Raw genomic sequence first — 57,671 nt, 5'->3', positions numbered from 1 at the left:
AAGCGTGTATGCGTCGTTCGTGCCGGTCGAGATTGGGCCGTCTGTGGCGCCCCCGGTGGTGGCCGAAGCGCCCTTGACGACGACGGCGGCGCGTCGACGGAAGAGCCTGGGCATCATCGAGATTGATCTTGGTAGCGGGCACCGCATCCGGGTCGATGGCGACGTTGATGGAGACGCGCTACGTCGCGTTCTCGATGCTTTGGTCCGCCGATGATCCCGGTTCCGACGGGCGCGCGAGTGTGGCTCGCGACAGGCTACACGGATATGCGACGAGGCTTTCCGTCGTTGGCCCTCCAGGTGCAGGAGGTGCTGCGCAAGGACCCGCTCAGCGGTCATCTGTTCGTCTTCCGCGGTCGCCGAAGCGATCTTTTGAAGGTGATCTGGCACGATGGCCAGGGGCGTGCCTGTTTACCAAGAGACTCGAGAGAGGAAGGTTCATCTGGCCATCGGTTGCGGGCGAAGCAGTGACGATCTCGCCGGCACAGATGAGCTACCTGTTGTCCGGAATCGATTGGCGCAACCCGCAAGAAACCCAGCGTCCGACGCGGGTCGGATAACCGTTTTGGGTTTGAATCTGCTCCTAGATCTGATTCAATGGCTTCATGATATCGAAGCCGGACGACCTTCCATCGGACCTTGTCAGTGCTCTGGCAGCGAGCTGTCGGCCAACGAGGCGCTGATCGTGCATCTTGAGCTTCGGATCGAGAAGCTCAAGCGCGAACTGTACGGGCAGCGCTCCGAGCGCACGGCGCAGCTGATCGAGTAATTGGAATTGGAGCTCGAAGAACTCGTCACCACGGCGAGTGAGGATGAGCTTGCCGCGCGGGCCGCCGCGGCCAGAACTCAGAGCGTGCGCGCCTTCCCGCAAGCGGCCGGTGCGCACGCCCTGGCCGGATGACATCGAACGCGAGCGCGTCGTCATTGAGGCGCCAAAGACCTGCGCCTGTTGTGGTGGGGCGCGCCTTGCGAAGCTGGGCGAGGATGTGACCGAGACGCTGGAGGAGATCCCGCGCCGGTTCAAGGTCATCGAGACCGTGCGCGAGAAGTTCACCTGCCGCGATTGCGAGAAGATCAGCCAGCCGCCGGCACCGTTCCATACCACGCCGCGCGGCTTCGTCTGCACGAACTGCTACCCTGGGAATGGAAGCTCCCGCGCCAAGCCGACGAACCCACCGATCAGCAAGCTGCCTAACCTTCACGCAGCGCTATCATAGCGCTACCCGAGTTCGATCCTAGGTCTTGATCGTAAGCCGCAGATGTCGGTTGGTCTGCGCTCCTAGCTCCACCTCGTTCATGGATTGGTGGAGATCTCACGTCACATAAAGTCTCCATCCGAGTCGGACTCTGACGAAGATTCAGTAGCGCTGGCGTATTTGGAGAGATACGTCGAATGCTGGGTATCACGCTGCCATTCACCATCCCTGTAGCTCCAGGGTCCGGACCGGGTTGGGTCAAGTACCATATCGTCTCGGTCCACATGGACGAAGCCCATTTGTTCTGCACGGGTTCTCGCTTCGTCATTCGCTGGACGCCAGTTCACCAGAGGCCGTTCGCCGTCTTGCCGAAGTTGATGCTCGAGCAAAATATCGCCGGCATTCGAAACGAGCGGATGAGCAACCTGGAAATCCACGATGGACGTGACGTCAGTTCGACCGGGGAACTGTTCTCGCCAGCCTTGGCTGTTGAAGTCAGTCATAGGAAATCCGCCTTCCGTTCTTTGGAGACCGACGCTCCTATTTCCGAGTTGGTAGCTGTAATATCGGGCGGCGTCCGAATCTCTTCGGATGCTATATTCACTAGCGACGTCCGCCGTGCGCCTAGCTCTTTCGGATACAAATTGTGAGTATTCCTGTGGATTGTTGGCGATATGATTGATTTCTTCGCCATGAAAAGTCCTCACCTCTCGCCGGAATCTCTCTTGGTTGATCTCGATAACAGGAGGTCTTGGATTGTTGTAATAACTTGGACCCGAGGATGAGCTGGCGTCGGAATCCTGCAATCGCATTCTAGAGAATGCGTCCGCGAAGTCGTTGGCATTCCCGTGCTCCGGGGAGCTTGCGCGATGATATTCATCATCGGATGGAACATCCGACCAATTGTTAATTCGACCGTACATGACGACCACACTCCTATGGATATTGCATTGTGTTCAGGTCGTTAGACCTGACTCGGCTGATAAGCAGCTTAGCTGTCCGTAAGCTGACGCGGGCAAATAAAGGGAGAACTAAATTCGGTGAAACGACGGGGCGAGGCGCGCAGTCCGGCGCCGCGCTCGCCGGGGCGTCTTCATAAGTGTCGTCCGTGAAGGAGTGTCCAAGCCGTTGAGTGAGAGTCGGTTTTTGGCCCCGCTGCGATACGAGATTGCAAGCTTTTCACGGCGGAAGGCCGGAAAGCCTGCAGATTAGCCAGCCGTGATTCCTTCGTAGCGGAGGCGCGCGATGCGACCGAAGAGGCCGGAAACGACGGGGGAAGGCGACCTGTTTCGCGCCAGGTTCGATCGGATCATCCACCTGGAGCACGAGCAAGGGTTTACTCGTTGCTTTCTTGAGGCGTTTCCGTGATCAGGATCTTTTCGATGCGGTGCGGCTTGGCATGGAACGCGACCAAACTCAGTGGCTCTGCGTCGCCACTCAGGGCGGATGAAGCCTGACCACGGGCCGATCTTGAGTAGTCGATTAATTGTAATTGCGAAGTTCGGTGTCATACATCCTGGTGCGCGTTAGACTCAGAGCAGGGGCCGAATGCGTCAATGCTTATTCGTTCCTGTGCCTTGCCAGAAAGAAAGTGGAGACATCGGCAGACATTATAACGACGAGCGGCCCCTGAGGGGTCGGCAGTCACCTCCGATTTTTTCTGCACTATCACCTCGCCGCAATCAGCCCGCAACGTGATGACGCTGTTCACAAACAGGAAGGGGCCGTGGCTGTTCGGCTCAACAAGGAGCCGCTAAGCGATGGCGCCCGCAAGTTCGTTGGGGCCGGCAGTGCTTATCCGCACCGCCCTGAGCCCCACTAAGCTCGCAAGAGTCGCTCAAGCAAGCTATGGTCCATCACCAAGTCCGCTACCTGAGCTATCTGGAGCGGCCCCTGACGTAGCGACTGTTCCGGGTGTCTACATCTGTGGATGGTGGATGAGCCGAACGTCGTTCGGTCCTCCCGGCCCCAAGAGGGCCGTGTAACGCTCGCCGCGAATGTCGTATTGCTTCATCGGCTGCGCTGCGTCCGGCAAGAGGCCCCAGCGGCCGAGCCTCGAGATCATCGTGATTGGGGCGGGTTGTGTGCCGTGCGAAAAGCCCTCAGGAACGGCGAATGATGCGGCGTAAATCTCGCGGGCCGCGGCCGGCGTCGTCTCAGCTCTGACGGACGCCGGAGCGGCTTGCTCCATCGTCTGTGCAAGCGGTGCTGGCGAGGACCGATTCGCCGGCTGTGCGCTCGGCTGCGAAACGCTTTCCGGTCGAGATCCGAAATAAATGGGTGCGCCTGATAGATTGAGTGGAGACCCGCCCCTCATCGCCGCCGCGGGCACGAACAGCGCCGTGAAGCGGTCCTTATGAACTATGAAAGGAGCGGGTGGGGTGTCCTGGCTCGGCGGGACGCTGCTACCCTCATGCGCGCCTGACGTGCGCTGGTCGTCCTGCCACGAGTTGAAGGAACGAACGGCCGCTCCTGAATTCACGGCGTGGTCATGACGCTCGGTTGGCTCTAGAGACGACGATGAGCCGGCGTTTTCCAGCATCGCCGACAGCAGATCCTGAGCGTAGTCTTCCTCAGGAAGGATCAACGGACCGCTGGCTCGAAACGGTGTGCCGGCCTCTTCAATCAGCTCGCGAGCGGCTGAATTGGTAGGCTCGCTGGGCTGGTGCTCAATGGCATCGGGTTGCTCCTGGCTTAGTGTCCTCTGCCTCTTCGCGGGCCTCAACTGGCCGGTGTAGTCCTCACCCATCAGGGTAGCGGCGTCCTCGCGTCCGGTGACTGCGTGTTCAGGATGAGAACCGTGGGCCCTCTGGTGCTCAAGTCCGAAGGTCTCGGCGAGTCTAAGGCCCTCTTCCGAGAGATGAGGATAATAGGGATCAGCAGAAACAGGATCCTCCGCGATCGCAGAGGTGCCAACTTGCGGCACCTCATACAAGTACGGCTCAAAATCCGCTTGCTGCTGTTGCGCTTGCGGCACCGCGGCGCTGTAAGCAGCGAACTCTGGGTCGAATGGGTTGATGGTGTTAAATGGGTCCATTTCCGCCCGCGGTTTGAGTGTGTCGCTCTCGCTCTATTAGGACCAGCTGTCGACAAGCTGACGCACTCAGAGAATTCGGCGAGCAAAATAGGCCTGCCCGATCGCCACACTTCGGTCGAAAAACGCGCAAGATGCCGGATTGCGCTTTATGTGGCACGCCTTGCCGCAATTCGCGGTATCCTGCTGGATCGAGGCCGGCCTGAACTAAAAGCAGTTCGAAACTTTGGCGGCCATAGCAGTCTTTGGGTCAAGGACCTCTACCGCCATCTGTTCAAATCGGACGACCACAATACTCGCTGGACATGGTCGCGAGAAGTCCATTTGAGTCAAAGGCATAAGGGGTCTTCGGATCGCTCATCGATGTGCCGCACTGGGCGGCGGCATTCAGCGGGTGTCTGATCCGCGTGAGTACCTATATCAAGCGGATCGATCGCAATGATCAAACACTCATGAACATGGTGAGCGGCTCGGCAACGGCGTCGTGTTCAAGCAACTTGGCTTTCTTGCGTAGCGACGTTCGGACGGCGTATCACTTGCCGAACTGTGCCCACACGGCGCACGGCAGGAAATGCGAAGCTTGATCCCACGCTGGATTATTCGCGCCTCGTCTCAAGATGGCGGCTCTTCATTCCGTCGACCTGGGTTCGCGGAGGCAGACATTGATCGGCAAGCGCGCAATTCTTGCTGTCGCAGGACAGACCTCGCTCGTTCCGCATGTTGTCGAAAAGGACTGCGTTCTCGGCTGATCTATCGCCGGCGTCCGCGCGCATGAGGAACTCGCCGAAGGCTAGGTCTTCAAGGGCGGTACCTGTCTGAAAACATGCTTAGTCGGAACCTATCGCTTTTCCGAGGATCTGGCTTTAAAGCGGGTGTTCGCGGAGGTGGCGCCTGGGTCTATGACGAAAGCGGCATCGTGGTCCCGGTGGATCAGCAAGAATTCGAACTCTTCCAAAATCCGCGCGGCAAGCTCTCATGTCAAAGCAAGATCAGCTACAAGGGGCCCGTTTCACGACCCGTCCACTTCCGCGAAATTAACTTGGTTTGACGGCTGACGAACGCATCCTCTTGCCGCCGGTGCCCGTCGATATCTTTCACCCTTATTCCGACATGCTTGAAGACGGCATCGAGGTCCTGGCCTACGACTACTTGAGGCGTTCGCGTAAACCTCAGCGCTTTGGCCGAGCGAACGCGCCCGCGCGATCTCTACGATATCCTGAATCTTTGTCTAACCGCCGGTCGAGCTGACAGAATGTTGTCTCGATCGAGCGACCTCCCCTTAAGGGCGCCATTAAATAATCTCAGGCTGATCGCCTGCCTCTTCTATTGTGAGGCAGGGACTTATAGTGGCCGCCTCGCGACGTAACGGCAGGAATCGAATTAGAAGCTTTCACCCGTTCCGTCGGCGTAAGATAATCTGGACTTCGGCCCGCGCTTTCCGAACTGCAAGCGCGTCGAGATCAGATATATTCACTCGACCTCGTGGTATTCGGCCCGGTCGAAATCCGAGCCGAACAGCGCTGCTGCGGCGTCGTAGAGCGCGACCGTATTGACGGTTGACTGCATGGCGTACCAGGTGCGCAATGCCTCGATAGCCGATGCATGGGCTAGCAACTGTCGCGACGGGATTTGGCAATCGAGCACCTCCAGCTTGGGCGCCTCACGCTTCGTGCCGCTCTCGATGTTCCGGTCGATTGTCATTTCTCTGCCTTCGCCGTCCTAGTTGGTCCGCCAGACTCTATGCGCTCGCTACCAAGCTGCCAGTCTGCGCCGTGTTGACGGATCATTTCGCGATGGGACCGTTTGACGAAGGCGCGCTCGGCGCAAAAGCCGGCGGTGACTGAAGCGGCTACCGCTAGGCCGCAGGCGACGTAGTCATCCAGCAAACTCCAAATTATGTTACTGCCGGCGACGACGACAAAAGTGAGTGCCATGACAGTATTGCGAAATGCTTTAACCATGCTTGTTCCCCCAGCCGATCGGCGAGGGATGCTAACATTGCAACCAGGACGTTCTGCGGCGTTTGAGGGGCATGATCGGTCGTATTTCTGCTAGATCAGCTTGTAGTTGCGCGCGATCTCGCGCGCGACTAGACGGCACTCAGCGGTGCGCCAGTTCGCGAGAGGAGGTCCTTCCCCGGCTTTAACTGCACGATGGTCCCATGTAGCCGCAGGCCAGACGAACGACTTGGAAAGAACTGGTGGCCGACACGGGATGTGATCACCGGCACGAGGGCTATATCGCGCCGAAGCAGCATCTGCAGCTCAGAGCAATTTACTGCAATTGCTGTTGGCGCAGTGGCCTCCGGCTGCGACGTTGGGCGTGGCTTGGTAAGACTCGTGGAAGGACCGGTTGCTCCGACGACATGTTAGGAGAGCCGAATGGTATGAGAGAAGCTTCGTCAATGACAAAGCCTCCGGACGGGGCTGAATTGGACAAAACTACAGGCTAATCTGCTGAAATCCTGCAATGTGAGGCTGCTGACCAAACGATCATAGCGCGCGAATCGCGCTAATATCGTGAGAGCGATGATGTTTTCGCGCGACGTGTAGCGATGATATCGAGGCGCGAACGCAGCGCGGGCGTCCAAAGTTCCGATGAGTTATCAAGGCCGGTGATGATGCGCGAGCAACGAATCCCATTCCGAATTTTATATGACGGCGAGTGCTTCATCTGCTCTCGAACTGTGACTGGCATCAGAAAGTTGCGTCAGACCGTTGCTGTCCCTGGGTTTGGCGTCGAGGTGGACTTGGCCGTTTATAGTGAAAACAACGCTCATCCAATCTCGAGCATGGAGAACGCGGCCATCCTTATCGCTATCCAGATGGTCGCGCGCGCCAGCCATGCTCGTGTTGCGCGGCGCCGCGCCGCCCCAGGCGCGTAGTTGTCTTTTGCTATGCTACCGTGGCCGCCAATGGTCAAAGGATGCGGCTTTTCCAATCTGCGCGAAGTTGGGCTTGGGAGTTTTGAGAGCTACCGAGGCCCAGCCATATTCGTGTGCATTTCTTTTCCGGAGCGCCCTTCGAGCGCATCGCACCGTGCGGTCGTTGCCTTGATTTCCTGGGCGGTAAACGGTGTCATGTTCGCGCGTGCGGCATGGTCATTGAGCTGCTTGGCAGCACGCAAGGATGCGAACGGAAAACTGGCTAGATAGCGGTGAGAAACCTCTTGATCCTGTGTCTGTTGCCATAACATCGCTGGTGAAGCGCCGCGCCTTGTCCCATCGGAACGCCGCATGCAGCGCAGCATGAATGTGCAGGGCGTGAGCGCGTCCCGTTAGAAATTCGAAGAAGGTGCTGTCGCTGATTGGGCAGAAAACCTCACCGTCCTGCACCAGCTGTTGCTTCGAGGAAAGCAGATCAGACACTTCCCCACGCTGCGGGCGCAGCGCTTATCGCACCGCCGTTCGGCCAGTCGAGAGACCAGATCGTCGGTGCGATGGGAGATTGCGAAAGGTTGCGACAATGTGTCGTTATTCTGCAGCGAGTTGTCGTCTCTATTGAGGCAGCCACTCAAGACGCGTCTGTGACGAGCGGCGGGATCAATAGAGCATTTGAACCAGCTACTGATGCAAAAGCGCGAGCAGTTGGCCAGGATCGCCCCTTCGGAGCTGGCTTCGCGGGGCCTGAACATGCGCCTGCATTGATCATCTCCCACCATGGCGTCCTGTGATGCTGCTTTCTCGACTTACCCAATGTTACCCAACTTCGATCTGAATGGGTGCATATGGGCGGAAAATGGCGGTTAGCGTTCCCAACACTCGCGGCCCTGGAAGAGGAGGGGCACGTGAATTGCGGGCCAATGAGCCCAGAGGAGGGACTAATGCCAAGGACGCCAGCCGCTTTGCGCGGCCATTCGGCTCATTTTGTCAAAACCGCTCTGATTTGCTCAACGCTCTTGGCCGGTGCGGCCGCATCTTTCGTCCAGGCCAAAGTGGAGGATATCAACTGGCGCCAGTTCGAGGGCTCTTCGATCGTGTGGGCTTACGACATCCATCCATATGCTGACGCCGTTGCAGCACAGCTGCCTGAGTTCGAGAAGTTGACAGGCATCAAAGTGACGCCCGAGCTTTATCCGGACGACGCCTACTGGAATAAGCTGACAATCCAGCTGAGCACGAAGTCGGCCTCGTGGGACGTCGTCGGCACGGGGATTCAGCCGGCTTGGGATCTCGCGCCCGGTCAACTACTCGAGCCGCTCGACCGCTATCTGAACAACCCAAAGCTCACCTCGGCAAGCTATGACTACAAGGACTTCTTCCCCGCATTGCGTGACGCGCTGACGTGGCAAGTCGATGGCGAGCAAATCGAAGCGGGCCGGGGTCAGGTGTGGGCTATCCCGCACGGGTTCGAAAACATCCAATTATTCTACCGTAAGGACATTCTGGACAAGCACGGTATCAAGGTTCCGACAACCCCGCCGGAAATGTCCGCGGCTTGCGAGAAGCTGAAATCTGCGGATCCGGCGATCACACCCCTGGGCGTGCGGGGAGTCCGCTTTTGGAGCAGCATCCACACGGCCGCCATCTCGATTGCCAAGTCTTACGGTGTGCACGACTTCGTCGTCAAGGACGGCAAATTAGAAACTGGTCTCGATTCGCCCGAGTCCGTCGCCTTCCACCACGACTATGTGGAGATGATCAAGAAGTGCGCTGCTCCATCCTTTGTCAATGACAACTGGTATCAGGTGGTCGATGGCATCAATTCGGGTCGGACAGCGATGGCGATCGATTCCAACATGTTCGGGTTCTGGAACGATGTCGCCGGCAAGCCCGCTTCGGGCAAGATCGCATTCGCTCCCCCTCTGCGAGCTCCGAACGGCAAGAATTTCGAATCGAACATCTGGATCTGGTCCCTGGCCATGAATGCGGCCTCTCAGAAAAAGGGAGCAGCCTGGCTGTTCATCCAGTGGGCGACGTCAAAGCAGGTCGAGCTCAAGGGTGCCGTCGCAGGGAAGCTCGTCAACTCTCCGCGCGCCTCGACCTGGAGCGACAAGGTTTGGCTCGACTACGCGACTAAACCGGAATTCACGAACTTCGTGGATACCTTCAAAATCGTGCAGGACAGGGCTGCATTGGCCTTTACGCCGCGCGCAGGATTTGCCGAGGCAATGAACGCCTGGGCAGTCGCCATGCAGAAAATGGTCAACGGCGCGGACGTGAAGGCGACTTTGACCGACCTCGCCTCCGAGATCCGCTCCTCCATGTAAGGCGGTTGAGGGGGGGGCGGCATAAGGGGTTTGCCGCCCCACCAGGCCCGAGTATCTTTTGAGAAGTGGCGATGGACCTTCAAGGCATCGACGCAATCGTGACGCTACAATCATCGGTCGACCAGCTGGCCTCGTCCAAAAACGAGCAGGTGCAAAAGGCCGAGCAGAATGCTCTTGACTGGTGGAGCCTTGCTGCGATTGCTCCCGCAATCATCATCCTCCTTGGATTTCTTTTTCTGTTTTTCTATGGGGTCGTTCAATCACTCACCGATCTCAAGTTAAGCCGTCCTGTGGTTCGCTTCATTGGATTCACCAACTATGAAGTGGCAATCAAGACCCAAGATTTCTGGAATAGCGTGCGGGCGACTATGGCGTATGCCTGCTCCGCCGTGCTCGCCGAAGCGTTCTTTGGGCTTGCGATCGCCAAATTGTTCGCAAGTGGGGTGTTCCTTGCCAGGCTGATGCGGCCCGTCATTCTCCTTCCCCTGGTTCTGCCGCCAATGAGCGTCGCCTTGATGTGGACCACAATGATGGATCCGCAGATTGGGATCTTGAACTATTTGCTTTCGCTCGTTGGGATCGGACGGTTCGCATGGATTTCGGATGCCAGCACGGCGATGTTCTCACTGGTACTCATCGACATATGGACTTACACACCATTTTTTGCGCTCATCATCTTCGCCGGGTTGCAGGGCATCAACGATGAGGTCAGAGAAGCCGCGCGGGTCAATGGCGCGCGGGGTTGGGCAACGTTCCTCCATATCGAGCTTCCGCTCATCGCGCCGTACATCCTGATCGCCGCGGTATTTCGGCTGATCGAATCGCTCAACCAGTTTGATATCATCTTCGGAACAACCCAGGGGGGGCCGGGTGACAGTACTTCCGTGCTCTCGGTTCGCGCCTACATCACGGCCTTTCAAAATCTCGCCTTCGGGCGTGGTGCCGCGCTCATGGTTGTCAATTGGATGATCGTGCTTCTCGGGACCTTTGCCATGGTGAGATTGTGGCGGTTGGTCCGTCAGCGCGTAAGCTAGAGGAGGCTGACATGCGTTTCAATCGCTCAACGCCTGCAAGCTTGTTCCTTAATCTGCTGATTGTTGCTTGTACGCTTATCCTGACATTTCCGCTGGTCTGGATCGTGATGATGTCGGTGAAGCAGCAGGCCGAGGTCATGACCTGGCCGCCGCGCTTTATCTTCACTCCAACATTTGAAAACTTCCGCGTTTTGTTCGATGCCGCCCACGCCGGGGCAACAAGCTACGGCACTATCAAGGTTGATTTCTTGACTCCGGTCACCAATAGCGTCGTGATCTCGCTTGGTGCGGTGCTCGTATCGCTCGTTGCCGGGGTACCGGCAGGCTACGTCCTGGCGAGGCGTGATATCCCTATGAAGGAGGACATCGCATTCTTCATTCTGGGCTTCCGCTTCGCGCCGGCTCTCCTTGTCGTCATACCGCTGTTCAGCGTGTTTCAGACAATTGGCCTTTATGACACCTATTTCGGTATGATCTGGGTCTATCAAGTCGTCACGCTGCCAATGATCATTTGGCTGAGCCGTTCATATATCGAGGACATCCCAAAGGACGTTGAGGAGGCGGCCGCCATGGATGGCGCAAAGCCATTCCGGGTTGTGTGGCACATCGTTCTTCCGCTTCTAAAGCCCGGCTTGATAGGCGCCTCTTTGCTTATCTTCCTGCTCGCGTGGCACAACTTCGCGCTCGGCCTGATCCTCAGTTCGACGAAAGCACCAGTCACCGTCGCCCTGCTCAAGCTGCTCAATCCGGGCGTTCAGTTCTATCCGGTGATGGCTGCGGGTCTGGTGGTGACCATGATTGTGCCGGTTGTCCTGATCATCCTTGGCCAGCGTCATCTCGAACGTGGTCTTACCTTCGGGGCCGTGAAATGAGCCCCAGACCATTGATGTTCTTCGGCACGACAAATCTCGACCTCTGCTTCAACGTCGAGCGGATTCCAATGCCGGGTGAAAGCTTGATGGGAAGCTTGAAACGGAATGCGGGAGGCAAGGGCGCCAATCAGGCGGTCGCCGCCGCTCGATTGGGCCTTCGGCCGAGCTTCTACACCCGGCTTGGCGACGACGAGGCCGGTCGATCCTTGCTGCAAGCGCTGCGTGAGGCAGGTGTCCGTCTCGATGCCATAGCGGTGTGCCCAGGGGAGATATCGGGTTCTGCTCTCGTCCTTGTCGGTGACGACGGCTCCAACATCATTGTCATAGACCCGGGAGCCAATGCAAATGTCACACCAAGCATGGTCGAAAAGGCGGCCGAATTCATTGAGCGAGACGCAATCGTCGTTGCCGAGATGGGCATGCCGGTCCCCGCGCTCAATCACCTGTTTGCAATGAAGAGCAGCAAAGGATTCGATCTCATTTTCAATCCAGCCCCCGTGAGGGCAGGCCTGTCCGCGGCGGCGTGGAGGAGTGTCGATTTCCTCACTCCAAACCAGACGGAAGCTTTCGAGCTCACCGGCGTCGAGGTGCACGACTTCGACAGCGCAGCTCATGCGGCCGGAAAGCTTCTCGATCTCGGGCCGAGAGCTGCCCTGATCACGCTTGGTGCGCAGGGGGCCTACTACGCCGATGCCAGCGCGTCTTTTGCGCTCAGGGCATTTCCTGTGAAGGTCGTTGATACGACCGCCGCGGGCGATGCCTTTAACGGAGCCTTCGCAGCCTCTCTTGCCCACCGGTTGCCGATACGAGAAGCGATTAAAAAGGCGCTCGCGGTTGCTGCCTTATGTGTGACGCGACGCGGGGCCCAGAGCTCGATGCCCAGCAGTGGGGCCGTCGACGAATTTCTGAATTCTCAAACGATCTTGGAGTTGGAATGACTGAACAGTTCTCAGTTGCAGACAGGACCGTGCTCGTGACCGGTGCGGGCGGGGGCATTGGCTCAGCCATTGCCAATGCTTTCCGTCAAGGCGGTGCGAACGTCCTGGCAACCGACGTAAATGTGGAAAATCTCCGGAACATTCTGACGCGCTTGCCGCACGGCAATGGCATCCTGCCCATGAGCATGGACGTGTCTCGAGAAGATGATGTGGGCAGGGTGCTTGATGAGATCGCCAAGCGCTTCGGCAGGCTCGATGTCCTGATCAACAACGCTGGAATAAAATCGGCTCAGCCGCTTCTAACCGGCAATGCCGACAGAATCGAAAAGACCATACAGATCAACTCCGTCGCGGTGCTTCGCTGTGCCAAGCAAGCGATCGAGCGCTTCATGAAGAGCAAGGGCGGCCGCATCGTCAATGTCGGGTCCTCGTTGTCATCTCAAGGCGCGGTTTTCAACTACCAGGCTGGCGGCGCTGATTATTGCTTGTCAAAGGCGATCGTACACGACGTGACAAAGCTGCTCGCTTATGAATGTGCTCCGCTCAAGATCAACGTCAACGCGATTGCACCCGGAATCATCGATACACCCATGCACGGGCGTCCGCGGGAGGAGACCGAAGCGCGCCACAGTGGCCGAATTCCGCTGGGCCGGGTTGGATTGCCGGAGGATATCGCAGGCCTAGCGGTGTTCCTGGCCAGCCCCGCGGCCTCCTACATGACCGGGCAGGTCGTCCATGTGAATGGCGGGATGCTGATGCATGGTTAGCACCGGCTCAAACGTGAACTGGCCGCCAATAGAAGGGATCATCTCGGACCTGGATGGCGTCGTCTATCGTGGCAGCACCCCAATCGTGGATGCGATAGAAGCATTTAAGCGATGGCAGGAAGCCGGCGTGCCGTTCTGTTTTGTGACGAACAATTCCACGCATGCCCCGGAGGACGTCGTTCGCAAGCTGAGAGGATTTGGTCTTTCCACCGCACCGTCAAAGGTGGTTACAAGCGCCATCACCGCCGCAGACCTCATTCGAGCGAATTATCCGCACTTGACGCGAATCTATGTCATCGGCGCTCCCTCACTTGTCACGGCCATGCGCAATGTTGGGCTGGAGGTCACTGACCGAACGCCCGAAGCCGTTGTAATGGGGCTTGACCGGGATATCACGCACGAGAAGATGCGAATTGCCGTTGAGGCGATCCTCAATGGCGCCGTCTTCATCGGAACCAATCCCGATCTTCTGCTGCCGACGGCCAGCGGGTTTGAGCCTGGGGCTGGCGCGACGATTGCAGCTGTGGCTGCCGCCACGCAAGTGCAGCCATCGATCGCCGGGAAGCCGCAAGTGCCGATGATCGAGACAGCGCTCTCACGCCTCGGCACGAACCGCGCTTCGACCATTATGATCGGAGACCAAGTTCCTACGGATATTCAAGCGGGAAAGAGGGCGGGGCTTGCCACGGTGCTTGTCACAACCGGCGTGCCGATGCGTCAGGATCCCTCCTTGATGGCCCCGGACTTCATCGTATCGAGCTTGCGCGAAATTGAGGTAAGTGCTGCTCGCGCGGCCGAGGTGCGACAGAGGAGGGCATAATGGCCAACGTTCGCCTGGAGAGCATGAAGAAGGCCTATGGGACCATCGAGATCCTGCGTAATATCGATTTGACCATCGATCACGGCGAATTTGTCGTCTTCGTTGGTCCGTCCGGGTCAGGCAAATCCACGCTTCTGCGCATGATTGGCGGGCTCGAGCCCATCAGCGGCGGGCGGCTCTTCATCGACAATGAGCTCGTCAACGACATCGATGCGGCCGATCGCAACCTCGGCATGGTCTTTCAGAGTTACGCTCTCTATCCGCATATGACGGTGAGAGAGAACCTGGCCTTTCCCTTGCGCATGGCCAAAGCCTCAAAAGCCGAGATCGCCGCCAAGATAGCCAAAATAGCGTCGCTATTGCAGATCGACCATCTATTGGATCGCAAGCCTCGACAGCTTTCAGGCGGGCAACGCCAGCGCGTCGCAATCGGGCGCGCCATCATGCGAGAACCAAAAGTGTTCCTGTTCGATGAGCCCCTGTCCAACCTCGACACCGAGTTGCGCGTGCAAATGCGGGTTCAGATCGCCAAGCTCCACAGGCAGCTCGGAAATACCATGATCTATGTGACGCATGACCAGGTCGAGGCGATGACCATGGCCGACAAGATCGTCGTCCTCAAGGACGGCAACATCGAACAGGTTGGCAGCCCCCACGATCTCTATCACAATCCGGCCTCGCGTTTTGTGGCAGGATTCATCGGCTCGCCGAAGATGAACTTCCTGGGCGGCAAGGTCGAGGCAGCTCATGAGCAAGGCCTGGACGTCCGACTGGAGGCTGGTTCTACAATCTCCGTTCCGGTCCAGCCGGACCAAATGCTAGTTGGCAAGCCGGTCACTGTCGGAATCCGCCCGGATGACTTCTCCTCGCCGGCACCCGAGCAGCAGGAGATCTCCATTGGACTTGAGGTCGATTTCGTTGAGCATCTCGGTAGCGTCACGTACATCTATGGCAACGTTGGAGACGAAACGGTCGTCGCCAGGGCGCCAAAATCCGGCTCGCGCAAAGGCGCCGGAAAGCTTACCCTTACCGCCGCTCCAGCCGATTGCCACTTGTTCATGAGCAATGGAAAGGCGGTTCGGCGGTTGCAAGCGCCTGCGACTTGGAGCTAGTCTTGACGTTGAGCCGTGCGATGATGCCGGCTCCGGATCGACACGCGGACCACTGAGGTGAAGGGAGCCAGCATCAGGCAGTTCTTCCGGAATTCCCGTTCGTTTGTCCTTGGTGCGGGGATCGGATCGGGCATGACGGCCAGGGCCGCGGAGCGGGCGGGCGCCGATTTCGTGCTCGCACTCAATGCTGGCCGTTTTCGTGCCATGGGCGGGGCCTCGCCCGCCTCGATTCTTCCAATCCGCAATAGTAACGAGTTCGTAGCGGGGTTCGGACGGACCGAGATCCTGCCAAATACGAAACTGCCGGTCTTCTTCGGCACCTGTACATTCGACCCCGAGCTTGATCTGGATCGATGGCTCGACCGGATCATCAAATGGGGATTTGCTGGCGTGACCAACTTCCCTTCGGTCATACACATCGATGATGATCGCAGGTCGTTGCTCGAGAAGTCCGGCCTTGGCTATTCCCGGGAGATCGAGCTCCTTGTGAAGGCTGCAAAACGCGGCCTGATGACGATTGCCTATACTCGCACTCAATCTGAAGCGCGTCGAATGGTCGAAGCCGGCGCCGAGGCCATTTGCATCAACTTCAATCTAAACCGCGCGGTTGAAAGCGGGTCCGATCCGTCGATCAGCCTGTCTGAACTTGCAGCGCGTACGAATGCCGTTGCGCGCGTTGCTCAATCCGTCAACAAGAGCACCATCTGCTTGCTTGGGGGCGGCCCGATCACAAAGCCGGACGAGCTCCTGGACATCTGCCGCGAAACCGGAATCCAGGGGTTCATCGGAGGCTCTTCGCTGGACCGCGTGCCTCTGGAGATGTCGGTCCTCGAGGTGACGTCGGGCTTCAAGACCATCCACCTGTTGCGCGAGAAGGTGGATCTGCTCGAAAGGAAGCTGCAGTTGAGTGGCTTCAGGCACGGCGTTATCGCGCAGTCCTCGGCAATGAAGCGCGTCCTCGAGATGACTAAACGGGTTGCGGCAACCCCCAGCCCAGTCCTCATCTGGGGAGAGGTCGGCTCCGGCAAGCGTAGAATAGCCAGCCTGGTTCACGCGTTCAGCGACCGCAGGCACGCCAAGGCGACGCTGTTTCATTGCCGCCCCGGTCCGGCGATGGATACACTCGGCCCGTTTTTTGGCGCCGAACGCCTTGAGAGTGGCAGACGCCAATTGTCGTTGCTGGAGGCGTCGAGCGACGGCACCGTCTTGCTGCTGCATGTTAACCAGCTTTCCCGCGAAGGCCAGGAGCGCCTTGCCGATTACCTGGAGACAGGCGGGTTTACCCCTCTGAACGGGGTAACTGTCATGCGTTCCCACGCCCGGATCATTGCGACCGCGTCGGTGGCCCGAGGCGCTGGCCTTGAAACGGTTCTGTGCGCGCGGCTTCTCGACCTTTTTACCGGGTTGGATGTCCAGTTACCTTCGCTAACCGACAGGCTTGAAGATCTGCCGCAACTCGTTCAACACTTCACCGTCGAAGCCAAAGGAGATTCCAGCGCCCAGACGCTCACAATCGAAAACTCTGCTTTCCTTGCGCTAGCCGGGCACGACTGGCCAGGCAATTTGCGCGAGCTGCGGCAGGTCGTGAACCAGCTCGTGACCCTGCCATCAACTCACATCACCGGTGAGATGCTAAAGCCGCTGTTGGAGCCGACTTCAGGCGCACGGCCCGCCGCCTCCCTGTCCGAGAGAGACTGGATTATCGAGGGCCTGAAGAGAAACCGGCTTCACCGCGGCAAGACTGCTCGCTCTCTCGGGCTTTCGCGCAAAACCCTCTACAACAAAATCAAGAAACTGCGGATCCTCGAATAAGGCCTCATGTCCGTCGGAGCGGCTGCTTGGCCGTGGCAGCCTGCTCCAGGGAGAACTTCGGTACCGACGACGATCCATGAGAGCCAAGGCTCACGAGCCCGATGTCAGATCCAATCGGCAGCGCAAGCGCCTCGGGTCGCAGATAGACGGACCCATCCAGCTGCGAGCCTAGGCGTTGCTCCGCTACTGTCATCTTTGCCTCGTCCGCCGCAACAAACAGGACTTTGAACCCTCGGCTTGCAAACCACTCCATACGGCGAAGCTCGAGCTCCTGACCGCGATCGAGCGGCACTCCTGCCGGTGTCCGCTCAATCATGGAGGCAGGCGGAAAGTTCGTCACTCCGGTCATCCTTGCGCCTTCCAACAAATCACCAAGATCTTCCCAGCATGCAAACGGGTCGATCATGACGATCGCTGCATAGCAGGAAGGGGGCACTTTAGGCCCCCCTTGCAAGTCCCGCAGGAGACAGTCGTTCCAGTCGATGACGGGAAGCGTGGCCATGACCAGCATGGCGTTTTGTGGAAGGGTCCGCAGTGACGGCGCATAGATCGTCATCTGATCACCGCGAGACGAAGAGAGACTTACGGCAAGGCGACCTAAGACATTGGCTCTCACGGTTTCTACCCAACCCTACCCAATTGATGCTTCCGCCGATCTTACACGCCGCTTCATCCAGGTCTAGACTACGACGTCGATCGTTATCGGAAGGAATGGTCGTTGGCGCCGTTCCTCCTGGCTGCTTAACTGGGCTCTCCGCGCGGTCCTGAGTGCCGGATGCGATTTGCTGCAGGGTACTGAGCGAGCTCGGCTCGCGGTGAAAGAGGGCCGTGAAGCGTCTCGGGTAAAAAATTCGGGCGAGCTATCTGCGCCCTACGGATCCGCTAGCAGACCGGCTCGTCTGCTTCCTCCCTGACTGGCGCCGCTGCTGGAAGCTCCGGCAGCGGCTCTTTTTGACTCGGACCGCGCTTCGCCGCGCGAGAAAACTGGTGTCGCGGAATTGGACGGCTCGCGACCATGCCGGAGCCTAAATTCATCAAAGATCCGCCAGCTACGCTTACCCCGGTCGGTTCATGGGAGGCGGCTTCCAATCCACACGGTGGCGCTCAATCACCTCGTTTCGGAACTGCTGTACCTCATCGGGCGCCTTCATCGAAACGCAGAGGGCCCCGTCAGGTCGCTCCATCGCGAGCGATCCTTTCGATGATGCGGCGGGCCCCGGCACGTCTTGGCTGGCTAAGGACCTCGGACGCTAATATCCCCCAATGAGCCTACCATGTGTGTAAGTTCAATGGATTACCCACGACCGGCATTTGTACGTCTACCCTCGAACTGGGCGTCGACATCGGATCGGTGAAGTCGGTCGCCCAAATAGGCGCGCCAAGATCGCTGTCCTCTCTACGTCAACGACTTGGACGAACGGGGCGCAGGAGGGGCACTCCGTCGGTCCTAAGAATTTACGTTCGTGAACCAAATATCGATCAGGAGTCGGGCGTCATCGACCGACTGCGTTCGAATACGATTCGATCGGTGGCCATCATTCGACTTTTGCTGGAGAAATTCGTGGAGCCGGCAGGACATGTACCCGAAGTCGCCTCCACGCTGATCCACCAGATACTCTCGGTGATCGCCGAGCGCGGCGGAATTCGGGCTCGCCCGTTATACGAGTTGCGATGCGGTCCTGGTCCCTTCGCGATGATTTCTGTTCCGGAATTCGCGCTTCTGCTGAAGCACCTTGGGTCCGACGAAATCCGGTTTGTCGAGCAAGCCCCCGATGGCACGATTATGCTAGCTGAGCAAGGAGAGGCAATCGTTCAATCGCGCAACTTCTTTGCCGTATTCGAGTCAGCGGAGGAGTGGCGACTTACTGTCTCGGGGAGAACCCTGGGGACATTGCCGATATCGTTCCCGGTCCATAAGGATAGCCTCGTCGTTTTTGCCGGGCAGCGATGGATCGTTCAAGATCTGGACGAAAAGACCAACACGCTTTTCGTCGCGCCTCACCCCGGGGGCGTCGTGCCACGGTTTGAGCGAGCGGATGGAGAACGACTGCACGATCGCTTGGCTGCGGAAATGAGGGCTGTCTATCTCGCATCGGACGAACCGGCTTATCTTGATGAACGGGCGCGCGTTCTACTGGCAGAGGGACGGGAGGCTTTTCGGAGCCTCGAGCTTGAGAAGACGAACGTGCTTCAGGAGGAGAAGGACGTCCACGTCTTCCTGTGGCGCGGATCGCAAGTCACGGCTGTATTTGGAGCTGCAGCCGCCATGGTGGGCCTTCCGGGCCATGTGCATGACTTGGGCCTGACCCTTTCCGAAACAACCGTTGAGACGGCGCGATCCACGCTCGCGAGTTTGGCGGACGTCGCTTCGGACGCGGCCCGCGTAGCCGGGGCAGTCCAAACATCGCCGCGGGGAAATTCAAAGATCAGGTGCCGGGCGAATTGGCGAAAAGCCTGTGGGTTCGGCAGAACGTCGCGGATATTGATGCGATTCCGCACATCGCTCGGAGCGTCTGATCCAAACGACGATGCGAATCGGAACACGCCCTGGAATTTGTCGTTAAACATCAGCCCCGCCTGGAGCCGACCATTAACATGGGAGTTGATGACCCGAATATTCATGGGCGGACCGGAGATGGCCGCGTACTGGCCTCAATTGAGATTGAGGTCCCTAGCGAGCACATTCCATCGCGGCTTGAAGCGGAACTCATGCCGTTCGGAAAAGCTTTCTTCCTGGAGGCTGCTCCCGATTGGACCGGTTCTCTTGACCGTAAGAACGCCGAAGCCATGAAGATCGTGGAAAACCTTCCCCGGAGCAACTCCTCCAGCTCAAGTTCGAGAACCTCACCTTGCGACTGTTGCGAACCTTGCTCGGCCTTGCGCTTCAACTCTTCGATCGTGCGGGCCATGGATTCGATTGTTTGGTCCTTTTCCGCAACGCGCAAGCGCGCGGCTTCGTCGGCATCCTGCCTTGCCTTAGTCTGGATTTCCCCGATGGATGCGTGCACGCGTTTTTCTATGGTTAAGTCGAGCTCCCGCTTTTCCTCTTCGAGCGCTCGTTGCTGTCGCATCAACTCGGCTTGTTGCTTCTGGGCCTCGGCCAGCTTGAGGTTGTTGTTGGCCAAGCTGGCCCTTAGCTCTGCAGCCTCCGCTTCCTTCGCTTGTAGCTCAGCGGCAGCCGCCTCGCGCGCCTTCCTTCCCTCGCTAGAGGCAAGTTGCGCCCTCTCTATCGCCAATCGTTGTGCGACCCGGTCTTCAAGTTGCTCGCGTTCCCTCGTAAGTTGCTCGCGTGCCAGCCGCAGCGCCTCGACTTTTCGAGCCAACTCGGCGTCCTTGCTCGCCAGCTGTTCCTGAAAGCGCTGACGCGTTTCCGCGAGCAGCGGAGCAGCCAATGATTCCGTCAGGTGGATCTCGTGATTGCAGTTGGGGCATTGCAGGGTCGGTTCAGTTGAAGCGCCGGCTGCGATTGCTTTAAAGTTCATGAACTTCCCCATTCCGACCGGTCCGGATTGAAAATCAATCCAAGTGCGATTGGGCCGTCTGCGGCGGCGATGTCTACATGCTGTTCGCCGGTCGCCGCCCTTTTCCACGCAATCCGCACTTTTGCGCCGGGCAGAAATCGCCCGCTCTTTGGCAAAGAACTGGCTTTGCCGCATTGAGCGAGGTTGAAAGGGCAGTCTTCGCCGTTCCTGTTATGTACTCGCGAGCCGTCAATTGGTTTCCCATCTGATGCATGTCGGGATCGGATCAGCGGGCCCATGTTGAGGCGCAAGGTGCACACGGTAAATTCTCAGCCTTTCTAGGGAACTCTTGGCGTGTTAAGGCGCCAATATGTGGCTTTGGGGTAGCTTAAGGCGCCAAGTAGTTGACATCAAAGGGAGGGGTGCTATATTTCTCGGTGCCATAAGGCGCCAATAAGCCTTTTAAGGGAGCCTTAAGACGCCATGCCTCCTCGCAGTCAGTTTATCAGCGCACCACCCTCTGCCGTTCAGGAAGCGATCAAGCGCTTGGGCAACAACCTCCGGACCGCGCGCCTGCGCCGCAACCTGAGCCATACAGAGCTGGCAACTAAGCTGGGCGTAGATCGGCACGTCATCGCCGATGCTGAGAACGGGAAATTGAGCACCAGTGCCGGCGTGTATCTCGGCATGCTGTGGGCAATGAATCTTCTCCCGTCTCTTGCCGACGTTGCCAACCCGAAGAACGATGAGGAGGGGCTCGCTCTAAGCGGCCTCGATGAGCGCGAGCGTGCGCGGCAGGGGGGGGGACCAAGCAATGCCTTCTGAGGAATGTTTCGTCTATATCACGCTGCCAGGCCAGACAGAACCGGTTACGGCCGGGCGGTATCAGCTCGACACGACACGCCAAGGTGCCGCCGTTGGACAATTCGTCTATGGCCGCAGCTACCTCGAGCGAAAGGATCGCGTCGAGTTCGATCCGGTCGAGCTCAAGATTCAAGTTCCGCCATTCCGGACAACGAAGCTGCGGGGCAATTTTGGCGCGTTGCGCGACAGCTCTCCGGACGCCTGGGGACGCAAGCTGATCGAAACTCGTCTGGGCAATCCGTCGCCGAGCGAAATTCAATATCTGCTCAATTCACCCGACGATCGCGCCGGCGCCTTGAGCTTTGGTCTCAACGTGCAACCGCCGGCACCTGTTCGTACGTTCAACAAGACGCTGGACTTGGCGCGTTTAATCGAAGTAGCCGACCAGATCGTTGCCGCCGAGAAGGATCCAGCAGCAGCAGCACCAGCAGGTACTGACGCTGAACAGGCAGAGGCGTTGATGCGCGCGGGCACTTCGATGGGGGGCGCGCGGCCGAAGGCGACTGTCGAGGACGAGGGTGCGCTTTGGCTCGCGAAATTCCCCCACCGCGACGATCGATGGAATAACCCTCGGGTCGAGCACGCCATGCTGACCCTTGCTCGCGGGTGCGGGATCTCGTGCGCAGAGAGCCAGATGACCACGATCGGCGATAAAGATGTCGTCCTGATTAAACGGTTCGATCGGAATAAGGCGGAGAAGGGTTACCACCGCAGCAGGATGGTGAGCGCCTTGACGCTGCTCAATGCCGATGACACGCCTGATACTGTCGATAAGCGTGAAAAATGGTCATATCTCCTGCTGGCTGACGAAATTCGGCGAGCCGCATCCGGAAGTCAGTCGAAAGATCTGCCAGAGCTGTTTCGGCGGGTGTGCTTTAACGCTCTCATCTCCAATACCGACGATCATCCACGTAACCATGCCGTCTTGGCAAAGGACCAAGCGTGGTCTCTGTCACCGGCATACGACCTCACCCCGAACCCGATGATTGCCTTGGAGCGCCGGGACCTGGCGATGGCGTTTGGCAACTGGGGGCGTTACGCCAACCGGCTCAATTTGCTCTCGCAGAGCGAACGTTTCCTCTTATCAAAAGAAGAGGCAACGGCAATCGTCGACGGCATGAAAGCGACCATTGGGGAGTCCTGGTATAGGGTCTGCCGACAGGTTGGCGTCAGCGAGCGTGACTGCGAATTGATCCGTAGCGCGTTCGTTTACGAAGGCTTCGGTTACGATTTGGCGGATCCGACGATCGCAACCGACGACGCCGAAGAGCTGCCAACGACCCGTCCGCGTTAAAGCGAACGGGAAATCTGCCGAAGCGCGATGATCGCGCGCTCATCAGGCGGCCGCCATGGATGCCAATCGAGCGCTTCTTGGGCAGGACCGGCATTAATGTCATGACCCGCGTCAGGGCCCCCATCGTCGCGGCGATCGGCGTGAATTTCATCACGACGGGCATCAGGAGCGAATTGCCAGGATTGGCAGGCCAATAAGATGGGTGTCCCCATTCGGCCCGAGCCCTCGCTGACACTTTCAGAATTTAGCCAGTACGAGCGGTCCTGCTTGCCGCCCGTGAGGCGCAATGAATTATTACGATAGCTCAATAACTTACACCAGCGCCGGCTGACGAGCCACTGACTAGCACTCACCTCTTGAAAGTGCCAGTGATCGTCCCAAATCAAAGCCTCGAGGGGCGACCATGATCCTTCCTCGCCCCGTCAACAAAATAGGGGTTGCAAACATGATCATGGGATTTGCTGATCCGTTCGACACACTGCTCGACCTACAACGCTCCCTTGAATCGACTTTGGCCAGCGACTGGCTGCAAGATCTCACCACCACTCGCGGGCCATTCCCACCGATCAACGTTTTCCAGCAGGGCGACGACATCCTGGCGATCATCGAATTGCCGGGTGTTAGCAAAAGCGACCTGCAGATCCAGGCCAAGGAGAACTCGATCCGCATCTTCGGAAAGAAGGCGGTCGGCTATCCCGATGAGACGAGCCTGCATCGGCGCGAGCGCGTTTCCGGTGATTTCGACCGAACGTTGTCATTGCCGGTGCAGATCGACCCGGATGGCATCAAGGCCGAATATCGGGACGGCATCTTGGCGCTATTCCTGCCGCGTGCGGAAAGCGACAAACCGCGCACCATCAAGATCACTTGAACCCCTCTGTCGCCACCAGTTCTACCGAACGGCGGAGGACCGCGTGGCGTGGCAGCTTTGAGGAGTAACTATCATGGCTTCTAAAAAGGAACTGCAGGTCGCGCAGAAGCGCGAGTTGGAAAAGAAGGAGGAGACTACCATCCCTGCCCGGATATTTATGCCGAGCGCGGACATCTATGAGACCAAGGACGGGCTCAATGTGGTACTCGAGATGCCGGGGGTCGACAAAAATAGCGTCGACATTCGAGTTGAGGACGACGTGCTGAAGGTCGACGGAAAGCTCGACTTCTCCAAATACCGCGGTCTCCAGCCCCTCTACACCGAATACAATGTCGGGCACTTCTCGCGAAGCTTTCGTCTCTCGAGCAAGATCGACCAGGGCAAGATCGCAGCTGAACTCAAGGACGGCGTGCTGTCGCTCATGCTGCCTTTGGCCGAGAAAGCCAAGCCGCGAGCGATTCAGGTCAACTGAAGCGGCGGTAGGCCCGGTGGCGTGCGCTACGTTGCATAGCTCGCGCGCCATCGACGTCAATATCGGCGATCTTGCGGACCGCAAAGAGTCGGGAACCGAGATCGATGCCGTCGAATACTCGGTCATGAAGTAAGCAGAGGCTGTTGGCGTGCTGACCAGGTTTCGGTTGAGACAAGAGGTGACTAGTCGCAGGCGCGCGCTCTCGGCGCAGCCATTTTTAGAGAGGAACGATCATGAGCTCAACTCGACTGACGCCCGAGACAAAATGCTCCGTGGCGTCGACGTTCTAGCCAACGCGGTCAAAGTGACGCTGGGTCCGAAGGGTCGCAACGTTGTGCTTGAAAAGAGTTTTGGTGCGCCTCGCATAACCAAGGACGGCGTAACAGGTGCCAAGGAAATCGAACTCGAGGACAAGTTCGAGAACATGGGAGCGCAGATGGTCCGCGAGGTCGCCTCGACGGCCTCCGATCAAGCAGGCGATGGCACAACCACGGCTACCGTTCTTGCACACGCAATTGTACGTGAAGGCGCAAAGACGGTCGCAGCGGGCATGAATCCCATGGATCTCAAGCGTGGTATCGATCTCGCGGTCGATGCGGTCGTCGATAAACTCAAGAAGAACACGAAGAAGCTTACCTCAAATGAAGAAATTGCGCAGATCGCGACGATCTCCGCCAACGGTGACAAGGAAATCGGTCGGTTCCTGGCCGATGCAATGAAAAAGGTTGGCAGCGAGGGAGTGATCACGGTCGAGGAGGCCAAGAGCCTGAATACCGAGCTCGAAGTCGTTGAAGGCATGCAGTTCGACCGCGGCTACATCTCGCCCTATTTTGTCACCAATGCGGAGAAGATGCGGGTTGAGCTGGACGATCCATACATCTTCATCCATGAAAAAAAAGCTCTCCGCGTTGCAGCCGATGCTGCCGCTGCTGGAAGCGGTCGTGCAGAGCGGCAAACCTCTGCTTATGATCGCCGAAGACGTGGAAGGTGAGGCGCTTGCCACGCTTGTCGTGAACAGGCTGCGTGCCGGAATTGGAGGTCGTGGCGGTCAAGGCACCCGGGTTCGGTGACCGACGCAAAGCCATGTTGCAGGACATTGCGATCCTGACTGGCGGCAATTTCATTTCCGAGGAACTCGGCACGAAGCTTGAAAGCGTTACGCTAGCCATGCTGGGGCGCGCTAAGAAGGTGACGATCGACAAGGATAACACGACAATCATCAGCGGCGCCGGCAAGAAGTCGGAGATCGAGGCGCGCATTAAACAGATCAGAGCCGAAATCGAAGAGACCACTTCGGACTATGATCGGGAAAAGCTGCAGGAGCGGCTGGCAAAGCTTGCTGGCGGAGTTGCCGTCATCCGAGTAGGTGCGCGACAGAAGTCGAGGTCAAGGAGCGGAAAGACCGTGTCGATGATGCCATGCATGCGACGCGCGCAGCCGTCGAAGAAGGCATTCTTCCGGGCGGCGGAGTGGCGTTGCTACGGGCTACAGCGGCGCTGGCGAAACTCAAGCCCGCAAACGACGATCAGCGACACGGCCTGGAAAGCGTCAAGAGGGCGCTAACCTGGCCAGCACGGCACATCGCGGACGGCTTCGATCACGCTTGCGCGCATAAGGAGAGCGGCCACGCCGCTCGCATCTCTTCTTCCTGTTGCTAAAGGGCAGCACGGCCCGCCCATGATGTTTGAAAGCCCGAGCCCCCAAGGCGCCGTAGCATCGGTACGGGCCTTCACTTCCTCGAAGCGGTTGCGCGCGGCCTGCTCTTCCTGCCGAAGCCGTTACTCGGATCGCTAGCCCCTTGCAGGCGTCGGCCTTGACCTCGAAGCGTTCAGTCCCTTGGGGGCGACAAATCGTGCGGTGAATCGGGACATGGGATTCCGGCTCCGGGGTTCGACGCGCGGTCTCCCCCGGGAAATTTTTGCACCAAGATTGGCTTGATCGTTCCTATTCCGTTTAAGACGAGCCTGGAGGCGGCGTCAATTAAGGGACCGTTTCAATGGGTTACATGGATCGCCTTGGACGAGCCCTGTCAGTCTCAGAATCTAATTGTTTGGGATTTCGAGTTTCTCCGCGAAGCGGCTGCTGCTCATATGGCTGCTTGGCACCTACCCAACTTTACCCAGTTGCGCTCGTATCCGGGCTTATGGGCCATTTTACTTCGATCTAGACCTCCAAATGTCCAGAAACGTCTAGGAGGAAGATCGTGTCTCACCATTGCGCGGGCGACCTGAGGTCGGTCCGGGATGGTCACGCCTCCGATCATGCGGGCAAGGTCGCGATTATCGCAACCTTGGACACAAAGGGCCGCGAAAGCGCTTATCTCGCGCGCGTCATCGAACAGTGGGGCCGCAAGACTCTTACGATTGATGTAGGCACATCAAACAGGAGGTGCAGAAGCGAGGCGGATAGCAGCGATGAACGGGTGGCTGCACCCGCTGAGCTCTTACGGGAAATAGCCGCAAGCGCGCGTGAAGAAGTCAAGGAGCTCCTGCGATCAGGTGCGATCGACGCCGCCGTCGGAGTGGCGGGCGGCAAAGGTAGCGCAGTCTTCGGTGAAGTTGTATCGGATTTGCCGTATGGATTCCCAAAGCTGCTGGTGAGCAGCGCGAGGCCAGCCCTCCTGGCCGAACTCGCCCTCCACCATGACATCATCCTCTATCCGACCCTGGTCGATCTGTTCGGAATCAACGCGTTCACCGAACGCGTTCTGGACAATGCAGGGCGCGCCATTGCGGCGATGCGCCATGTGCCTGCTCGAGAGCGGCGGAAGAGAAAGACTGTTGCGATCACGGCCTTTGGGGTCACGACGCCGGCGGCAAATCGCTGTGTAGCGCGGCTGGCAGAGGCAGGCTTCGACGCGATTGTCTTTCCGGCCAATGGCGCTGGGGGCCGCAAGATGGAGCAGCTCGTGTCCGCCGGTGAGTTCGATGCGGTGATCGATTTGACCACAACCGAGCTCGCTGACGAGCTGGTCGGCGGTACGGCCAGTGCAGGTCCGGATCGGCTCAAAGCAGCTTCTCACCGCATGATTCCTCAGCTTATCGCGCCGGGAGCTGTCGACATGGTGAACTTTGGCCCTCCCTCGAGCGTGCCTGCCGAGTTCAAGGGGCGCCAATTCTATTCGCATACCCCCTTCACGACGCTCATGCGCACGACCGCCTCGGAGAACGAGCGCATAGGCACGCTCACAGCAGAGCGCCTCTCGCAAGCAAAGGCGCCCGCCCTCGTGTTGTGGCCGGCCAAGGGGGTGTCTGACTATGACCGGGACGGTGGAATCTTTCGAAATCCTGAAGCCGATAGAGCCTGGTTCGACGCTGTCAGGCAAAACCTACCGCCCTCGATCATCGCCCGCGAGCTGGATTGTCACATCAACGATCCGGAATTTGCGGACGCGGCCGCATCGTGGATCGTTGAACGACTGACACCAGGAGGGTCGTCCCGTGCGGATGTTTGATCGGCCCGAAATACTCGCAAAGATCACAGCTCAAGTTGCGGCGGGAAAGGCAGTGCTTGCCGCGGCGAGCAGTTGCGGGCTCGTCGCAAAATGCGCAGCTCTGGGCGGGGCTGACATGCTCGTGGTCTACAGTACTGGGTTATCGCGGTTGATGGGGCTGCCGACGAGCCGGATCGGCGATTCCAATGCGCGGACGCTTGAGCTGGCGGCGGAGATCCGCAATGTCGTGTCCTCCGTTCCTGTTATAGGCGGTGTCGAGGCCTGGGATCCCCTCCGGCTCGACCTCGATGATCTTCTGGACAAGTTCTGGGCTGCCGGCTTCTCCGGCGTGATCAACTATCCGACCATTTCAACGATGGGTGAGAAATGGCGTGAGCGTCGAGGCCGCGTGGGGCTCGGCTTTGAGCGTGAAGTTGAGATGATCGCGGCGGCCCGTAAGAAGAACATCTTCTCGCTCGCGTATGTGGCAAGCCCGCACGACGCCAAAGCGATGGCAAGCGCTGGAGCCGATTGCATCGTCCCACATGTCGGCGCAACGCGCGGCGGGCTTGTGGGGCATGAGGAGGGACAGTCGATTGAAGAGGCCATCAGGCGCATCAACGATATCAATGATGCAGCTCAAGCCGTCCGCCCGGACGTCACGCTTCTCTGCCATGGCGGGGAAATCGCTGAGCCCCAGGATACCTCGGAAGTCTACCGCTCGACCGGTTGTGTTGGCTTCGTTGGCGCCTCCTCCATCGAACGGATCCCGATCGAGCGGGCGGTGAAGGCTGCAGCCGAAGAATTCAAGGCCGTTCCCCTCCCGCGAGAGCGTCAGCATTCACTGCAGAATCTGCACCGAGGCACGAATGAATAGCCCAATCACCGAATTGAAACCCAATGCAGCTTCCTTCTCCAAAGCGAGCAAGCCAACGCACGATTTGGAGACGGACGTGCTCGTGATCGGCAGCGGCGCCGCTGGACTGTCCGCAGCGCTCTATGCGGCAAAGGCCGGACTTCGCGTCACGGTGTGCGAGAAGTCTGACCGGCTCGGTGGCACGACCGCCCTGTCGAACGGCATGATCTGGGTTCCATGCTCAATGCAGGCCCGAGCCGCGAAAATCGATGATTCGATTGCGAATGCGAAGATCTATCTGCAACAAGAACTTGGCAACTACTATCGCCCCGAGTTCGTGGACGCCTATCTTGAAGACGGCCCAACGGCGCTCGCCAGCTTGGAGAATGGGAGTGAAGTGAAGTTCACACTGGCCTCCGCTCCGGATTATCATTCCAGCCAAATCGGCGGGGTCGACAAGGGGCGGGCGCTGAGCCCAGCACCTTACGACGGACGGCTTCTCGGCAAGGATTTCGACCTGATAGGTGATCCGATTCGCGTCGTGCTCGGCGGCATGATGATTTCGTCCGGCGAGGTCAGAAGTTTCCTCAACCCCTTCCAGTCGGCTGCCTCGCTCAAACACGTCCTGCGCCGGGTCAGCCGCTACGCAGGCGACCGGCTGCGCTACAGGAGGGGCACTGAACTCAGTGGCGGGAATGCGCTGGTTGCGCGGTTATTGGTAAGCCTGCGTAGATATGGCGTTGAAATCCGGCCACGCTGCCCGGCGGTAGATCTGACGAGGGAGGGAGGGAGAGTTACTGGCGCACTCCTCAAGCGGGATGGCAGAGATCTCCGCGTCCGCGCCTCGCACGGAGTGATCCTGGCAACCGGCGGATTTGCGCGGAACGGGAAATTGCGCGCCCAGCTTAGCGGAGCCCACCAGCACAATGATACGCTCGCCCACAGCGATGTCACCGGCGATGGTATTGCGCTCGCAGGCAAGCTCGGAGCTGCGATCGATAATGACGTGGCATCGAGCGGCTTCTGGACGCCCGTCTCGATACTCAGAAACGGCCGCTCCTCGCAAGTGGTCCCGTACGGCTGGCTCGATCGTGGCCGTCCAGGCGTCATCGCGGTGGGGCCAAATGCCAAGCGCTTCGTCAACGAATCCAATTCGTATCATGATATCTGCCTTGCCATGTTCAATAACGGTTATCCGGCGGACAAGCGGTTCTATTTCATCTGCGACAAGGAATTCGTCCGCCTCAGGGGCATGGGACATCTGCTCCCCTGGCCATGGACATTGAGTATCAACAAGTATGCCCGGTTGGGCTACATCGAGATCGGCCGGACTATTGCGGAGCTTGCAGCGGAATTGGGGCTCGACCCCAACGAGCTCCAAAAGACCGTTGAAGAACACAATGCCCACGCAGCTGAAGGACGCGATCCGCTCTTCAACCGGGGTGAATCGGCTTTCAACCGCACGCTGGGAGATCCGGCGGTCGGAAAGAAAAACCCGAACCTTGGGGCTATCAAAAGCGGCCCATTCATCGCACTCCCAATTGTCCCGGCAACTCTTGGAACGGCCACCGGCCTCTCAACAGATGCAGAGGGGCAGGTCCTGAATGGAAATGGGGCGTCGATCGCAGGTCTTTATGCCTGCGGCAATGACATGACCTCGCCTATGCGTGGAATCTATCCTGGCGCAGGCATTACGATCGGGCCGGCGATTGTGTTCGCCTATCGCGCGATCGACAGCATCGTGCGGTCGGCGCGACAGGGGCAGCCCGCGGCGGCATCCGGAGTGTAAGCCGAGTGTTCTCTCCTGTTCGCCCCGCGACGACGGACCAGCGGTGCGCATGGCCAACCAGCACCGCTATAAACACCTTATGAGCCCTGCCGGGTTTTCATGCAGCCATGATCTCATGATTTGGAGGACACGATGCGCCGCTCACGCAACGCCAAGATCGTCGCAACCGTCGGCCCGCATCAAAGCTCACAGGGAGGCAGTTGCGAGCCCCCGGTGATGCTGAACTGGTCGGTGAAGGAGTTCGCCGACCGAAGCGGGTTGTCATGCGCCGTCATCAGGCGGCTCGAAGAGTATAATGACACGCCTCCGGCGTCCGACGAGTTGCTTCAAACCTCGTAAAACACGTGTGCGGGGGAATTGAATCTACATTTCCGCTGGTTGGCAAGGCAGGTGTTCGGCCGCAATGAGCTTTTCAGTACTGAACAAACAGCCTGCGGCATGGTCAAGTAGTGCGTCATTTCACCTGATTTCTTCCAATGGTTCGACATCGTTCGCCGCGGAACGCGTTTGCGCCCCCTGCGACTCGGTTAGGACATGCGGGTAGCTCTCCTATCGTTTTGGCTGAATTGAAATTGGCCTGGCGAGAACGTTTGCGGCCCGCAGGCGGCTCTCTTTACGCGGGCGCAATGTCGGTTGCCCGGCGAACATTACCCAACATTACTCAGATCTCCCTACCTTTCTCTAGGCAATCTCGCGCAGCATGTCGTGAATGAAGCGCCGACAGGCGGGCCGCCCAAGAAGCCCACCATCGCCTGCAACTCCCATTGCCGGGATGACCTTCTAGGAGCGCTCTCGTGCCAGCAGCCCTTCGTTTCCGACGAGTAGCTCACCCCTTCAAACGATCGGGGTGAAGAAGATGTGCTCGCAATCTCAAGGAATGTGAGGCAGCGGCATGGATACGCTACTTATCGCCATGTTCGAGATCTTGAGCTTCGGGGCGATCGTTGTCCTGGTCGTGCTCGGCCTCGGGATCATTGCCAGCATGATGGGTATCTTCAACTTCGCCCAGGGCGAGTTCGTCCTGCTCGGCGCCTACGTCACTTATCTCATGCACAGCGTTGGTTTGCCGGTCCCGCTCGGCATGCTTGCCGCGCCGGTCGTGGTCGGCGCCCTTGGTTTCATCCTGGAAAAGCTCGTGGTTCGACGGTTTTACGCCGCTCCAATCGTCGCCATGCTTGGCACCTATGCGCTTGGGCTGATCATTCGCGAAGCCGTGCGCGGCCTGACCGGCGGACTCTATCTCTCCGTGCCGGAGCCAATCAGTGGCTCTATCACGATCGGTAGTCTGCATTTCGCCGCCTGGCGCGGCGTCATCGTCATCATCACTTTGCTGGTGATGGCCGCGAGCCATGCACTGCTCGCCTACACCTCGTTTGGGCTGCGAGTCCGCGCCTCGCTGGAGAACCCACAGCTAGCGCGTGCCTCGGGCATCTCCACGGGCATGATCTACAGCCTCACCTTTGCGTTTGGCGCGGCGCTCGCGGGGCTCGCCGGCGCGCTGATCGTGCCGGTCTTTTCGCTGTTCGCCGATCTCGGCATCCGATTTCTTATCCAGGGTTTTGTTGCCGTGATGGTCGGCGGCGTCGGGTCCTTCGCGGGCCCGGTCGCTGGCGCCAGCGTCATCGGCACGTTCAGTGCCTGGTTGCCTTGGCTGATGTCGCCGGTCATCGCCGACGTTCTGGTGTTCGTGCTCGCCATCATTTTCATCAAGTTCCGGCCGCAAGGCCTAATTTCGGGAAGAGGGGTCAACCGATGATCAACGCCAACCGTCAACTGAGCCGCCGCCGCTTTCTCGGCAATTTTGCCTTCGCTTCCGCGGCCATCGCCGCGGGCCCGGGGAGCTGGGTGATTCGCCCGGACTGGGCAAATGCTGCGGAAGGCCCGATCAGGCTCGGCATTGCGACCGATCTTACGGGGTCACTCGGCTTTGCCGGCAACACCGACGCCAATGTCGCTCGCATGCTGGTCAAGGAGATCAACGATTCCGGCGGCCTATTGGGACGCCCGATCGAGCTCCTGATTGAGGATACTGCCTCCGACGAATCCGTCGCCGTGGGAAATGTGCGCAAGCTGATTCAGCGAGATAAGGTCGACTTGGTGATCGGGGGTATCTCGAGTTCGATGCGCAATGCGATCAAGGACGTCATTATCTCTCGCGGCAAGACGCTCTATATCTATCCGGAAGGTTACGAAGGCAAAGAGTGCACGCCCTTTCTGTTCTGCACCGGGCCGGTACCGGCTCAGAATTGCGACCAGTTCATTCCCTGGTTGATCAAAAATGGTGGCAAACGCTTTGCCCTGCCTGGCTCCAATTATGTTTGGCCGCAAACAATTAATGCCTATGCGCGCAAGGTGATTGAGAGCAGCGGTGGCGAAGTCGTCTTTGAAGAATACTACCCGCTCGACCAGATCGACTTTTCCTCTACGGTTAGCCGCATCATATCCAACAAAGTAGACGTGGTTTTCAACGCTATTGTTCCGCCCGGCGTTAGCCCGTTCTTCAAACAGCTCTACCAAGCCGGCTTCTCAAAAAACGGCGGGCGGCTGGGTTGCGTCTATTACGACGAAAACTTCCTGGAAATGAATCAGGCCCAGGAGATTGAAGGGCTCGCGAGCAGCCTCGACTACTACAAGGTGCTGGCGGCGGAGGATGCAGTGAGCGCCAGGATCCAATCGGCTTACGACAAACAATTCCCTGCCAAGTTCCGGTTCTCGGCAGGCAGCGCCGCTACCGGCACCTATCGAGGACTGAAGCTATGGGAGGCGGCGGTGAAGGAGGCTGGTACAATTGACCGCGACTCGGTAGCTGCCGCCCTCGACCACGCCAAGATTGCAGAAGGGCCGGGCGGGCCTGCCGAGATGGCGCCCGGCAAGCGCCACTGCAGGATGAATATGTACATCGGAGTGGCGAAGGGCGGCCAGTACGAGATTGTCGCGCGTAGCGCCGGCCTTGTCGATCCGAAGGAGTGCTGATGTCATCGACCGGCACTGGCATACAGCCGCCGCCACGCGTCATTCAAGCTGCTCGTTCGCCCGTCATGGCATCTGCCTTCGCAGGCCGAAAGAAGGTGCTTCCGATTTTCGAACTAGCATTGCTGATTGCGGCTTCGATCGCACCGCTCGTCCTCCGGGATTACATCACTGTTTATGCGACGCGAGTGCTAATACTGTGCCTCTTCGCGTTGTCGTTCGACCTGGTGTGGGGCTATGCCGGGATATTGAGCTTGGGCCAGTCGTTGTTCTTCGGCATGGCCGGCTACGGTGTGGCGCTGCTTTCACGCGACTTCGGGCTCGGATCGATTTTTGCCGTTCTTCCGGCCGGAGCCCTGATAGGCTTTGTGGCGGCATTGCTGCTGGCAGGCTTCCTGCTGCTCGGCCGTCATCCCTCCAGTGTAGTCTTCGTTTCCCTTGGTACTATGACCGGAGCTTACGCAGCTGACCGCCTGGCGAGAGGGTCACATTATCTTGGCGGCCAGAACGGTATCCCTTCGATCCAACCGATGACCATCGGCTCGCACGAATTGAGCGAGGGACCAGGTTTCTACTACCTGGTGCTCGCCATTCTAGTTCTGATCTATCTTCTGTCGCGCTTTTTGTTGCGATCCCAGTTCGGCCTGGCGCTCGCGGGATTGCGAGAGAACGAACAGCGGATCGCCTTCTTCGGGTACAAAGTGCAACATTTGAAGGCGATCATATTCGCAATCAGCGGCGCGATTGCAGGTACTTCCGGAAGCCTTTATGCGTTTCACGAGGGGTTCGTCTGGCCAAACATGCTGGGCGTGGTCATGTCGACCCAGGTCGTTCTCTACGTCTTGTTCGGCGGCTCCGGGACATTGATCGGTGCGGTCGTCGGCACCGCGATTGTCGAGGGGCTCAGCTTCTGGCTTTCCGACAACTATCGCGATATCTGGCCGATCATTCTCGGCGTTCTGCTGTTGCTCGTCATTCTGTTCCGGCCCCTCGGCTTGATCAGCCTCGTGCTAGGTGAGCGAGAACGTGTCGGTCGTTTCGGACCGAGCCTGAAGGAGAAGCGCAATGCCGCTCCTTGAAGCCGCCGGCGTCTCCAAGGTCTTTGGCAAGCTCACGGCGCTAGACGGAGCGGCGCTCACGGTCGGCGACAGAGAGTTTCATGGCCTGATCGGACCGAACGGCTCGGGCAAGAGCACGCTGATGAAGTGTCTTGCAGGTGCGCTCGTGCCAACCCGAGGCAAGGTGACGTTCATCAACACTGACGTCACCTCGCTTACGCCGCCAGAGCGTGCGCGAGCTGGCATGAGCTTGAAATTCCAGATCACCGCCGTCCTACCGACCCTCACGCTTTACGACAACATCCTGCTCGCGCTGCAGGCCAGGTCCTCACTGCTGGACCTGGCGTTCTCGCGCACTCGAGGACGACTGCACGAGGAGGTCATGACGATGCTCTTCCAGTTCCGGCTCGCCGATCGCGCCTTTGATGCTGCGGCGACCTTGTCTCACGGGCAGCAGCAATGGTTGGAGATCGCGATGGCGCTCGCATGCCGACCCCGCCTGCTGCTGTTGGACGAGCCCACCGGCGGCATGAGCCTGGAAGAGCGCCGCGTCACCGGCGAATTGTTGCAGCCGATCAAACAGCATTGCTCGCTCGTCATCGTGGAGCACGACCTGGATTTCATCCGCGACATCTGCGACCGCTTGACGGTGCTTGATCAGGGCAAGGTGCTGGCGTCAGGGACGGTTGCCGAGATCCAGGCCAACAGAAGCGTCCAGGAGATTTATCTGCGCCGTGCCTGAATTCCTCAATATCAAGCATCTCGACGCCGGCTATGGACGCAGTCAGGTCTTGTACGGCGTCAATATCGCCATTCCGCCGCGTGGCGGGGTCGCCGTCCTCGGCCGCAACGGCGCCGGAAAGAGCACGCTCATGAAAGCGATTGTCGGCGAACTGCCGGCATGGAAGGGCGGCGTGCAGTTCAACGGCCAAGACATCGATCGCCGGCGGACCGAAGTGCGGGTGCGGGCCGGCATTGGATATGTGCCGCAAGAGCATTCAGTGTTCGCGCGCCTCTCCGTGCGTGACAATCTCGCCGTCGGATCGCTTTTGCACCCCGATGGATCGGCAGTGGAGCGGGTGATGAAGATGTTTCCGAAACTCGGCCAGCGCCTCGATCAGCCGGCCGGAACGCTCTCCGGTGGCGAGCGCAAGATGCTCGCAATAGGGCGCGCGATCCTCGGAAACCCGAAACTCCTCCTGCTGGACGAGCCGACCGAGGGTGTCTGGATCGGTGTCATCGAGGAGATCACCGAGCGGTTGGTCGAGCTAGCCAGAGAGATCGCCATCATCATCGTCGAGCAACACCTCGACCTCGCAATGCGCGTAGCGGAGCAGGCCTATGTGCTCGATCGCGGCCGTGTCGCGCTTTCGGGCGCGTCGCAGCAGCTGCGCAACGACCCGCGGCTGTTGACGTATCTAGCGCCGTAGAGGCGTTCGCCGGAGGCTATCTCCATGTCGAAGGTGGCGCATTTGAGTTTCTTGCGATGGCTGAACGGAGAGGGGCGATGTCCGAAACTATGAGCGATTTTGTCAATGCGTGCCAAGTCGTCGATGTCCATGAACATCACATGGCCGAGGTCGCACATAGCGCGGACGTAAATCTGTTGAAACTGTTCCAACAGAGCTATGCGGCTTGGACGAGTCACGTGCTGCCATCCGAGCCTAAGGCAACCATCGAAATGGTATCTATCCCTCCCGAGCCGACCACCTGGGAGGCCCTTGCGCCGTTCCTCGAGAGGAGCGGATCGAACGCATTCGTCCGTAACCTCGTCCGCGGAGTCGCCGAGCTTTACGGCGTCGCCGACACTGGAATCACTCGCGACAACTGGGAGGCGGTAGATGCGTCAGTGCGCTTGCGCCACAAGGAGGCGACATGGCCAAGTGAGGTGATCGGGCGGGCCGCCATCGGAAGGATCGTAACAGACCCTTTTCTCGATCCGTTGATGGATCCGCGGCCGGTCCTTGGGCAAAGTTACGATGCGGTCCTGCGGATTAACGCATTCGCCCTCGGCTGGCACCCCGAATCTCGCGATCATAATGGAAATTGCGGGCATACGTTGCTGCGGCGCCTCGGCCTCGAGGTGAAAACCTTCGATGATTATTGCGACGCAATCCGTGAGCTCGTTGCCGGCTGCTCACGGCGCAATCACATCGCGCTCAAGAACGCACTCGCCTATGACCGGGATCTAAGCTTTGACGAACCGGACGAGGAACTGGCTCGGCAGGCTTGGGGACAAAGGTCTCCATCCCCTGCGGCGCGCAAGGCGTTCTGCGACTTTGTCGTCGACTTGTTTTGCCAACTCGCAGGCGAGGCCGACCTGCCAGTCCAAACTCATCTTGGAACGGCAATCATAAGCGGCTCCCACCCCCTACGCATGACCGGGTTGATTGAGCGTCATCCTCGGACCCGCTTTCTGTTGATGCATTTGGCCTATCCATGGAGCCGGGACCTGTTGGGAATGGCCTTTGTGTACCGAAATGTCTGGCTTGATTTGTGCTGGTCTTTTCTGTTGAGCCCGTCACATTTCAAGCTTGCCCTCCACGAAGCCATTGAAGTCCTGCCAGATGAATCGCGAATGATGATCGGAGGAGATTGTCTTCACGTTGAGGAGACGTTTGCCGCGATACAGGGCGCACGCCGGTTGATCGGTGAGGTTCTGAACGAAAAAGTCGCGAACGGTTACTTTCAGTCGCGAGACGCAGAGCGCTTGGCGATCAGAATCCTTGGCGGGAACGCGAAGGAGTTTTTCAGACTGTCCTGAAGGCTGCCCTTTGTTACGCGATTTTACCCAAACGCGAGCGGAAGAGGCTGCTTGAAACCTAAAATGACGGATAGCTTTTAGGCTGCCGGCCCCGGGGAAAGAGCAAGGCACGTGGATTTAAGGCTATGAGCCAAGGGGAGGTCAGTTCGATGTTGAATGATCGCCGACAACTCAGCCGCCGCCGCTTTCTCTGCAATTTCGCCTTTGCGTCGGCGGCCATTGCGGCCGGCCCGGCCAGCTGGGTGATCCGTCCTGACTGGGCCAACGCCGCCGAAGGCCCGATCAGGATAGGCATTGCCACCGACCTTACGGGGGCACTCGGGTTTGCCGGGAATACCGACGCCAATGTCGCTCGCATGGTGGTCAACGAGATCAACGAGACTGGTGGTCTACTCGGGCGCCCCATCGAGCTCCTGATCGAGGACACCGCGTCCAACGAGTCCGTCGCTGTCGGCAATGTCCGCAAGCTGATTCAGCGAGACAAGGTCGACCTGGTGCTCGGTGGCATTGCGAGCTCGATGCGTAATGCCATCAAGGACATCATCATCTCTCGTGGCAAGACGCTCTACATCTATCCGCAGGCCTACGAAGGCAAGGAGTGCACGCCCAATCTGTTCTGCACCGGCCCGGTTCCGGCGCAGAATTGCGACCGGTTCATCCCCTGGCTGATCAAGAACGGGGGCAGACGCTTCGCGCTGCCTGGCTCCAACTACGTCTGGCCGCAAACAATCAACGCCTATGCGCGCAAGGTGATCGAGAGCAGCGGCGGGGAGGTGGTGTTCGAGGAGTACTATCCCCTTGACCAGATCGATTTTTCATCGACCGTGAGCCGCATCACGTCCAACAAAGTAGACGTGGTCTTCAACAGCGTCATCCCCCCGGGCGTCGGCTCCTTCTTCAAACAGCTTTATGAAGCGGGCTTTTCCAGGAATGGGGGACGGCTGGGCTGCGTCTACTATGACGAGAACACGCTCGAAATGAATCAGGCTCACGAGATCGAAGGCCTCGCCAGCAGCCTGGACTACTACAGGGCGTTCGCGGTGGAAGATCCGGTGAGCGCCAAAATTCAGTCGGCCTACGAAAAGCAGTTTCCTGGCAAGTTCCGGTTCTCAGCAGGCAGCGCCGCGACCGGCACTTATCGAGGATTGAAGCTGTGGGAAGCCGCAGTCAAGGAAGCTGGTACGCTTGACCGCGAGGCGGTCGCCGCCGCCCTCGACCACGCAAAGCTTGCGGAAGGGCCTGGCGGGCCGGCGGAGATGGTGCCGGGCAAGCGCCACTGTAGGATGAACATGTACGTTGGTGTGGCAAGGGCCGGCCAATACGAAATCGTCGCCCGTAGCGCCGGCCTGGTCGACCCGAAGGAGTGTTGAAAGGCCCATGTTACGTGGTCCAGCTTTGCTGGCGCCGCATGCGAGCAGATCGCGGTAGCTAGTTTCCGCGATAGTTCGGCGGCCTCTTCTCAAAGAAGGCGTTCATGCCTTCCTGCTGGTCAGCTGTGCTGAAGGCAAACCGGATCGCTTGGCGTTCAAACTCGAGCCCGGCGTCCAGCGTGGTCTGAAACGCGGCGAGAACTGCAGCTTTGGCAAGTTCAGCCGAACGGGGAGGCTTTTGCGCAATCAGATCGGCTAGTTCGACCGCACGAATCTGCGCCCTGCCGCTTTCGACAACTTCCGCCACAAGGCCGGCCTGCATCGCGATCCGCGCCGTGATGGATTGGCCGCTCAGGATCATCAGCATGGCCAGCGATTTGCCAGCCACGCGTGTCAGCCTTTGCGTCGCGCCGTCGCCCGGCAATATCCCGATGTTAATCTCAGGCTGTCCAAATACCGCCCCTTCGCCTGCTATCACGATGTCCGCGAGCAGTGCCAATTCGTGGCCGCCGCCGAAGCAAATGCCCTCGACTGCGGCAATGAGAGGCTTGGGGAAATTGGCGACATCCCGCCAAGCAGAACGTCGCGCAGGATTGTCGATTGCCTCAAAGCCGCGCTCTCGCATCTCCTTGATATCGGCGCCGGCAGAGAAGAACGCATCGCTGCCACAAATCACGACACAGCGGACATCTTCGTCAATTGCGGCATCCCGCAAGGTCGCGCCTAGATCCACAATCAGTTCGTTGCTCAAGGCGTTTCGTTTCGATGTCCTATTCAGCGTCAAAAGGCGCACGTGGGGCGCGACAGATGTCGACTGGATGAGATCGGACGTCTTGGTCATGGAGCGGTTCTCCTGAAGGAATATGAGAACCAGCGCATAAACTGAAATCGATTTCTTGGCAACGACGCTTCTTGGGCCTGTTTTTGGACTGAATCAGTCCCCGCGCCGCTGGCGCCGCTCGCTCAAGCGGGCTGACGGCGCCCCATGAGGCGCGCCTTAGCCTTGAAAAGCGGCTTGACTCCACCGTTCCGAATTCCTATTGATCTTGAAATCGATTTCAGGAATGGCGTCAAAAAAGGCTGACAAATGCGGGAAACCGGAAGCGTGCGGCCAGCGAGAGCGGGCGCATCTGAAGGATCTCATTGACGCTGCGGCGCTCTTTGACGCCGCGCTGTCCAACAAGAACATCAGCTTCTTCAGAAGTGCGCTTAGAGCAACAGGAGGAGGGTTAGCCATGGGAATGGCACGGAATGTCGCGCGCGCTTTATGCGAGCCGCCGCGCAAATCGGAGGCAACGATGGAGGCGTCCTGCGCCGTTAGGGTCGTGCAATGGCCGCTCCTGAGGCGAGGCCCGCAAATACGCGAAGGGAGGCGGGCTTTCCACCGGCATCCCGGGCACCTTTTGCGCCTGCGCTTCCGCGGTCCGGCCTGCTCAAGGCCGCCGCTCTCGTAGACCCCGCCGCTGCGGGCGCAGTTGGGCCGACGAGCGGCTGCTCGTTCTCGCGCGACCCGCAAAATTATTAACGACATCAATAGAGCCCGAGGACCCATGAACATCATTGCTCAGCCCAGCGCAGTACCCATCCAGCTTGACAAGCAAACTGCCAACAAGCGGATGACCGCCGGCCTTGGAGGAGGGGTGGCGCTGGAGTGGTACGACTGGAATGTCTACGGCGTAATGGCAGCGTTTCTCTCGCCGCACTTCTTCCCTTCCGATGATCCCACCACCTCGCTGCTAGCGGGACTGGCCGTGTACGGGGCGGGTTTTTGCGCTCGGCCGCTGGGCGCGGCTTTGCTGGGGCCGGTCGCAGATCGCATCAGCCACAAGCGCGTGATGTTGATCTCGGTTACGGCCATGGCTGTTTGCTCGCTTTTGATATCCTTGCTGCCCACCTACAAGGATCTCGGCGTCACGGCGGCGATAGCGCTGCTGATCATGCGGCTCATTCAGGGGCTTGCTACTGGCGCTGAGGCTGGTGTCGCCAATGCCATTGCAATTGAATTGGCGCCACCTGGCAAAGAGGGGCACTACCTCGGTCTGATTGGTGGCACATTTATCCAGTTGGGAAACCTTGGATCGAGCCTGGTTGCCTTCCTGGTGAGCGCCTCGGTCGCACCTGAAGCCATGCGCGAGTGGGCCTGGCGCATACCCTTTGCGGTCGGTGGCCTGCTGGGCCTTTTGATCATCTATCTGCGCACCACGGTGCCGGAAACCTTGATCAATCGAGCCATGCATCGGCAAGACGAGTCTTCGCGTATTCAGGAAACGACTGGCGGTGTGTGGAAAACGCTATGGAGCGTCCGCCTTTCGCTGCTCGCCGTCATCCTGGTGATTGGCTCGGTGCAGATCGCCAACTATGCGTGGAACACCGGCCTGCCCAACATGGCCAACACGGTCTTCAAGGAGAACAGCACGTATGTGTACGGGATCATGACGCTGATGGTCCTGATCTGGATGTCAACGGCGCCCCTTATCGGCGCTTTCGCGGACAAGGTGCGACCCTCGCGCGCGTTCACGCTGCTGCGCCTGTTGCTCATCCCATGCTTCTTCCTGACACTGCTCTATTCGGAAAAAGGCATCGTCACGTTCTTCTTTGTCACGGTGTTCGGCGGCGCGATCGTGGGCTTCAACATGGCCCTCTATAATTTCATCGCCACCACGCTGATGCCGCGCGCCGTGCGGACCACCGGAGTGGCTCTCGGGTATGCGCTCGGCGTCTCTCTGTTTGGCGGGACGTCACCCTATCTGCTGGTCTGGTTGCAACGCGAGCACATCGCCTGGATGTTTCCCGTTTACGGATCGTTGATCGCGCTCCTAAGCGTGCTGGTCTACCAGATCGCCAAGAAGCGGGGTCGCCTCTACATCGGTGAATGAACACTCTGCCCCTGCGCTTCGCCGCGACAGACGCAAAGTGTTCGCATCAAGTGCAAAACATAACGGTCATGCTGGGCATGGGCATGGGATTGGCGCAAGCCTCCTTGCGCGAGCAGTCATTCACAAGACAAAGACTGCTTGCGCGGCACCAGAGTTGCTGAAACTGGAGTCCTCAGCATGAAAACACCTTCATCGCCACGCTTCACGCCTGTCGACTTGACGCGATATTTCAACGCTAGGCGCGCAAATACCGGTGAGGGTTTCGCCAACCGCCCGGGTGACACCGGGTGGATCGATTCGCTTCGCGGGCTCCAGACTCATCGCGGCATGCCCTTTCTCTTCGGCAGCGAAACAGGGCCGGATGTGCTGGAGCTGCGCCCCGGGGCCCCTCCTGCCGTAATTGCGTTGCCGCGGGCAATGACGAGCTATGTGCTGTTCGTGCAAGTGGTCGCAGACCGCCTCAGTATAAGCCCCGATGGTTTCGGAGAGATCGGCCCGGCTACGCTACCTGTAGAAGGCAATCCACTCGGCGAGCGGGTGGCGACATACGGGCTCCGCTATGCCGACGGCAGCGAGACCGACGTGCCGGTGCTGCGCCGCTTCGCGATCCAGCAGAACCACATCTCCTGGAGTGCGAGTGCGTTCGCCGCCCTGCCGCTGCGCGGCCCCATCGTGCATGCAAGCACGGGCGAGGACTTTATACTCGGCAGAGCGCCGGGGGCGAGCTTCTTCCAGGGCGAGGCCCGCACCCAATCAGGACGCATGGATCGACAAGGTGAGAACCTGTGGCTTTACGCGCTCCCGAACCCCTATCCGGACAAGGAGCTTTCGGCGCTAAGCTTGCGCGCGGAACAGGAAATCTCGCTTGTCTTTGCGGTCACGACGACAACGCTCACCCAGCACCCGCTGCGCCTCCAGGGCCGTCGCAAGCTGAAGGTGAGGCTGCCGCCCGGGGTTCATCTCAATAAGCTTGGCGAGCTCGATGTCGACGATCGAGGCGAGCAGATCGGCATGGACCTCGGCACGGTCATCTCGGCCCGCGCAGTGCTCGAGTACTCCAGAGCGGATTGGCTGGGCGCCAAAGTTGATGTGCAACCCGTGCGCTCCGCCAACGATGTCATCGTCGAGTACTCCGCGCATCCCGACGCAAGGCTCTATCTGCGCTCCGACGATGGCCGCTCGCACATATTCGATCTTCGATCGTTGGAAGGTTGCGCTAACGCAGGCGGCGCCTCGCTCACCGTGGCAAGAGTCGAACCGGCCACAAGACCGGTCAAGATCCGCATCGTTGAGAAGGGCAGCGGGGTGCGTGTTGCCGCGCGGCTGCATCTCCATGGTGAGCACGGGGAGTATCTGCCACCCAAGGGACATCACCGCAAGGTCAATACCGGCAGGTTCGAGGACTTCTCGGGCGAATTTGCCAATGGGCTGAACCAGTACGCCTACGTGGACGGCAGCTGCGAGGCTGACCTGCCGCTCGGGCCCGTGTTCGTTGAGATCTGCAGGGGTTTTGAGGTGCGCCCGTTGCGCACCATCGTCGAAATCACTGCAACGACGGACAATCTCACCTTTGAGCTCGACCGTGTGCTGCGCTGGCGCGAACAGGGATGGGTCAGCTCTGATACGCACGTCCATTTCCTGAGCCCGCAGACAGCGCTGCTTGAGGGCAAGGCGGAGGGTGTCAACGTCGTCAACCTGCTCGCTGCACAGTGGGGCGAGCTATTCACCAACGTCGCCGATTTCGACGGACGCACGACGATCGGGGCAAAGGATTTCGGCGGGGACGGGGAATTCCTGGTTCGGGTCGGCACGGAGAACCGGATGCAGGTTCTGGGGCACATATCGCTGCTCGGCTACGAAGGTGAGATGATCAATCCGCTCTCTTGCGGCGGCTCCAACGAAGCTGCGATCGGCCATGTTCTGGAAGCGACCATGGCCGACTGGGCGGAGCGCTGCCGTCAGCAAGGGGGCCTGGTCGTAATGCCGCATGCGCCGAACCCGCAGGCGGAACGTGCGGCCGACATCGTGCTCGGCCTTGTCGACGCCATCGAAATGATGTCGTTCAACCCGCGGACCGCGCAGATCAGCGCATTTGGTCTTGCCGACTGGTATCGCTACCTCAATATCGGATACCATCTGCCGCTGGTCGCGGGCTCCGACAAGATGGACGCGGCCGCACTCCTCGGGGGCTCGCGGACCTATGTGCGGCTTGGCGAAAACGACTTCACGTATCGCAACTGGATGGATGCCGTACGTAGGGGGGACACGTTCATCACTGTCGGGCCTCTGGTTGAGATGATCGTTGAAGGACGGCGCCCTGGAGGAACGGTGGCGCTTCCCCATTCAGGCGGCGCCCTCACGATCGACTGGCGGATCGAATCGGTCAGCGTTCCGCCAGCGCGGGTGGAGCTGATCCGCAACGGCCGCGTCGTCGAGGAGATTCGATGTGGGGGCTTGTCGTGCAAGGGACAGCTTTCGCTGCCGATCAGCGAGTCATGCTGGATCGCGCTGCGCGTTCGGGGCAGTGTCGCCGGACGCGAGGCCGACATTGCGGCGCACACCAGTGCGGTATATGTCAAAGTAGGCGAGATGCCCATCTTTGCCACCGCAGATGCAGTCTCGGTCCTTGCACAAATCGAGGGATCGATCGCCTATATGGACACGCTCGCTCCCAAGTCCGACGAAGCGCGACACTCGCGGCTGCGAGCTGCCCTGGAACTTGCGCACCATCGCCTGCATCATAGACTGCACGAATTGGGCGCCAGCCACCACCATGCGCCCGTTCACTCCGTTCACGTTGAACGCGAGCATTGAGAAGCCTCTAGTTCCGTTGATGGTCGTGCAGGCGCGCGTTGCATGCTCAGCAAAGTTGCTGACGGGCGATTGGTGAAATGGAATGCCTCACCGGGTCCCTCGGCGCGAAGGATAGGCCACGGTTCTGAAACGGATTTCAAGAACCGGAGCCCGATCATTGATCTCGACTGCGCCCGCGCCGGGTGGGACGGACGCTGGTCCGCGGCGGCGCGCTCGATGAGCGCATGACGAGCCGGTACGGCAACACGACACTTCTTGGGACAGGACTTCCAGCAATGGCATTGATGAGATAATCGGCGGCTCCCCGGCCGATTTCTGCTGCCGGAACACTGACCGTTGTGAGCGGCGGGTCCATTTGCGCCGCCAGCTCCACATCGTCAAATCCTGTGATGGAAAGCGTGGCAGGTACGGCCAGACCCATCTTGCGAGCCTCTGCCATTGCACCGATGGCAAGCGTGTCGGTGGTGCAGATGACTGCTGTCGTGTCCGGGTGATCGGTGAGGAGTTGACGAAGGGCACTACGGCCTTGGGCAAGCGAATAATCGGCTTTGACGATCTGGGTTGGCTTGAGCGGGAGGCCGGCGTCCGAGAGCGCGCGCTGAATTCCCTCAAGCCTGGCACGGGATCTGTCGTTTGACGCAGCAACAACGTTGGCAATTGCGCCGAAACGGACGTGTCCAAGCCTTAGCAGATACTCCGTCATCTCGCGGGTGGCGCTTTCGTTGTCGATTCCGATCGCGGGGATGCCGCCGCCGGCCTTGGCAACATAGGTGGTGATGACGGGTACGCTTGCCTGTTCGATCAGACTCCTCAGCTCCCGTCCGTGGGAAGCTCCGACCAGCACGATTCCATCGATGCCACGTTCAATGAGACTTTGCAGTTCCTGAAGTTCACGCCGCTGGTCATATTGCGAATTCGCAATGAACAGCGTGTAGCCGCTTTCGCTGAGGCGGTTCTGGAGCGCTTCGACCCCTTCTGCAAAGATACCGAGCGCCAGCGTCGGAACGATGACGCCGACGGTCCGCATGCGTCCCGATTTTAATGCTCTGGCTGCGCTATCGCGCGTGTAGGCGAGGTCATTGATATGCCGCATGACCCTGTCGCGAAGCTCCGGCCGTACGATATCGGGGTGATTGAGCACCCGCGATACCGTCGCCGGCGACACATTCGCCTTCCGGGCAACGTCCTCGATCTTCACGCGCGGCTGCTGGCGGCCTTTTGGCGCGATTACAGGTTTCTTGTCCATTTGCGTTGGTCAACCAGTAGAAGGAGAGGGTCACCCCCTCAAAGGGTTAAACCATCACGAGCGCCACCTTCTCAAGCCCTGTATACGGGCCGTCGGCGCTATTTCTGGCCCTCTCATGCGCACATCGAGCGGGGGAAGCGAATCTCATTCGAAAGTTGGTTGATTCGCTTGACTCCGGTTCTTGCGCGGCCTAAGTCTGAAATCGATTTCAGAAATCGAGAGCCAGGCAGCTCGATTTCAGGCAAAACCGAAAGCAAGGACGTATGGTCGATCTCTTGAAGGGCATTCGTGTCCTCAGCCTCAATCACTTTCTGATGGGTCCGGTCGGCGTGCAGTTTCTCGCCGACCTCGGTGCGGACGTGATCGCCGTGGAACCGCCCGGAGGGGCCTTTCAGAGGAAATGGGGCGGGGCGGACAAGCGGGTTGATGGCCAGTCAATGTTGCTTCTCACGGGCAACCGCAACAAGCGCAGCCTCACGCTCGATCTGAAAAAACCCGAAGCCGTCGTCATCGCCAGGCAACTGATCGCGAAATCGGATGTGATCGCAGAGAACTTCCGTCCGGGTGTGCTCGACAAGCTTGGTCTCGGCTACGAGGATGCAAAGAAGATCAATCCGCAGATCATCTATGCGGCTGCCTCCGGCTACGGTCCTGACGGGCCCTACGTCAACCGCCCCGGCCAGGATCTCTTGATCCAGGCCCTATCAGGACTTGCGATGATCACCGGAAGTCGCGAGCAGGGGCCGCGGGCTGTGGGCGTTTCCGCCATCGATCATCACGGCGCCGCCTTGTTTGCCGCGGGCATTCTAGCTGCCCTGGTGAGGAAAGCGCGCACGGGGCAGGGCTGCCGCGTCGATGTTAGCCTACTGTCGGCTGCGCTCGACCTGCAGATGGAATCCTTTACCTGCTACCTGAACGGCCAAAGGCCTGACGACGTCCGTCAGCCGGGTCCGGTGGCGGGCTGGTACTACGGCGCGCCCTACGGCATCTATGCGACACGCGATGGACACATTGCGATCTCTTTGGGATCGCTGGAGGCGCTCTCAGACGCGCTTGGCCTTCCGCTCGACCAGCGAATTCCTGACGGGGAGGCGTATCGCCGGCGGGACGAAGCCTCAGCCATGATTGCGCCCAGTGTCGCCAAACGCACAACCACCGAATGCATCGCCTTGTTCGAGGCGCGTGGAATTTGGCACGCTGCGGTGAACGATTATGCTGACGTCGTTGAGGATCCGCAGATTGCGCACAACAGAAATTTTCAGGTCGTGACCGGCGCGACCGGAACTCCCATCACCCTCGTCAGCCATCCCGTGCGCTACGACGGCGAGCAGCCGGACGTGCGTTTGCCCCCGCAAAAGCTCGGTGCGCAAACGGAAGAGATTCTGAAAGAACTGGGCTATGACGCCAGGACATTGAAGCATCTTTACGATACGGGCGCCATCGGCGCTGCGGACTCGCATCACTAAACGACCAAAGTGACTTCTCGAAAGTAGCGCGCTTACGTCAGGAGGGCATGGTGATCGGCATAAACTTGCGCGCGGCTTTCCCTGCGGTGTTGCTGACGAGGCGTGCTCCTCGGCAGCGATGCAACCAAGCGCACGCTTGGAAGCCTGGTGAACATTAACCGTTCACCCCAGTCCAGGACCTGTTGGTAAAGAGCTTTAAGTTGCCGCCAGGCCAAAGCCGCGCGGCAAGTTTTATGTTGGATCAGAGCCATGTCGGAAAGCCAATATCTGCCCGCGCGCGAGCGTATGTTGAAGCGCATTGCCGAGACCAGGGACACTGCACGCACGGGCTTGCCACACTGGGCGAGTGCCGCCGACGGAACATGGACGTTTACGCCCGATGGTGATTGGACCGGCGGGGCCTTTGTCGGCGAGCTTTGGCTCGCGCATCTCGCTAATCCCAGGCAGTTCCCAATCGAAGACGCGCGCGCTGCGCTAAGCCGAATGTTGCCGCGTGCCGAGCGGCTTACGGCCTTCAAGGGTTTCGGCTTCTATCATGCTGGCGCCCTCGGCAGCATCCTGTTCGAGGACGAAAACGCGCGCGAGGTGGCTCTGACAGCTGCAAGGTCGCTTCGTGATATGTTCGATCCACACCTCGGACTGATACCGTTGGGCAGGGATGCCGAGGAGGCGAGCGCAGTCGGAGCCTCCGAGAGCAGCATCGACTCGCTCCAGGCGACAGGCCTGCTCTTTTGGGCCGCGGACGAGCTTTCCGATGCCCGGATGGAGGAGGTCGCCAATGCACATATGCGGCGTGTCCTCGAGATCCACGTACGGCCGGACAATTCAGTTATCCAGTCTTCCACCCTTGATCCACACACCGGCGAGGTGCTCAGAACGCACACGCACAAGGGCTATAGCGATATCAGCACTTGGGGCCGGGCGCAGGGATGGGCGATGCTCTACACCGCTCACGCCGCCATGGTCCGCCCGGACGAACCACTATGGCGCGACTACGCCGTGCGCCTTCTTGACTGGTGGATCGACCATGTCCCTGCGGATCTCATTGCCTTCTGGGATTTCGACGATCCGGCGATCCCCAATACCAGCAGGGATACTGCGGCCACTGCTATCGCTGCTGCCGCGGCGCTGCGCCTCGCATCCGCACTTGGTCCTGAGCGGGACGCCAGATATCGATCATTTGCGGAGCGCACAGTTACTCAGCTGAGCTCGAAATACCTGACGCCGACTGCTCCCGATGACCCGCGCCCGCCTGGAATGCTCACCGGCGGCTGCTTCACCCGAAAGGCGATTGTGCGCGATATCGATGCGGCCCAGAACGTCGAGCTGATCTTCGGAAGCTACTTCCTGTTTGAATGTCTTGCCGTCCTCACGGACCTGGTGCCGCCTGGCTGGATTTAATGAGGAGGCACGAAAGGCGTCCAACGCGAGCAAAGCCTCAAACCAATCTCGTTTGTGACGCCACGCTAGTCAATCTGTCAAAAAAGTGCGCCGGTATCGGCGCCACTCCTTAGATGTTTGCGATGGCTGACCCCGTTCGACAGCAACTGACCGCCTCCTGTCTGGAATCCTCTACATGAGAAATGCGAAGACTCCCATCTATCGCGGCTTGTTCCCGGTGGCTCCGACGCCGTTCACGGAGGCTGGAGATCTCGATCTTGAAGGGCAGCGGCGCGTTATCGATTGCATGATTGATCAAGGCGTGGACGGGATCTGCATTCTGGCCAACTATTCCGAGCAGTTCCTGCTGTCTGATCAAGAACGCGACATTCTGGTCGAGCTCTGTCTTTCGCATGTCGCGGGCCGCAAGCCAGTCATGGTGACCTGCAGCCATTTCAGCACCCAGATTGCGGTGCAACGCGCCCGCTATGCGGCCGAACGTGGCGCAAGCCTCCTCATGCTGATGCCGCCTTATCATGGTGCAAGCCTCAAGGCGGATGACGGGGCCATGATTGGGCATTTCGGCCGGGTCGCAGACGCGGCAGGGATTCCAATCATGGTCCAGGACGCGCCGCTCTCCGGCGTTACATTGACGGTCCCGTTTCTCGTCCGCCTCGCTTGCGAGGTGCCGCTCGCCAGATATTTCAAGATCGAGGTCCCGTTTGCTGCTGCCAAGTTGCGCAGTCTGATCGAGCTCGGCGGTGAGGCCATCATTGGTCCTTTTGACGGGGAGGAGGCCATCACCATGATGGCAGACCTCGACGCCGGTGCGACCGGAACGATGTCGAGTGCGCTGCTGCCCGATCTGCTTCGCCCGGTGCTCGATCACCACAAAGCGGGACGCAGGCAAGAAGCCGCTCTTGCCTATGCAAAGGTGCTGCCGCTCATCAATTTCGAGAACCGCCAGTGCGGCCTGCGCGCTGCCAAGAGCGTGATGGCTGAAGGTGGTGTGATCAAATGCGAAGCGGTGCGGCATCCGCTCGATGGGCTCCATCCGGCGACGAGAGCTGGATTGATCGAGCTTGCGCACGAGCTCAACCCGCTGGCTCTTCGCTGGGGACATTGAGGCATGAACAATCCGGAACAAGCGGTGCAGGCACAACCTGTGTACCCCCAGATCAAGATGTTCATTGCCGGGGAATGGACGGAAGGGGAGGCAGAGCGCTCGGAAGAGATCCTCAACCCCGCGACCGGACAGCCCATTGGCGAAACGCCTTATGCGTCCCGCGGTGATCTTGATCGTGCCCTCGCGGCGGCGGCGGACGGCTTCGAGATCTGGCGAAAGGTTTCTGCCTTCGACCGGTACAGGACCATGCGCAAGGCCGCCGAGCTCATGCGCTCGCGCGCAGCCGACATCGCTGCAATCATGACCCTCGAACAGGGTAAGCCGCTGAGCGAGTCGAGTGCTGAAACGCTCCTCGCTGCCGATATCATCGACTGGCTCGCCGAAGAAGGGCGGCGCGCTTATGGGCGGATCGTGCCGGCGCGCTTTGGCAATATTGCCCAGCTCGTGACCAAGGAGCCTGTCGGGCCGGTTGCGGCATTTACGCCCTGGAATTTTCCGATCAACCAGGCCGTGCGGAAGATCTCGGCGAGCCTTGCAGCCGGCTGCTCCATCATCGTCAAGGGACCTGAAGAGACGCCAGCGAGCTGCATGGAGCTGGTGCGTAGTTTCGCGGATGCGGGCTTGCCGGCGGGCGTGATCAATCTCGTCTTCGGCGTGCCATCCGAAGTTTCAGACCATCTCATACGCCATCCTATCGTCCGTAAAGTCTCCTTCACCGGTTCGACCGTAGTCGGAAAGCATCTCGCAGCCCTTGCCGGCGCCCACATGAAGCGCACCACCATGGAGCTCGGCGGGCACGCGCCTGCCATCGTTTTCCCAGATGCCGACGTCGAGAAAGCCGCAAGAATTTTGTCGGCGAACAAGTTCCGTAATGCCGGCCAAGTCTGCGTCTCGCCGACGCGGTTTCTGGTGCATGAGAGTGTCTATGAAGATTTCGTCAAGAGGTTTGTTGCCGAGGCCAGCGCGATCAAGGTTGGCAATGGCCTTGAGAGAGACAGCCGCATGGGACCGCTCGCCAATTCGCGGCGGATCGACGCAATGGAGAGCTTTGTCGCGGACGCTCTCGATTGCGGCGCCCAGTTGCGCACCGGCGGCAAGCGTATCGGCAATGCGGGGTACTTCTTCGAGCCGACGGTCCTGACCGATGTTCCACCTCAAGCGCGCATCATGAATGAAGAGCCGTTCGGCCCTGTCGCCCCGATTGCGCGGTTTAAAACCTATGACGACGTTGTCACGGAGGCCAATCGACTGCCTTACGGACTCGCCGCCTATGCCTACACGCGATCCGCCGCAACCATGGCCGCGATCGGGGCCGATCTCCAATGCGGGATGGTATCGATCAATCATCATGGGCTTGGGCTTCCCGAAGTGCCCTTCGGAGGAACGAAGGAGTCCGGCTTCGGCTCGGAAGGTGGCCTCGAGGCAATCGAGGGCTATCTCGACGCCAAATTTGTGAGCCAGGCGAGCTAGAACCGGAATCCCAGGTGCCAAACCGGAGCAGAACGATTGTTCGACAGTGCCGCCGGATAGCTTCAAGCGCTCTCCCCTTCTCCGCTGGCAGACCGGTACGTCTGCCTTCTCCCCGGACTTGAGCCGCTGTCGGAGAAATCCGGCAGCAGTTCTTTTTCTTTGCGGGACTGACATCTTATTGTTCATTCAGGCGGAAGCAGAAGTAAGATACTTTGTCCGGCAAATCGGCGCGGACGGATAACAGCTGCGTGTGCCACCCCCCCAAACCTCCGCGCCAATGATAGCCCGCGAGCACCACGAATATTGGCGCGGCCCAGCATGACCATCGCCTGGAATTTCTCGGCGATGACCATCTCACGCGCATAAGCGCGCAGATGCGGAGCAGGAAGATCGTGGAGAACCGACAAGTCCATTTCCAGTAGACCCGGTTCGACCGCATCATCAAAGGCCATATCGATAACGATACGGGCCTTGGCGGAACGCGTCGGCGGTGATACGCAGTCCGCCATACTCGGTTTCCTCGCGAATGCGATTGACCTTGAGGCTGTTTGGATCGAACTCCGCCCATCGTTATATGAAACGCCGCTGACTTCTTTGAAGATGCGGACCGTCTCGTCCTAATCATCGTTCTCGATGACGAGGGAGTCGAGGGGCACCACGGACTCGTGGAAAAATGGCCCGCTTGGAGCCATACCAAGCGTTTACGATAGGGCCAAATGTGGTAGGGTCAGTTCACCTTTGCCTGCGACAACTGAGAGGTTTAGTTCCTGCGCGGCAGCATCCAGGACCGGCACGGAAACGGCACTCTCGCGCGCTAGGCGCACAGCACACTCGATGTCCTTTGCAGCATTTGCAATCGAGATTGCCAGTGCATCCGGTTTCTCTCCCAACAAAAAGGCGGCGAAGGCTTGGAATATTCCACTGTTCGTAGAGCCCCGACTGACCAAAGACCGTAGTGTTACAAGATCTATCTGAAGACTATCCGCGAATTGGCAGACCTCAGCGGCGACCGCAGCTATGCCCATAGTCATGCTGTTGTAAACAAGCTTGAGCTTGTGGCCGTGTCCGACATCTCCCACATGCATCACGGTCTCGCAAAACGCAGCAAGAATGCGTTCAGCGACGGGAAAGAGTGTTGTATCCGACCCAACCATCGCATTGAGAAGGCCGAGCTCTGCTTGCTCGGGGCTTCGTGTTACTGGAGCATCAATAAAGCTTAGACCTCGTCTTTGCGCCGTTTTCGCCAATGCAATAGTCGAGGCAGGATACGAGGTTGTGCAATCAATTATCAAGCCTCCTCGGCACATGTGGACAAATAGTCCATCGTCATCAAGGCACACCATCTCAACTTCGCGGCTGGACGGTAAGGACAACACCACCACACTTACATGCTGCGCCAACTCAGCGATCGACGTATGTTCGCGGGCCCCTGCACTTATCAGGCGATCGGCACCGAACCGCTTCTTGTTGACTTTGATGTGGAGTTCGCGTTGCTGACGCAGCAGGCTGATGCCTATACCTGTTCCCATGCGCCCCGCTCCGATAAGCCCTACGCTCTGCTTGATCAGTCTGGGAGCCGCGCTCGCTGATGATCCCTTGCTCATGACTTAGCATTCCGAAAAGTAGCCACGGCTTTGCAGGATGGGCAGCAGCTCGTGATGGTTGTTGATCGTGTAATCTGGACGCGCGGCTTGCAGGCGCGAGGTCGAAACAAATCCTCCGGTAATGGATATGCTCGTCAGACCGAGATTACGTGCAATATCCGTCTCCACGGGCATATCGCCGATGATGAAGGTTGATGCGGGCTTCAGGTTGTACCTTTGCATATAAAGCCGAAGCCGCTCTCCTTTGCTCATCGATTTGTATTGCGTGGCGCGGCTCTCAAAAGCGAGCACATCGGTGATGTAGTGATCTACTCCAAGCCTCCTCAGCTGGGACTGTAGAGGCGCCACGATGTGGTTGCTGAGGATGATGAGTAGAGCGGATTGTCGTCGCGCCATCTCGAGCACTCTCCGCGCCCCCTCACGTAGATCGGCTTTGTCCGCAAGAGGCTCGTATAAGTCGTGAAACAGTGCACCATCGTCACGCTCCACTGCCTCAATCTCTTCGCGCGACATTCCAAGGTTAAGGTAGAGACGAGAGAGGGGAACATCAGAACGATTTCGAAACGTCTTTATATCGATGCTCGGACGACCAAAGCGGTCCAAAATGACATTGGTCGTTTCGAGCAGCGCATAGGTGTCATCGAGCAGTGTTCCGTTCCAGTCAAATACGAGAGCGGGTTTCATGATCCTGACCTCAGACGGGTATTGACAGGAAAGGCGGCTAGCAACGCTTCCAAGTGTCTACGCGCGCGCTGCCGTCCAGCGGGGGTCGGCATGTCGAACGTGAACGGTGACAGATCGATGCCCTCTAGCCTGTCGGCCAAAACGGATACAAGGGCGCGGAAAGGCAGATAAGTTATCGATGCTGCTTGGATCGCCGTCGCAATGTTGCTCTCAACGATTCTGAGTGCTGGCGGCTCCATCCTATGGAAGCGAAGGCATTGGGCGCGTAGCTCGAACGGCAGCCGCTTCAATGCCTGCCAGAACGCGAGCTCATCTAGCGTATCAATACCCATGCCGTAGTAGTTTGGCGCAACTATAGGGGGAGAGCCTATCGCCCAATGTACGTCTTTGGCTCCAGCGGCAAGGAGCATCATTGTGACGGCTTGGCTGGTATCGCCTCGAATGAGGGCTTCGTCGACAACTATTACGGTCCGTTCGGCTACGGCGGGTTCCGAAACTCGATACTTCCGGGCAATGCGAGATTGCCGGGCGCTGGTTCTGCCGAGGAGCGTTCGCTCATGAAATTGCGTTGCCACTACGTCACTACGCTCGGCAAGCACGCCCTGTTCGGCGAAAGAGTCAAATAGACCATCGGCGTACGGGCCCCCAGTATTTGGCATTGAGGACACGATTGGCGGCATCAAGAGTGGCTCTGCTTGAAGTCGCTCCGCAACAATTCTTCCCAAAGAGAGCCCGATGTTGTAACGGGTTTGGCGATGTGAATGGCCCTCGACCGACGTGTTTGGACTTCCCAAATAGAGAGCTTCGTACGCGCAGAGCTTGGCCTTATGTCCTCGGCAGTTCAGGGCATGGTCAACGCTGGCGCCGGTCTTAGCATCCACGCGCTGTATGCTCCCAGGCAAGAGCTGGCTGATCTCACCTTCCAAGCCTGCGAAGGCACAATTTTCAGAAGCAAAGAGCAACAAGCCATTACTTGCTCGCATAGTCTCCAATGGTCGCAAACCGCTTCGACTGCGGTATGCAACAAGATCTCCGTCCTTATCTAGCAAAAGCGCACTAAGGGCACCATCGATACGATCATCAAGCTCGCGAAAGATAGCTTCGTAGTTTACGGGCCGGCCGTGACGCCAATATTCTCGTTCGCAAGAGTGTTCAATCCACCTCAGCAGGAGCTCGGCGTCTGTGTTCGTATCTATCAGTTGGCCTCGAGCGAGTAATTCGCTCCTGAGTTCATGAGCGTTCACCAAGGCGCCGTCCAGAGCAATGGCAAAATGGCGGTTAGGAATTGACTGCACGTCGTCGCCATCTCCAGTTCCACAGGATCCGCCACGGATCTGCGCGATTGCAACATGAGGCCGAAAGAACGGATCCCGTTCGATGCAGTCAATGCGCACCGAGCTATCGTTCGATTGAAAGGTTCCATGTCGGAGTCCACGCTCTTGCATAAAAGCAGAGACGACGACACCCGCTTGCCCACGGAGTGCAAGTGTCGGAATCATTTTGTTCAGCTGATCAACGACACGCGGCGATGGTTCGCTTGAAGCGCAGAAAAATGCACCGGCGACACCGGACATATAGTCACCCACTTGTTAAGGAGTCGCTCTGGCGGGCCTCGATGGCACTTCGCTTCATCCTTAAGCAAGCGTCGTACCAGCGCTTTGCATATGCTAGCTGGCATTTCCGGAGCGAGTAGGGTTGGAAGACAGGCCATTCTAGCCATCGAGTGGGTATTGTGCGTCGTTTCAGCACCCACGCGTTGTTCAGGATGCTACGACCATGTGCAAAACGCTCCACACCGGAGCGAGCAGGAAGAGGGGCTTAAGGTCGACGAAAGCCTTCTGATCTTTCACTCATGTCTTTCATTTTTGCGTCCAGCCACCAAACCGGGTTTTTAAAGACAACCAGCCTAAGAAAAGGAGCTCTAAGCAGGCCAGAGAGTGGCGTTCGACGCTCGCCTGATCAACTACTAACAGTGGTGATTGATCAGGACCATGAATCTTGGCCAGAACGAATCGTGTCGCTTGCGCGGACCAACCCATGACGATCCACCTTCAAACAGTTTGGTCAGAAACTGCAATATGTCACCTTCAACGGCTCTGTCGCGGCGCGCGCGGCCAAATTATCTTGTGTCCGACATTCTTCGAGCCCGAGGGGACTCAGGTATCCACGTCCTTGGTGGCAAAACGTGGCTCGATCGACGGCGCTGAGATAACAGGTGGGTAGGCGGATATACCAAGCCGCCATGATCCCGGATCCTGTACTGCCGAGTCTTAGCCGTCGAGGGCATCCTCGTCCCTGTGTCTTCACGCAACACAGAGGACGGTGCAACGATCAGGGGCTGTTCGCGACCTTGAGCGAGATACCACTTAAAAAAAGGAGCATCTGTTTGTTTTCTCAAAGTGCCGTCACTCCCAAGCCGGTACAGACTAGCGCATCGGTGTTGCCGACACTCCCGGAATCTCGGCACATGGCACCTGTGATATGCGCAGTCGCCACGATTCATAATGTCGTCCTAGCGCGAATGCCTCGGCGCTAACTGAATTACGAAGCGCGTTCGTCTCACGGTGAGCCATTTCGTGGCAGCGCGGCCATGATCTCGTTTAGCCGGCAGAGAATTTCGCTGCACCCGTTCGCTCGACCTCGCAGAAGGCATAACGGGGGCCCCCGTCGTGCGCATGGAAATTGTTGCTGTAGGCCCGAGTGCTTGGTCCGAAACCGAACGCGCTCGGTGTCACGAATCGGTCAAGCTGCCTCCAATCTCGACTTTAATCAGACAATTGCCGGCGATTCCTCTGATTGGAACTGGCCCAGAGCGTGCATCGTGAAAGATGGGAGCCCATCTGAGTCTCGCAACGTGAGCAGCAGTTGGGGGGAGCGTTCAAATCGAGTGTATCTGACATTAGGTTCGGAGACTGTATGCGAATCTGCGGTATCAAACTGACTCATGACGGAGCAGTCGCCCTTGTCGAGGACGGAAGGCTGGTCTTTTGTGTGGAGCAGGAGAAGCGGGACAATAATCCGCGATATCAAAAACTCCACAATCTCGATGCGGTTGTTGTCGCCTTGGCAGAACACGGTTTGGATCCGCGGGACGTTGACCGGTTCGTCATCGATGGATGGTGGGGCGAGAGTGAGTCACAATTTCAGGTTCTCAGCGGGACTGCACCCATTACCCTTAAAGGGGCGCCGTATGTTGAGGGCGATGCCGACGGCCTCCTCATAGCGCGCGACGGCGCTGGGCTGATGCTCAAGGGGAGCGCCTTCCCTTATAAAAGCTATCCGCATGTCACAGGTCACGTGGCTTCCGCTTTTTGTACCAGTCCTTTCGCCAAGGCCGGGCAACCCGCGTTCTGTCTGGTTTGGGACGGCGCCTCCTTTCCACGGCTCTACCATGTAGAGCGCCACGCAGCCAGGTTCGTCGAGTGCCTCTTTCCGCTGATCGGGCATGCTTATGCTGCCGCAGGCTATCACTTCGGACCATACAAGCAGGCTAACCGCATCAAGTGGGACCTCGGTGTTGCGGGCAAGTTGATGGCCTACATCGCGCTCGGTTCGGCCGATGAAAGCATCGTCGAGGTGTTTCAGGAGCTCTATGAAAAGCACTTTAGCATGTTCACGGAGCCAGTCGGTCGTTGCAGCGAGGACGCCGCGCTTGAGCCTGTCCATGCGTTCTTCGATGCCTGCGTGCTACGGTTAAAGGCCAAAGCCCCCGCAGATGTGCTTGCATCCTTTCATTGCTTCCAAGAGCGTCTGCTTGTTAGCAAACTGGCGAGTGCTATACAGAGGCATTCGAGGTTTCCCGCGCGCAATCTGTGCATAGTCGGTGGCTGCGGTCTCAACATAAAATGGAATAGTGCACTACGAGCTGCCGGCTTGTTCGATGCTATCTGGGTGCCACCCTTTCCGAATGACAGTGGCTCGGCAATAGGTGCTGCTTGCTCCGCATTGGCGGCGGACCAAGGTTTTGTACCATTGGAATGGTCCGTCTATAGTGGTCCAGCCGTGGAACGAGGCGACATGCCGCCCGGATGGGGCGGCTCACCATGCAGCATGCGTGAACTTGCAACCATTCTGGCCAGCAACAAACCCGTCATTTTTCTTGCCGGCCGCGCGGAGCTTGGACCTCGGGCTCTCGGTAGCAGAAGCATACTGGCCGCGGCGACATCGCCGCAAATGAAGGACCGTCTCAACGACATCAAACTTCGCGAGCACTTCCGGCCTGTAGCGCCAATATGCCTGGAGGATCGGGCGCCGGATATTTTTAGTCCCGGAACGCCAGACCCTTACATGCTTTTCGAGCACCTAACACGAGCAGAATGGCGGGATAAGATCCCCGCTGTTGTGCATCTGGACGGATCTGCGCGATTGCAGACCATTTGCAGGACCTCTCGGCACAAGATCGCCGAACTTCTCGTCGAATACGAAGGCCTCACAGGCATTCCGCTACTATGTAACACCAGCGCCAATCACAATGGACGCGGCTTTTTCCCGAATGCGGCATCTGCCTGCCAGTGGAACCGCGTTGACCACGTGTGGTGCGATGGCATGCTGTGGACGAGATGCGAGGGCGGCGACTGAGCGCTGGTCAAAGGCATCTTTCTGTGGACGTGAGATTTGAGAACGGAACGCCGACCGTTCAGAGCCATTTGGGCGGCGGATAGTTCTCATCCAGCCCACGCAGACGTCCGCTAGAATACCCTCTCTTTCCGAGGACCCGATGACCGTGAACGGACCGCGGCGAATGTTGGACGTCTGAGTCAGTAGATGTCGTCGATTGGCGACATTCGACGATGTCGGCGAACGGCAACATTCTTGATTGTCAGCGAATGGCGACATATGATAATGTAAGCGAACGCTGACATTCGGATTTGCCATGCTCACACGTACCGCAGCCGATCTTGGCGCCGTCATCCGCGACCGGCGCAAACGCCTCAAGCTCGATCAGTCGACGCTGGCCAAAAAGGTTGGTGTCAGTCGCCAATGGCTCATTGAAGTCGAGCATGGACATCCGCG

The 57,671-nt window shown here is 58.8% G+C and carries 44 protein-coding genes and 5 pseudogenes (1 of these 49 cut by a window edge); 37 read left to right on the top strand and 12 right to left on the bottom strand.

Annotated features, from left to right (window positions below; translation table 11 throughout):
- Window positions 1–210 precede the first annotated feature (210 nt).
- Both tnpB and E4K65_RS12995 read left to right on the top strand, forming a co-directional pair.
- Window positions 211–557 (top strand): annotated as a pseudogene (gene tnpB, locus E4K65_RS13000) (IS66 family insertion sequence element accessory protein TnpB).
- Between the two features lie 45 nt (window positions 558–602).
- Window positions 603–1,118 (top strand): annotated as a pseudogene (locus tag E4K65_RS12995) (transposase domain-containing protein); the annotation flags it as partial.
- Between the two features lie 197 nt (window positions 1,119–1,315).
- Here the strand turns inward: E4K65_RS12995 and E4K65_RS48680 are convergent.
- Entirely contained in the window at window positions 1,316–2,116 is an 801-nt protein-coding gene (locus E4K65_RS48680; RefSeq protein WP_283813826.1) for an effector protein NopP, read from the bottom strand.
- 995 nt (window positions 2,117–3,111) lie between these two features.
- Entirely contained in the window at window positions 3,112–4,230 is a 1,119-nt protein-coding gene (locus E4K65_RS12985) for a hypothetical protein (protein WP_135174484.1), read from the bottom strand.
- 803 nt (window positions 4,231–5,033) lie between these two features.
- On the opposite strand from E4K65_RS12985, the pseudogene E4K65_RS50015 reads away from it, so the two are divergent.
- Window positions 5,034–5,282 (top strand): annotated as a pseudogene (locus E4K65_RS50015) (hypothetical protein); the annotation flags it as partial.
- Window positions 5,283–5,697: 415 nt separating this feature from the next.
- On the opposite strand, the gene E4K65_RS12975 reads toward E4K65_RS50015, so the two are convergent.
- Window positions 5,698–5,928, bottom strand: a complete 231-nt coding sequence (locus tag E4K65_RS12975; RefSeq protein WP_135174483.1) for a hypothetical protein — start codon at window positions 5,926–5,928, stop codon at window positions 5,698–5,700.
- Window positions 5,925–6,188 carry a hypothetical protein gene (locus E4K65_RS12970; RefSeq protein WP_235885609.1) on the bottom strand — a complete coding sequence of 88 codons (264 nt, stop codon included), beginning with the start codon at window positions 6,186–6,188 and terminating at the stop codon, window positions 5,925–5,927. Before E4K65_RS12970 ends, E4K65_RS12975 begins: the two co-directional genes overlap by 4 nt.
- A 1,861-nt stretch (window positions 6,189–8,049) precedes the next feature.
- Here E4K65_RS12970 and E4K65_RS12965 point away from each other — a divergent pair.
- The 8 genes from E4K65_RS12965 (at window position 8,050) to E4K65_RS12930 (ending at window position 16,790) form a co-directional block, all read left to right on the top strand.
- Entirely contained in the window at window positions 8,050–9,435 is a 1,386-nt protein-coding gene (locus E4K65_RS12965; RefSeq protein ID WP_135174482.1) for an ABC transporter substrate-binding protein, read from the top strand.
- A gap of 71 nt (window positions 9,436–9,506) precedes the next feature.
- On the top strand, window positions 9,507–10,469 hold the full coding sequence (locus tag E4K65_RS12960) for a carbohydrate ABC transporter permease (RefSeq protein ID WP_135174481.1): 963 nt from the start codon (window positions 9,507–9,509) through the stop codon (window positions 10,467–10,469).
- Between the two features lie 11 nt (window positions 10,470–10,480).
- Window positions 10,481–11,341: a carbohydrate ABC transporter permease gene (locus tag E4K65_RS12955; protein ID WP_135174480.1), complete on the top strand. Its 861-nt coding sequence runs from the start codon at window positions 10,481–10,483 to the stop codon at window positions 11,339–11,341.
- Window positions 11,338–12,279: a ribokinase gene (locus tag E4K65_RS12950; protein WP_135174479.1), complete on the top strand. Its 942-nt coding sequence runs from the start codon at window positions 11,338–11,340 to the stop codon at window positions 12,277–12,279. Before E4K65_RS12955 ends, E4K65_RS12950 begins: the two co-directional genes overlap by 4 nt.
- The gene (locus E4K65_RS12945; RefSeq protein ID WP_135174478.1) at window positions 12,276–13,046 is read left to right on the top strand and encodes an SDR family NAD(P)-dependent oxidoreductase; all 771 of its coding nucleotides are present in this window, start codon (window positions 12,276–12,278) and stop codon (window positions 13,044–13,046) included. The genes E4K65_RS12950 and E4K65_RS12945 overlap by 4 nt, the downstream gene beginning before the upstream one ends.
- The gene (locus E4K65_RS12940; RefSeq protein ID WP_135174477.1) at window positions 13,039–13,866 is read left to right on the top strand and encodes an HAD-IIA family hydrolase; all 828 of its coding nucleotides are present in this window, start codon (window positions 13,039–13,041) and stop codon (window positions 13,864–13,866) included. Before E4K65_RS12945 ends, E4K65_RS12940 begins: the two co-directional genes overlap by 8 nt.
- The gene (locus E4K65_RS12935) at window positions 13,866–14,978 is read left to right on the top strand and encodes an ABC transporter ATP-binding protein (protein WP_135174476.1); all 1,113 of its coding nucleotides are present in this window, start codon (window positions 13,866–13,868) and stop codon (window positions 14,976–14,978) included. Before E4K65_RS12940 ends, E4K65_RS12935 begins: the two co-directional genes overlap by 1 nt.
- A gap of 57 nt (window positions 14,979–15,035) precedes the next feature.
- The gene (locus E4K65_RS12930; RefSeq protein ID WP_235885608.1) at window positions 15,036–16,790 is read left to right on the top strand and encodes a phosphoenolpyruvate hydrolase family protein; all 1,755 of its coding nucleotides are present in this window, start codon (window positions 15,036–15,038) and stop codon (window positions 16,788–16,790) included.
- A 4-nt stretch (window positions 16,791–16,794) separates the two neighbouring features.
- Here E4K65_RS12930 and E4K65_RS12925 read toward each other — a convergent pair whose 3' ends face one another.
- Complete coding sequence (locus tag E4K65_RS12925) at window positions 16,795–17,346, bottom strand: hypothetical protein (RefSeq protein WP_235885607.1); 552 nt, start codon at window positions 17,344–17,346, stop codon at window positions 16,795–16,797.
- A 720-nt stretch (window positions 17,347–18,066) separates the two neighbouring features.
- Between E4K65_RS12925 and E4K65_RS49765 the strand changes: the two are divergent.
- Window positions 18,067–18,162: pseudogene (locus E4K65_RS49765) on the top strand (hypothetical protein); the annotation flags it as partial.
- Between the two features lie 1,246 nt (window positions 18,163–19,408).
- On the opposite strand, the gene E4K65_RS12915 reads toward E4K65_RS49765, so the two are convergent.
- A complete protein-coding gene (locus E4K65_RS12915; protein WP_135174474.1) occupies window positions 19,409–20,272 on the bottom strand; it encodes a DUF2130 domain-containing protein in 864 nt (287 codons plus the stop codon).
- Between the two features lie 525 nt (window positions 20,273–20,797).
- Here E4K65_RS12915 and E4K65_RS12910 point away from each other — a divergent pair.
- The 17 genes and pseudogenes from E4K65_RS12910 (at window position 20,798) to E4K65_RS12830 (ending at window position 37,992) form a co-directional block, all read left to right on the top strand.
- Window positions 20,798–21,076, top strand: coding sequence for a helix-turn-helix transcriptional regulator (locus tag E4K65_RS12910; protein WP_209312059.1), 279 nt, complete (start codon window positions 20,798–20,800; stop codon window positions 21,074–21,076).
- Window positions 21,066–22,409 carry a type II toxin-antitoxin system HipA family toxin gene (locus E4K65_RS12905; protein WP_135174473.1) on the top strand — a complete coding sequence of 448 codons (1,344 nt, stop codon included), beginning with the start codon at window positions 21,066–21,068 and terminating at the stop codon, window positions 22,407–22,409. The genes E4K65_RS12910 and E4K65_RS12905 overlap by 11 nt, the downstream gene beginning before the upstream one ends.
- A 59-nt stretch (window positions 22,410–22,468) precedes the next feature.
- Window positions 22,469–22,606: a MarC family protein gene (locus tag E4K65_RS50010; protein ID WP_404550764.1), complete on the top strand. Its 138-nt coding sequence runs from the start codon at window positions 22,469–22,471 to the stop codon at window positions 22,604–22,606.
- A 206-nt stretch (window positions 22,607–22,812) separates the two neighbouring features.
- Window positions 22,813–23,280 carry an Hsp20/alpha crystallin family protein gene (locus tag E4K65_RS12895; RefSeq protein WP_135174472.1) on the top strand — a complete coding sequence of 156 codons (468 nt, stop codon included), beginning with the start codon at window positions 22,813–22,815 and terminating at the stop codon, window positions 23,278–23,280.
- Between the two features lie 73 nt (window positions 23,281–23,353).
- Window positions 23,354–23,752: an Hsp20/alpha crystallin family protein gene (locus E4K65_RS12890; RefSeq protein ID WP_135174471.1), complete on the top strand. Its 399-nt coding sequence runs from the start codon at window positions 23,354–23,356 to the stop codon at window positions 23,750–23,752.
- Window positions 23,753–24,017: 265 nt separating this feature from the next.
- Window positions 24,018–25,338: pseudogene (groL, locus tag E4K65_RS12885) on the top strand (chaperonin GroEL); the annotation flags it as partial.
- Window positions 25,339–25,955: 617 nt separating this feature from the next.
- Entirely contained in the window at window positions 25,956–27,206 is a 1,251-nt protein-coding gene (locus E4K65_RS12880) for a Tm-1-like ATP-binding domain-containing protein (RefSeq protein ID WP_235885605.1), read from the top strand.
- Window positions 27,199–28,062 carry a phosphoenolpyruvate hydrolase family protein gene (locus E4K65_RS12875; protein ID WP_135174576.1) on the top strand — a complete coding sequence of 288 codons (864 nt, stop codon included), beginning with the start codon at window positions 27,199–27,201 and terminating at the stop codon, window positions 28,060–28,062. The genes E4K65_RS12880 and E4K65_RS12875 overlap by 8 nt, the downstream gene beginning before the upstream one ends.
- Window positions 28,055–29,830 carry an FAD-dependent oxidoreductase gene (locus E4K65_RS12870; protein WP_135174470.1) on the top strand — a complete coding sequence of 592 codons (1,776 nt, stop codon included), beginning with the start codon at window positions 28,055–28,057 and terminating at the stop codon, window positions 29,828–29,830. The genes E4K65_RS12875 and E4K65_RS12870 overlap by 8 nt, the downstream gene beginning before the upstream one ends.
- Window positions 29,831–29,962: 132 nt before the next feature.
- A complete protein-coding gene (locus tag E4K65_RS12865; protein WP_135174469.1) occupies window positions 29,963–30,169 on the top strand; it encodes a hypothetical protein in 207 nt (68 codons plus the stop codon).
- 553 nt (window positions 30,170–30,722) lie between these two features.
- Window positions 30,723–31,586 carry a branched-chain amino acid ABC transporter permease gene (locus tag E4K65_RS12860; RefSeq protein WP_135174468.1) on the top strand — a complete coding sequence of 288 codons (864 nt, stop codon included), beginning with the start codon at window positions 30,723–30,725 and terminating at the stop codon, window positions 31,584–31,586.
- Window positions 31,583–32,803 (top strand): substrate-binding protein, encoded by a 1,221-nt coding sequence (locus E4K65_RS12855; RefSeq protein WP_135174467.1) that lies wholly within the window; start codon window positions 31,583–31,585, stop codon window positions 32,801–32,803. Before E4K65_RS12860 ends, E4K65_RS12855 begins: the two co-directional genes overlap by 4 nt.
- A 65-nt stretch (window positions 32,804–32,868) precedes the next feature.
- Entirely contained in the window at window positions 32,869–33,879 is a 1,011-nt protein-coding gene (locus E4K65_RS12850; protein WP_135174574.1) for a branched-chain amino acid ABC transporter permease, read from the top strand.
- Entirely contained in the window at window positions 33,866–34,600 is a 735-nt protein-coding gene (locus E4K65_RS12845) for an ABC transporter ATP-binding protein (protein ID WP_135174466.1), read from the top strand. The genes E4K65_RS12850 and E4K65_RS12845 overlap by 14 nt, the downstream gene beginning before the upstream one ends.
- Window positions 34,593–35,288: an ABC transporter ATP-binding protein gene (locus E4K65_RS12840; RefSeq protein ID WP_135174465.1), complete on the top strand. Its 696-nt coding sequence runs from the start codon at window positions 34,593–34,595 to the stop codon at window positions 35,286–35,288. The genes E4K65_RS12845 and E4K65_RS12840 overlap by 8 nt, the downstream gene beginning before the upstream one ends.
- A 77-nt stretch (window positions 35,289–35,365) precedes the next feature.
- Complete coding sequence (locus E4K65_RS12835) at window positions 35,366–36,622, top strand: amidohydrolase family protein (RefSeq protein WP_167770765.1); 1,257 nt, start codon at window positions 35,366–35,368, stop codon at window positions 36,620–36,622.
- 152 nt (window positions 36,623–36,774) lie between these two features.
- Window positions 36,775–37,992, top strand: a complete 1,218-nt coding sequence (locus E4K65_RS12830) for a substrate-binding protein (RefSeq protein WP_135174573.1) — start codon at window positions 36,775–36,777, stop codon at window positions 37,990–37,992.
- Between the two features lie 58 nt (window positions 37,993–38,050).
- Here the strand turns inward: E4K65_RS12830 and E4K65_RS12825 are convergent, their stop codons facing one another.
- Window positions 38,051–38,833, bottom strand: coding sequence for an enoyl-CoA hydratase-related protein (locus E4K65_RS12825; protein ID WP_126261774.1), 783 nt, complete (start codon window positions 38,831–38,833; stop codon window positions 38,051–38,053).
- Between the two features lie 709 nt (window positions 38,834–39,542).
- Between E4K65_RS12825 and E4K65_RS12820 the strand changes: the two genes are divergently transcribed.
- Together E4K65_RS12820 and E4K65_RS12815 are read left to right on the top strand one after the other, a co-directional pair.
- Window positions 39,543–40,868: an MFS transporter gene (locus tag E4K65_RS12820; RefSeq protein WP_135174463.1), complete on the top strand. Its 1,326-nt coding sequence runs from the start codon at window positions 39,543–39,545 to the stop codon at window positions 40,866–40,868.
- A 177-nt stretch (window positions 40,869–41,045) separates the two neighbouring features.
- Window positions 41,046–43,682 (top strand): CehA/McbA family metallohydrolase, encoded by a 2,637-nt coding sequence (locus E4K65_RS12815; protein ID WP_135174462.1) that lies wholly within the window; start codon window positions 41,046–41,048, stop codon window positions 43,680–43,682.
- A 154-nt stretch (window positions 43,683–43,836) separates the two neighbouring features.
- Here the strand turns inward: E4K65_RS12815 and E4K65_RS12810 are convergent, their stop codons facing one another.
- A complete protein-coding gene (locus E4K65_RS12810; RefSeq protein ID WP_135174461.1) occupies window positions 43,837–44,928 on the bottom strand; it encodes a LacI family DNA-binding transcriptional regulator in 1,092 nt (363 codons plus the stop codon).
- A gap of 263 nt (window positions 44,929–45,191) precedes the next feature.
- On the opposite strand from E4K65_RS12810, the gene E4K65_RS12805 reads away from it, so the two are divergent.
- From E4K65_RS12805 to E4K65_RS12790, 4 genes are all read left to right on the top strand, one after another.
- Complete coding sequence (locus E4K65_RS12805; protein ID WP_135174460.1) at window positions 45,192–46,394, top strand: CaiB/BaiF CoA transferase family protein; 1,203 nt, start codon at window positions 45,192–45,194, stop codon at window positions 46,392–46,394.
- A gap of 249 nt (window positions 46,395–46,643) precedes the next feature.
- Window positions 46,644–47,795 carry a glycoside hydrolase family 88 protein gene (locus tag E4K65_RS12800; protein ID WP_135174459.1) on the top strand — a complete coding sequence of 384 codons (1,152 nt, stop codon included), beginning with the start codon at window positions 46,644–46,646 and terminating at the stop codon, window positions 47,793–47,795.
- Window positions 47,796–47,970: 175 nt separating this feature from the next.
- Window positions 47,971–48,900 (top strand): dihydrodipicolinate synthase family protein, encoded by a 930-nt coding sequence (locus E4K65_RS12795; RefSeq protein WP_135174458.1) that lies wholly within the window; start codon window positions 47,971–47,973, stop codon window positions 48,898–48,900.
- 3 nt (window positions 48,901–48,903) lie between these two features.
- On the top strand, window positions 48,904–50,370 hold the full coding sequence (locus E4K65_RS12790) for an NAD-dependent succinate-semialdehyde dehydrogenase (protein WP_135174457.1): 1,467 nt from the start codon (window positions 48,904–48,906) through the stop codon (window positions 50,368–50,370).
- A 182-nt stretch (window positions 50,371–50,552) separates the two neighbouring features.
- Here E4K65_RS12790 and E4K65_RS12785 read toward each other — a convergent pair whose 3' ends face one another.
- The 4 genes from E4K65_RS12785 to E4K65_RS12770 all read right to left on the bottom strand — a co-directional run bounded on the left by E4K65_RS12785 (window position 50,553) and on the right by E4K65_RS12770 (window position 54,232).
- Entirely contained in the window at window positions 50,553–50,879 is a 327-nt protein-coding gene (locus E4K65_RS12785) for a nucleotidyl transferase AbiEii/AbiGii toxin family protein (RefSeq protein WP_135174456.1), read from the bottom strand.
- A gap of 192 nt (window positions 50,880–51,071) precedes the next feature.
- On the bottom strand, window positions 51,072–51,974 hold the full coding sequence (locus E4K65_RS12780; protein ID WP_135174455.1) for an NAD(P)-dependent oxidoreductase: 903 nt from the start codon (window positions 51,972–51,974) through the stop codon (window positions 51,072–51,074).
- Window positions 51,975–51,977: 3 nt separating this feature from the next.
- Window positions 51,978–52,658, bottom strand: a complete 681-nt coding sequence (locus E4K65_RS12775; RefSeq protein WP_135174454.1) for an HAD family hydrolase — start codon at window positions 52,656–52,658, stop codon at window positions 51,978–51,980.
- Window positions 52,655–54,232: an amidophosphoribosyltransferase gene (locus tag E4K65_RS12770; protein WP_235885604.1), complete on the bottom strand. Its 1,578-nt coding sequence runs from the start codon at window positions 54,230–54,232 to the stop codon at window positions 52,655–52,657. The genes E4K65_RS12775 and E4K65_RS12770 overlap by 4 nt, the downstream gene beginning before the upstream one ends.
- A 1,342-nt stretch (window positions 54,233–55,574) precedes the next feature.
- Here E4K65_RS12770 and nodU point away from each other — a divergent pair.
- Together nodU and E4K65_RS12760 are read left to right on the top strand one after the other, a co-directional pair.
- Window positions 55,575–57,236 carry a nodulation protein NodU gene (gene nodU, locus E4K65_RS12765; RefSeq protein WP_135174453.1) on the top strand — a complete coding sequence of 554 codons (1,662 nt, stop codon included), beginning with the start codon at window positions 55,575–55,577 and terminating at the stop codon, window positions 57,234–57,236.
- A gap of 295 nt (window positions 57,237–57,531) precedes the next feature.
- Window positions 57,532–57,671 carry the 5' end (the start) of a type II toxin-antitoxin system Y4mF family antitoxin gene (locus tag E4K65_RS12760; protein ID WP_027564960.1) on the top strand. 148 nt of this gene lie beyond the right edge of the window, so the window shows 140 of its 288 coding nt (coding positions 1–140); it begins with the start codon at window positions 57,532–57,534; its stop codon lies beyond the right edge, outside the window.

The sequence above is a fragment of the Bradyrhizobium niftali genome (assembly GCF_004571025.1).
In the GTDB taxonomy this organism is placed as follows: Bacteria; Pseudomonadota; Alphaproteobacteria; order Rhizobiales; family Xanthobacteraceae; genus Bradyrhizobium; species Bradyrhizobium niftali.
This window is presented reverse-complemented; position numbering and strand designations above follow the sequence as displayed.

Bases quoted from the DNA above. Each gene is read 5' to 3' on its own strand.
- E4K65_RS12955 (WP_135174480.1), top strand. From the start codon at position 10,481: ATGCGTTTCAATCGCTCAACGCCTGCAAGCTTGTTCCTTAATCTGCTG.
- E4K65_RS12935 (WP_135174476.1), top strand. From the start codon at position 13,866: ATGGCCAACGTTCGCCTGGAGAGCATGAAGAAGGCCTATGGGACCATC.
- E4K65_RS12875 (WP_135174576.1), top strand. From the start codon at position 27,199: ATGTTTGATCGGCCCGAAATACTCGCAAAGATCACAGCTCAAGTTGCG.
- E4K65_RS12870 (WP_135174470.1), top strand. From the start codon at position 28,055: ATGAATAGCCCAATCACCGAATTGAAACCCAATGCAGCTTCCTTCTCC.
- E4K65_RS12820 (WP_135174463.1), top strand. From the start codon at position 39,543: ATGAACATCATTGCTCAGCCCAGCGCAGTACCCATCCAGCTTGACAAG.
- E4K65_RS12780 (WP_135174455.1), bottom strand. From the start codon at position 51,974: ATGAGCAAGGGATCATCAGCGAGCGCGGCTCCCAGACTGATCAAGCAG.
- E4K65_RS12855 (WP_135174467.1), top strand. From the start codon at position 31,583: ATGATCAACGCCAACCGTCAACTGAGCCGCCGCCGCTTTCTCGGCAAT.
- E4K65_RS12970 (WP_235885609.1), bottom strand. From the start codon at position 6,188: ATGGTTAAAGCATTTCGCAATACTGTCATGGCACTCACTTTTGTCGTC.
- E4K65_RS12845 (WP_135174466.1), top strand. From the start codon at position 33,866: ATGCCGCTCCTTGAAGCCGCCGGCGTCTCCAAGGTCTTTGGCAAGCTC.
- E4K65_RS12905 (WP_135174473.1), top strand. From the start codon at position 21,066: ATGCCTTCTGAGGAATGTTTCGTCTATATCACGCTGCCAGGCCAGACA.
- E4K65_RS12915 (WP_135174474.1), bottom strand. From the start codon at position 20,272: ATGAACTTTAAAGCAATCGCAGCCGGCGCTTCAACTGAACCGACCCTG.
- nodU (WP_135174453.1), top strand. From the start codon at position 55,575: ATGCGAATCTGCGGTATCAAACTGACTCATGACGGAGCAGTCGCCCTT.
- E4K65_RS12925 (WP_235885607.1), bottom strand. From the start codon at position 17,346: ATGACGATCTATGCGCCGTCACTGCGGACCCTTCCACAAAACGCCATG.
- E4K65_RS12895 (WP_135174472.1), top strand. From the start codon at position 22,813: ATGATCCTTCCTCGCCCCGTCAACAAAATAGGGGTTGCAAACATGATC.
- E4K65_RS12985 (WP_135174484.1), bottom strand. From the start codon at position 4,230: ATGGACCCATTTAACACCATCAACCCATTCGACCCAGAGTTCGCTGCT.
- E4K65_RS12810 (WP_135174461.1), bottom strand. From the start codon at position 44,928: ATGGACAAGAAACCTGTAATCGCGCCAAAAGGCCGCCAGCAGCCGCGC.
- E4K65_RS12860 (WP_135174468.1), top strand. From the start codon at position 30,723: ATGGATACGCTACTTATCGCCATGTTCGAGATCTTGAGCTTCGGGGCG.
- E4K65_RS12890 (WP_135174471.1), top strand. From the start codon at position 23,354: ATGGCTTCTAAAAAGGAACTGCAGGTCGCGCAGAAGCGCGAGTTGGAA.
- E4K65_RS12795 (WP_135174458.1), top strand. From the start codon at position 47,971: ATGAGAAATGCGAAGACTCCCATCTATCGCGGCTTGTTCCCGGTGGCT.
- E4K65_RS12940 (WP_135174477.1), top strand. From the start codon at position 13,039: ATGGTTAGCACCGGCTCAAACGTGAACTGGCCGCCAATAGAAGGGATC.
- E4K65_RS12965 (WP_135174482.1), top strand. From the start codon at position 8,050: ATGCCAAGGACGCCAGCCGCTTTGCGCGGCCATTCGGCTCATTTTGTC.
- E4K65_RS12960 (WP_135174481.1), top strand. From the start codon at position 9,507: ATGGACCTTCAAGGCATCGACGCAATCGTGACGCTACAATCATCGGTC.
- E4K65_RS12825 (WP_126261774.1), bottom strand. From the start codon at position 38,833: ATGACCAAGACGTCCGATCTCATCCAGTCGACATCTGTCGCGCCCCAC.
- E4K65_RS12790 (WP_135174457.1), top strand. From the start codon at position 48,904: ATGAACAATCCGGAACAAGCGGTGCAGGCACAACCTGTGTACCCCCAG.
- E4K65_RS50010 (WP_404550764.1), top strand. From the start codon at position 22,469: ATGCCAATCGAGCGCTTCTTGGGCAGGACCGGCATTAATGTCATGACC.
- E4K65_RS12945 (WP_135174478.1), top strand. From the start codon at position 12,276: ATGACTGAACAGTTCTCAGTTGCAGACAGGACCGTGCTCGTGACCGGT.
- E4K65_RS12850 (WP_135174574.1), top strand. From the start codon at position 32,869: ATGGCATCTGCCTTCGCAGGCCGAAAGAAGGTGCTTCCGATTTTCGAA.
- E4K65_RS12785 (WP_135174456.1), bottom strand. From the start codon at position 50,879: ATGGCGGACTGCGTATCACCGCCGACGCGTTCCGCCAAGGCCCGTATC.
- E4K65_RS12975 (WP_135174483.1), bottom strand. From the start codon at position 5,928: ATGACAATCGACCGGAACATCGAGAGCGGCACGAAGCGTGAGGCGCCC.
- E4K65_RS12775 (WP_135174454.1), bottom strand. From the start codon at position 52,658: ATGAAACCCGCTCTCGTATTTGACTGGAACGGAACACTGCTCGATGAC.
- E4K65_RS12815 (WP_135174462.1), top strand. From the start codon at position 41,046: ATGAAAACACCTTCATCGCCACGCTTCACGCCTGTCGACTTGACGCGA.
- E4K65_RS12800 (WP_135174459.1), top strand. From the start codon at position 46,644: ATGTCGGAAAGCCAATATCTGCCCGCGCGCGAGCGTATGTTGAAGCGC.
- E4K65_RS48680 (WP_283813826.1), bottom strand. From the start codon at position 2,116: ATGTACGGTCGAATTAACAATTGGTCGGATGTTCCATCCGATGATGAA.
- E4K65_RS12865 (WP_135174469.1), top strand. From the start codon at position 29,963: ATGCGCCGCTCACGCAACGCCAAGATCGTCGCAACCGTCGGCCCGCAT.
- E4K65_RS12770 (WP_235885604.1), bottom strand. From the start codon at position 54,232: ATGTCCGGTGTCGCCGGTGCATTTTTCTGCGCTTCAAGCGAACCATCG.
- E4K65_RS12835 (WP_167770765.1), top strand. From the start codon at position 35,366: ATGTCCGAAACTATGAGCGATTTTGTCAATGCGTGCCAAGTCGTCGAT.
- E4K65_RS12805 (WP_135174460.1), top strand. From the start codon at position 45,192: ATGGTCGATCTCTTGAAGGGCATTCGTGTCCTCAGCCTCAATCACTTT.
- E4K65_RS12950 (WP_135174479.1), top strand. From the start codon at position 11,338: ATGAGCCCCAGACCATTGATGTTCTTCGGCACGACAAATCTCGACCTC.